Origin of the sequence: Pseudomonas sp. KCJK8993, from assembly GCF_046230915.1 — a bacterium.
In the GTDB taxonomy this organism is placed as follows: Bacteria; Pseudomonadota; Gammaproteobacteria; order Pseudomonadales; family Pseudomonadaceae; genus Aquipseudomonas; species Aquipseudomonas piscis.
Genome location: NZ_JBJJLO010000020.1, coordinates 1 through 57671 on the forward strand (window position 1 = coordinate 1; position 57671 = coordinate 57671).

The following is a 57671-nucleotide window of genomic DNA, read 5'->3' on the forward strand; positions in this document are numbered from 1 at the left end:
TGGCCCGCAGGGCCACAGGTAGCCGTTACAGGCCCAGTTCGGTCAGGCCCGGATGATCGTCCGGGCGGCGTCCCAGGGGCCAGTGGAACTTGCGTTCGCTGGCCTTGATCGGCATGTCGTTGATGCAAGCGAAACGCCGGGCCATCAGCCCCTGTTCGTCGAATTCCCAGTTCTCGTTGCCATAGGAGCGGAACCAGTTACCCGAGTCGTCGTGCCATTCATAGGCGTAGCGCACGGCGATGCGGTTGTCGGTGAAGGCCCAGAGTTCCTTGATCAGCCGGTAGTCCAGTTCCCTGGCCCACTTGCGGCTGAGAAAGGCCTTGGCCTCCTCGCGGTTATGGGCAAATTCGGCGCGGTTGCGCCATTGGGTATCCAGGGTGTAGGCCAGGGATACCCGCTCCGGATCCCGGGAGTTCCAGCCATCTTCGGCCAGGCGGATCTTCTCGATCGCCGACTCGCGGGTGAAGGGGGGAAGCGGTGGACGCATTTGCGGGTTAGATGACATGACCTGTCTCCAGTGAAAGTTGCTGTTGCAACTAAGAAGTTGCCGGGGTTGCGGATAATCAAAGGTCCAATAACTTTCGCGCCATGCATTGCGCATTATCGGCGGCACTGTGATCGCCCATGACCAGGGCGACGGTGATGGCGCCATCGATCAGCACCAGCAACTGCGCCGCCAGTTGTGCCGGATGCGCTGCGCCATGTGCCTGGCAGAGCTCGAGCAGGTAGTCGAGCAGTTTCTGTTTATGGCGGCGGGCTACCTGGCGTACCGGGTCTTGCGGATCACCGGTTTCCCCGCTGGTGTTGATGAAGGCGCAGCCACGAAAGCCTTCGCTGGCGAACCAGCCCTTGAGCACGCTGAACAGTGCCTGCAGGCGCTGGGCCGAGCCCTGGGCCTTGTCCACCTCGCCGCGGTACCAGCGCATCCAGCGCTCGTCGCGCCGTTCGAGGGCGGCCACCACCAACTGCTCCTTGTTGTCGAAGTAGCGATAGATGCTCTTGCGCGAAACGCCGGCGGTCTTGACCAGAAGATCCATGCCAGTGGCGGCGATGCCACTTTTATAGATCAACTTCTCGGTGACATCGAGAATGATGTCGCGTGTTTCGGAGTGAGTGATTTCGTTCATGCGACAGAGAGTAGAACGATCGTTCTCCTTGGTCAATGTGTTGTTGCGAACTGGCCGCCGAGCGACGCCAAGTGCGTTTGCTGCGGGCAGTTTGAGTGTCATGTGGGACTGACAGGGGACTGCAACCTATCCATGGTGTAAGCTCTTGCGCTCTTTCGGATTCGAGTCACCGCGAGCCCATGCCGTTGCTTTTCAAACGTACCCTGCTACCCAAGCTGCGCAGCTTCCCCTTGGCCGCCGAGGCCTTCATCACCCTGCGGGGTGCTGCGCAATTTCGTCAGACCCTGCTGGAGCAGATTGCCCAGGCGACCCGGCGTATCTATATCGTCGCCTTGTACCTGCAGCAGGATGAAGCCGGCCAGGAAATCCTCGAAGCCCTGCACGCCGCCAAGGCTGCCCGTCCGGAACTGGATGTGGTGGTCGTGGTGGACTGGATGCGTGCCCAGCGCGGCCTGATCGGTGCCGGCAAGCAGCCGGGCAACTCGGCCTGGTACCAGGAGATGACCCGCAGCCATGCCAGCGTGGTCCCGATCTACGGCGTGCCGGTGCAGACCCGCGAGCTGTTCGGGGTGTTGCACCTCAAGGGCTTCGTGATCGACGACAGCGTGCTCTACAGCGGCGCCAGCCTGAACAACGTGTACCTGCACAAGCTCGACAAGTACCGCTTCGACCGTTATCACCTGTTGCATAACCGCGAACTGGCCGACTCCATGCACCACCTGGTGCAGCACGGCCTGGTGGAGTCACGGGCGGTGCATCGCCTGGACCTGCCCAAGCCACCGACCACCCGCAGCCTGCGCAACGATATCGGCGACCTGCGCAGCCGTCTCAAGCATGCGACCTACGACACCGCCGCCGGCAGCCTGGACAAGAGCGGCCTGACGGTCAGCCCGTTGCTCGGGGTGGGCAAGGGCAACCGGTTGAATCGGGTGATCTGCGAACTGATGGCCAGAGCCCAGCGCCAGCTGACCCTCTGCACCCCGTACTTCAACCTGCCGTTGCCGGTAGTGCGCGAACTCAATCGCGCACTGGAGCGTGGGGTGAAGATCGATATCGTCGTCGGCGACAAGACCGCCAACGACTTCTTCATTGCGCCCAGCGAGCCGTTCAAGGTCATTGCCGCACTGCCTTATCTGTATGAAATCAGCCTGCGGCGCTTCGCCAAGCGCTACCAGAAGTTCATCGACAATGGGCAGTTGAACCTGCACCTGTGGCGCGACGGCGACAACACCTATCACCTCAAGGGGCTGTGGATCGACGAGCGCTATACCTTGCTCACCGGCAACAACCTCAACCCACGGGCGTTCCGCCTGGACCTGGAAAACGCCCTGCTGCTGGACGATCCCAAGGGCGAGTTGCTGGAGCCGCGGCGTGCCGAGCTGGAAGATATCTACCGCCATACCCGGCGCATCGAGCATTTCCAGCACCTGGACAGCCTGGCGGATTACCCGGAGGCGGTGAGCAAGTTCCTGCGCCGGGTCAGCCGCGTGCGTATCGAACGCCTGCTGTACCGCATCCTTTGATCTGTCGCCGCCAGGCCCTTCAGGCGGTGAATATCACCGTGCCCCTGCGGGGCATGCGATCTACACGAAGCGCGAACCCGTAGCCGCTGCCGAGCCTGCACAAAGGGCCGCAGGCCCTTTGTGCAAGTCGAGATCGGCGTGGGGCAGCGGCCAGTGGGTCAGCTTGTTTTCGGCGGGTAGGGCCACAGCGCCACCAACGCCAGCAGCAGCGCCGCCAGCAGGTAGGGCAGGCGTGGCTCCATGGCGTAGATCAAGGTGCCGGCCATTGGCCCGACCACTGCGCCCAGGCCCTGGGCGGCGCCGATGCTACCGGCCGTGGCGCCTTGTTCCGAAGCCTGCACCGAGTTGGCTGCCAGGGCCGAGAACGAGGGAAACACCCCACCCATGCCGGCCGCCGAGACGAAGAACGTCAGCCACAGGCCCCAGGCGCTGTCCACCAGCATGGCCCCGACAAAACCCACCGCGGAAAGCAGGGCACCGAAGCGAATCATCCGCAGTGGCGGCCATTCCAGCTTGCGCACCACCAGTTGGGCGCAGATCAGGGCCAGGCCGACCATGGTCAGGGCGATCCCGGCGGTCTGCGCCGCGTCGGCGGAATTCATCTGCAGGCGATCCATGGCATAGAAGCTCACGGTGATCTGCGCCAGCGTCACGCAGAGCATGGCGACGAAGGCCACCACCATTGGCCGGGCCAGCCGCGGATCGCTCAGGCGCACCCGGCCCGGCGCCTGGGCCAGGTGCAGCTCCTGGCGCGGCAGTCGCCGATGCATCACCACCAGCGCCAGCAGCGGCAGGATGGCCATGACGTAGAAAGGCAGGCTCAGGCTGTGCCGGGCCAGCAGCGCGGCGGCGGCCGGCCCCACCACCAGGCCTACGGCGTTGGCCGCGCCCAGGGAGGCCATGGCCCGGGCCCGGTGCTGGGGTTCGAAGTGGTCGGCCATCAGGGCGAATCCGCCCACCGGTACTGCCGCGTAGAAGGCGCCGATCAAGCCCCGGCCCAAGACCAGGCCGGCGAAGGCCACGGCGACACTGGGCAAGGTCCGCAGCGATATATCGATGAACAGGCACAGGGCCCAGTAGGCCAGGGTGAAGCCGGCGATCCCGAGCAACAGCACTCGGCGGCGGCCATAGCGATCGCTGGCCTGGCCCCAGGGGCGGGCCAGCAAGACCCAGATCACCCCGGCCACGGTCACCGCCACCCCGGCATGCCAGGTTTGCAGGTGCAGCACCCGGGAAATCGGCCCGATCAGCGAGACGAAGGCCATCATCGACATGGTGCAGGCCATGTAGGCCGCCATCAGCGGCAAGAGCGAGAGGGGCCTGGAGGCGGAGGGGGTGGGCATAGCAGGTCTTCCATGAGGAACATCGGGGCGTGCACGTTATCGGGATAACGCACGGCTGCCCAGGCCTAATTTGCAGCGCAAGGGGGCGCTGGTGCAGGAACCGGCGAACCGATTCCTGTCGGGCGGATCAGTTCAGGCCCAGCTTGCCGCGCAGGGTGGAGAGGTCCTCGGCCAGGGTGTTGACCGGGCCCACCAGGGCCTTGCGGTCGTTGTCCTTGACCTTGTCGTAGGTCATGAAGCCACCGTCCGCAGTCTTGTAGTTGGCCAGGATCTTGTTCACGGTGGCGAAGTTCTTGTCCACCTTGGCGACGAAGGCCTGGTCCTGTTTCTCGATCTGTGGGCGGAACAGGTCGACGATCTTCTTGGCCCCGTCGATGTTGCCCTGCAAGTCATAGAGGTCGGTGTGGCTGTAGCGATCTTCCTCGCCGGAGACCTTGGTCGCGGCCACTTCCTCGAGCAGCGCGGCGGCGCCACCGACCACTTTTTCCGGTGGGAAGGTCAGGCCGGCGACGCGGGCCTGCAGGTCCTTGATGTCCTTGTTCAGGCGGTCGGCCAGGTCGCCCAGGCCCTGGGTGCTGTTCTCGGAGAACAACGAGTACTCCAGGCGGTGGAAACCGGTGAAGTCCTCGGCCTTGACCCCTTGTTCATGGTCATCGACGCGCGAGTCGATGGAGGCGTCCAGGTCGCTGAACAGCTCGGCGATCGGCTCGATCGATTCGTAGTAGACCCGGGTCGGTGCATAGAGCTGCCGGGCCTTGGCCAGGTCGCCTTGCTTCACCGCATCGGTGAACTGCTGGGTATGGCTGGCCAGTTCATCCAGTTGTTCGGTGACGTAGATCTTGTAGTCGGAGATCGGCCCCACCAGCTCCAGCGGCGCCGGCGCGGCCAGTGCCGACAGCGGAGCGTGGAGCAAGCCAAGGGTCAGCAACACAGCGAGAGGCGACTTTTTCATGGGACGTTTCCGTGGGGGTTATTGTGGTGGGGCAGATCAGGTATTGGCCTTGGCAGCCGTGGCGGCGAGCAACGACCGACCGATGAAGTCCTGGTCGCTGGTGACTCCCGGCAGGGTGAAGAAATAACCGCCGCCGGTGGGCTTGAGGTACTCCTCCAGGGGTTCGCCGTTGAGCCGGTTCTGCACGGTGATGAAGCCTTTCTCCAGGTCCGCCTGGTAGCAGATGAACAACAGGCCCATGTCCAGCTGGCCGTTCTTGTTCACGCCGTTGGAGTAGTTGAACGGCCGGCGCAGGATCAGGTTCTGCTGGGTCTTGGCGGTGCGCGGGTTGGCCAGGCGGATGTGGGCATCGAGCTTGGTCACCTTGCCGTGGGGGTCCTTGGCGTAGTCGGGGACCTGGCTTTCCCGCTGGCCGTCCAGGGGCGCGCCGCTGGCCTTGATCCGGCCGAGGATGCTTTCCTGCTCTTGCAGCGGGGTGCGGTCCCAGCGTTCGACGAAATTGCGGATGATGCGCACCGCCTGGTAGCTGCCATGGGCGGCCCAGGCCGGTTCGTCGCTGCCGGGCTGGACCCAGACGATCTGCTGCATGGCCTTCTGGTCGTTGGAGTCGGGGTTGGCCGAACCGTCGCGAAAGCCCAGGAAGTTGCGCGCGCTCTGAGCCGGCTGGCCCGGTTTGGCCGGGGCTTGGGGCGGTACGCTGCCTTCCTGTTTCCAGCGCACCAGCAGCAGGTCCGGCAGGTTCTTCACGATATCGCGCAGGGCATGGATGTTGGTGTCGGCGGTGTTGGAGCAGAACTGCAAACTCAGGTCGCCATGGCAGCAGGCCGGTTCCAGGGCGTCGTTGGGAAAGCCCACCATGCGCACCAGGCGCTTGGGCTTGGCGTCGGCCAGGCCGAAGCGCTCGTCGAACAGTGACTCGCCCACCGAGACGGTGATGGTCAGGTTGTCCGGGGTCACCACCGGGCCGAGGATGCCCGAGTCCAGCGGCGGCAGCTTCGGATCGACCTGGGGCACCGGGCCGCCCTGCATGAGGAAGGCGATGCGCGCATTGAGGGTGCGGAACAGGCGCTCCAGGTCGTCGCGGTCGCTGGCCAGGACATCGAAGGCCACCATCATTCCGGCAGCAGGGCGCGCGGTGACGATGCCGCTCTGGTGCTGGCCGTGGAAAGCGTTGCGTTCCTGGGTCCGGTCGCTGCTGGGCGCCACGGTCACCTGGGCCGGCACCTGCTCGGCCATGGCCGGGCCGGCCAGGCTGCTGCCGGCCAGGGCCATGCCGGCGGCGCCCATGCCCAACAGCACACGCCGGCGCTGGGCATCGAAGGAAGGGTTGGACTGGTCTGAATCGTTCATGGCGCAGGACTCGTGCGGTTACAGGCCCGAAAGGCCCAGTGCGGGATCGATGCCATCGAGGGCGTCGGCCAGGGCCTTGGCCTTGTCGGCGAGTACTTGGCGTTGGCTGGTGTCGACCTTGTCATAGGCTTGGTAGCCGAAGCCGTCGCGCAGGTTGTCCAGGCGCGTGCCCAGGGCGTTACCGGCCTCATCCACCCGGGCCAGCAACGGCGCGGCGGACTTGGCCAGCAGCGGCCGCAGCAGGTCGACGACCTTGCGCGTGGTCTCCAGGTTGGCGGCGAAACCGCTGAGGTCGCTGTGGCTGTAGCGTTCCTCCTCGCCGCTGGTGGCACGCAACTCGGCCAGGTTGCGGATGGTGCGGGCGACGCTGCCCACCAGCTGTTCCGGCGGCAGGGTCTGGGCCAGCAGTTGCTGCTTGAGGCTGGCGACATCCTGGGCCAGGCGCTGGGCCACCGGGGCCAGGCCGTTCAGGTCGCGGCGCTGGAACAGCCCGTACTCCAGGCGGTGGAAGCCAGTGAAGCCCGGGTCTTGCTCGCGTTGCTCGAAGTAATCGGCGCGGGCATTGATGGCGTTGTCCAGCTCGGCCAGGCGCTGGGCGGCCGGAGCCAGGCGCTGGTAGGCGGCGCGGGCCGGCACGTAGAGGGCCTGGGCCTGGGCCAGGTCATCGGCCTCGATGGCTTGCTGCAAGGCCGCGACCGCCTTGACCAGGGCGCCGCCCTGGGTGCTCAGGTAGACGCGAAACTCCGACAGCGGGCCGACGAAGGCCACCAGCGACGGCCGGGCCTTGGCCTGGGCGTCGGATTCGGCGGTGGGGGTCACGTGCAGGGTGCCGCGGGGATTGCTCAGCAGGCCGCAGGTGATGGCGTAGTCGCCGGGCTGCAGGTTGGCGTTGATCACCTGGCTCAGGCCCGGGGCGATGTTTTCCCGCTCCTCGACCACCAGCACGCCATCGAGGATTTCCCACTCCACGGCGCGTTCCGAGCGATTGACGATGCGGAAGCTGGCATGGCCGGCGGGCACAGTAAGCGCGTTGGGCTCGCAGCTGTGCGGGTGGATGGTCACGGCGATCTCGCCCTGGTGGGCCTGGCGCTTGCCGGCTGCCAGGTGCGAGGCGTAGTAGAACAGCCCGCCGGCGGCGACCATCACGATCACCGAACCGGCAACCGCCCAACGCAGAGCGCGAGGCGGCGAGGCCTGGGGAGAGGCTTGCTGGGTCATGGGGAGCCTTACTGACTGGAAACGGAAGACGAGCCGGGTGCCTTGGCTAGCGTGGCGCCGGGCAGGAAGAACAGCGCCAGGGTCACCGCCAGGTACAGCACGTAGGCGCCCAGGGTGCTGATGGTGGGGGCCTCCTGGTAGCCGAACATGCCGGCCAGGACCGAGCCCAGGGGGCTGTCCATGGGCAGGCTGGCGCTGAAGTCGAACAGCACGGTCTGCAGGTGGTTCCACAGCCCGGCCTCATGCAGTGCCTGCACCGAGTTGGCGAGGATGCCGGCGGCCACCACCAGGATGAACAGCCCGGTCCAGCGGAAGAAGGCGCCGAGGTTCAGGCGCATGCTGCCGGTATAGATCAGGTAGCCGACGATGATCGCCGCCACCAGCCCCAGCAGGGCGCCGATGGGCGCGCCGGGGCCTTCGCTCTGCTGGAATACCGCCAACAGGAAGAACACCGTTTCCAGGCCTTCGCGGGCGACGGCGAAGAACACCATGGCGATCAGGGCGATGAGCTGGTTCCGGGAGCCGGCCAGGGCCTGGTCCAGGGAGGCGTGCAGGGAGTGCTTGATGCAGCGCGCGACCTTGCGCATCCAGAACACCATGGAGCTGAGGATGCCCACGGCCACCAGGCCGACGAGGCCCTCGAACAATTCCTGTTGCTTCTGCGGGAACTCGGCGCTCACCAGCTCCAGTCCGCCGCCGACCAGCAGGGCCAGGGCCGCGGCGAGGAACACGCCGACCCACACGGCGGGCAGCCACTGGCCGCGTCCGGTCTGTTGCAGGTAGCTGGCGATGATGCCAACGATGAGCGCGGCTTCGATCCCTTCGCGCAGCATGATCAGAAATGGAACGAGCATTCGGCCCCCGCGGGGAAAACAAGGTAGGGAGCTAAGTTGTAACATAATGATACTTGTTGCTAAATGAAAATCATTGACAACTGCTGAACTGAAGCTGAACGAGATCGCTTCTCAAAGCGTGGCGTCTCTGTCGGTTCGGCTCGGTCGATGATGTCTTGCCGACGGCCGTCGTCCCGCATCGGGAGCCGCGGCTGCTCGATGGACACGTCGATGGCCGGCCCATGCGGGAGAGCTGCAGGTCTCGTGCAGCGCGGGGCCAGGTGCACTGGCAAGGACTCAGGCCCCAGTGTTTCAGGAGGCCGGGTTGAAGAGGGCAAATACCCTCTGGATACGACGCCGCCAGGGGTCAGGTGCGGTTCTTGGCCTCGATCCACTGGGCCATGTATTGGGTGCTCTTGTGATGGTGGTGGCGCAACATGGCGCCGGTGAAGTTGTCCCGACGCTCTTGGGCCAGATGCTCGCGGCATTCTTGCAGGCGCTGGATCAACGCCGGGCCGTGGACGTGCCGCCGGTAACGGGCCTCTAGCAGTTGCGCGCCATCGGCCTGGGCCTGTTGCCACAAGGCCTGGTCCTGGTACAGGCGCACTGCCGCCGTCGCCAGGGCGCTGGCGGATTCGGCGACCATGCCCGGCCAGGGCAGGCCGGGTTCGTTCATGGATTCGCTACCAATGGGCGTGGTCACGCTGGGGGTGCCGCAGAGCATGGCATCGAGCAGCTTGCCCTTGATCCCGGCGCCAAAGCGCAAGGGCGCCAGGCAGATGCGTGCGGCGCTCATCACCTGCAAGGCATCTTCGGCCCAGTTCATGATGTAGAAGCCCTGGGCGGGGTTATGCAGCGCCACCGCCTTGGGTGGGGTATAGGCGCCGTACAGGTGCAGTTGCGCGTTCGGTAGCTGCTGGCGGATCAACGGCCATACACGGCTTTTCATCCAGAGCACGGCGTCCCAGTTCGGCGCGTGGCGGAAATTGCCGATGCTGAGGAAGTGCTCGCGCTGCTCGAAGGGCGCGCAGGCCCGGGGCCCTGGGTCGAGCATCAGCGGACACCAGTGCAGCAATGCCGGTGGCAGGCCGAACTGCTCCCGCAGCAGTTGGATCTCCACCTGGGAAATCATCAGGCTGAGGTCGCAACGGTAGATAGCGGCGATCTCGCGCTTGGCCAGGTCGGTCTCGGCCATGTGCCGGAATTCGTCCGCCCGGGCCTGGGCGAACAGCGGGCTGAAGTCGTCGTCCGCGGCGCCGCTGTTCAGGTGGTCCTTGAGGCGCTGGTGGCGGGCATGGCGCAGGCATTGCAGGTCCGAGGTCTCCAGGACCCGCACGGCAGCGGGGCAGTGCTGCTCCACGCGCCAGCCGAATTGCTCTTCCATCATGAACTGGTCGAACAGCACGATGTCCGGCGCCAGTTCAGCGACGAAGCGGTCGAAGCTGGCGTTGTTCAGTTCGATCGGACATTCGCGGATGCCCAGGGCCTCGAGGTCTTCCTTGTGTTCGCCGGGCTTGGCCGGGCTACTGAAGGTCAGGTCCCAGCCCTGGTCGAGAAAGCACTGCAGGATCTGCATCATGTGCCCGCCGGCGGCCGAGGAGCGCGGTTCGGGCCAGACGTAGCCAATGACCAGGACCTTGATCGCGGCGGTGAGGGGCATGGAATAGGGTTCCTGGCGGGCGAGGGCGAAAAACCGCCATTAAACCACAGCCCTGGAGGCTGGCGCCCGCTTCAGCCGAGGATGCTGCGCACCTTGTCGCGCAACTGGTCGATGGAGAACGGCTTGCCGATCACCGCCATGCCGCCGGGTACGTCGATGGACTCGGCGTAGCCGCTGGCGAACAGCACCGGTAACCGGGGACGCAGCAGCAATGCGCGCTCGGCCAGTTCCCGACCGTTCATGCCCGGTAGTCCGACATCGGTCATCAGCAGGTCGATGGGTTGCTCCCGGTCCTGCAAGCGTTCCAGCGCCGCCTCACTGCCATCGGCCTCGAGCACTGCGAATTCCAGTTCTTCGAGGACGTCGACGATCAGCATGCGCACGATGGCATCGTCTTCGACGACTAGGATGGTAGGGGCACTAGCGGGCATAGGGGCACTCTCAAGGGGTGGATTCGGTGGAGCCGCGGCAAGCGGCCTTGTGCATCAGTAAATGGCGCGAGGTCACAAGTTCCCGAAACTGTACAAAAAAATCGCTTGTACAAGTGCCAGCAAGAATAACCGCTTCTATTGTCCTACGGCAGAGCAAATCCCAGATTACCGGCATGCAGGTTATAAAAAATAGCTGCGATGGCCGAATGTGGGGCAAACTTCCTTTCTTTTACCAGTGCCAAGGTCCATCCAATGATTCGTCCGTCCTCGGTTGATGAACAGAGTTTTCGCAAGCTGCTGACCCGCAACATCAGCCTGCCTCTTGGCGTGGGCGTACTCAGTGCGGTGTTTTTCGTGTCCTTGATCACCTACCTGCTGTCGGTGATCCAGTGGGTGCAGCACACCGACCGGGTGATCAACAACTTCAACGAGGCCGCGCGCCTGACCATCGACCTGGAAACCGGCATGCGCGGTTTCCTGATCACCGGCAACGAAAAGTTCCTCGATCCCTATGAGGTGGCCAAGCCGCGCATCATCAGCGAACTGCGGGGTTTGCAGGATCTGGTGGCGGACAATCCGCAGCAGGTGGACCGGGTCCGGCGCATCGAGGCCTTGCAACTGGAATGGAACAACTACGCACAGGGCATGATCGAGCTGCGCCGCAATAACGGCGACTACCGCGAGGCGGTGCTGGCCGGACGCGGCAAGCGCCTGACCGACGAGGTACGCAAGGAGTACGACGATGCGGTGGACGTGGAGCAGCAATTGCGCCAGCAGCGTAATGAGAACGTCAGTCGCACCACGATTTTCAGCGTCGCCCTGTACCTGCTGTTCGTGGTGGGCATCAGCGGCTTGCTGGCCTATGTCGGGCGCCGCGACCTGCTGGCCCTGTCGCGCAGCTACAGCGATAACCTCGAGGCTGAGCTGCGCAGTGCCCGCATGCTGGAGCGCCAGGCCTGGCTACGCAACGGCCAGACCGAGTTGGCCGAACAGATGCTGGGGCAGTTGAGCCTGAACCTGCTGGGACGCAACGTCCTGCAGTTCTGTGCCCAGTACTTGGGAACGGCGGTGGCGGCCTTGTATGTGCGCGAAGAGCACGGCGGTCTCAAGCGCGTGGCAGCCTATGGCTTCTCCCGCGAGCAGGAAGAGCAGGGGCAGGCGCTGTACAGCGATGAGGGCCTGGTGGGGCAGGCGGCCCAGCACAAGCGGGTGATTCGCCTGGACGAGGTGCCGGTCGATTACTTCAAGGTCAGCTCGGGCCTGGGCGAGGGTCTGCCCCGCAGCGTGCTGGTGGTGCCGACCCATGACGACGACCGGGTCAACGGCGTGATCGAACTGGGCTTCCTGCGCGAGTTGGGCGAGCGCGATATCGAGTTCCTGGAACTGATAGCCGGCAACATCGGCACTTCCATCGAGGCGGCGCGCTATCGCCAACGCTTGCAGGAAGTGCTGGCCGAGACCCAGCAGCTCAACGAAGAACTGCAGGTGCAGCAGGAAGAGCTCAAGACCGCCAACGAGGAGCTGGAAGAACAGTCGCGGATTCTCAAGGAGTCCCAGGCGCATCTGGAAACCCAGCAAGTGGAGCTGGAGCAGACCAACGAACAGCTGGCGGAACAGGCCCAGGTGCTGTCCGAGCAGCGCGACGCCATGGATCGCAAGAACAGCGAGCTCAACGATGCGCAGGTCAAGCTGCAGGAGCGCGCCGAAGAACTGCAGCGCTCGAGCAAGTACAAGTCCGAGTTCCTTGCCAACATGTCCCACGAGCTGCGCACGCCGCTCAACAGTTCGCTGATCCTGGCCAAGCTGCTGGCCGAGAACGCCCAGGAAAATCTCAGCGAGGAGCAGGTCAAGTTCGCCGAGTCGATCTATTCCGCGGGCAACGACCTGCTGAACCTGATCAACGACATCCTGGACATCTCCAAGGTCGAGGCCGGCAAGCTCGAGGTCCGGCCGGAGAACGCCAGCGTATCGCGCCTGGTGGAGGGCTTGAGCAACCTGTTCCAGCCGCTGACGGCGGAAAAAGGCCTGGAGTTTCGCGTGGAGCTGCAACCCGGGGCGCCGCAGACGCTGTTCACCGATCGCCAGCGGGTCGAGCAAGTGCTCAAGAACCTGCTGTCCAACGCTGTCAAGTTCACCGAGCAGGGCCAGGTCAGCCTGACGGTGTCCGCCCACCCCGGTGCCGGGATCGCCTTCGCCGTGCAGGACTCCGGGATCGGCATCGCCCAGGACCAGCAGGAAAGCATCTTCGAAGCCTTCCGCCAGGCCGATGGCACCACCAACCGGCGTTATGGCGGCACCGGCCTGGGCCTGTCCATTTCTCGCGACCTGGCCAACCTGCTGGGGGGCTCCATCAGCGTCAGCAGTGAGCCGGGGCGCGGCAGTATCTTCACCCTGGTCTTGCCGGAGCACTACGACGCCGAGTCGCCGGTGCTCCCGGCGGAACCGGCACCGCTTGCGCCGGTGGCCGTGCTCCAACCGCCGCAAGCGGTGCCGGAGGTAGTGGTGGAGCCTGCCCCGATCCCGCGTTTCGCCGACGACCGGGACAAGGCGCCGTTCAGCGGCCGCAGCATCCTGGTGGTGGAGGATGAAGCCAACTTCGCCCATATCCTCTTCGACCTGGCCCACGAGCTGGGCTACCAGTGCCTGGTGGCCCACGGCGCCGACGAAGGCTACGGCCTGGCCACGCAGTTCATCCCCGATGCGATCCTTCTGGACATGCGCCTGCCCGACCACTCAGGCCTGACCGTGCTGCAGCGGCTCAAGGAGCATCCGCAGACCCGGCACATCCCGGTGCACGTGATCTCGGTCGAAGACCGGGTGGAAGCGGCGATGCACATGGGCGCCGTGGGCTATGCGGTCAAGCCCACCACCCGCGAGGAGCTCAAGGACGTCTTCGCTCGCCTGGAGGCCAAGCTGACGCAGAAAGTCAAGCGCGTGCTGCTGGTGGAGGACGACGATCTGCAGCGCGACAGCATCGCCCGGCTGATCGGCGACGACGATATCGAGATCACCGCCGTGGGCCTGGCCCAGGACGCCCTGGAGTTGCTGCGCGAGAACATCTACGACTGCATGGTCATCGACCTCAAGCTGCCGGACATGCTGGGCAACGACCTGCTCAAGCGCATGTCCACCGAGGACATCTGTTCGTTCCCGCCGGTGATCGTCTACACCGGGCGCAACCTGACCCGCGACGAAGAGGCCGAGCTGCGCAAGTATTCGCGCTCGATCATCATCAAGGGCGCACGCTCGCCGGAGCGCCTGCTGGACGAAGTGACGCTTTTTCTGCACAAAGTCGAATCCCAGTTGTCCCATGAACGGCAGAAGATGCTCAAGACCGCCCGCAGCCGCGACAAGGTGTTCGAGGGGCGCAAGATCCTCCTGGTGGACGATGACGTGCGCAACATCTTCGCCTTGACCAGTGCCCTGGAACACAAGGGCGCGGTGGTGGTGATCGGTCGTAACGGCCTGGAAGCCATCGCGAGGCTCAACGAGGTCGACGACATCGATCTGGTACTGATGGATGTGATGATGCCGGAGATGGACGGTTTCGAGGCCACCACGCAGATCCGCAAGGATCCGCGCTGGCGCAAGCTGCCGATCATCGCCGTCACCGCCAAGGCCATGAAGGACGACCAGGAGCGTTGCCTGCAGGCCGGCGCCAACGACTACCTGGCCAAGCCCATCGATCTTGACCGGTTGTTTTCACTTATCCGCGTGTGGCTACCCAAGATGGAAAGAATTTAGTGGAGCGCAATACCGAGATCGAACTGCGTCTGTTGATCGAAGCTATCTACCTTAAATACAGCTACGACTTTCGCGATTACTCCGGCGCTTCGATCAAGCGCCGGGTGCACCATGCCTTGCGCCAGTTCGACTGCAAGACCATTTCCGCTTTGCAGGAGCGGGTCCTGCACGACCCGACCGCCTTCATGCAGTTGCTGCAGTTCCTGACCATCCCGGTCAGCGAGATGTTTCGCGACCCTTCGCACTTCCTGGCCATTCGCCAGGAAGTGGTGCCGCTGCTCCGGACCTATCCGTCGCTGAAGATCTGGATCGCCGGGTGCAGCACCGGTGAAGAGGTCTATTCCATGGCCATCCTGCTGCGCGAGGAAGGGCTGCTGGAGCGCACCATCATCTACGCCACGGACATCAACCCCAGTTCCCTGGAAAAGGCCAAGCAGGGCATCTTCTCCCTGGAGAACGTGCGGGCCTATGCCCACAACTACCAGCGTGCCGGCGGCAAGCGTTCCTTCGCCGACTACTACACCGCCGCCTACGACTACGCGATCTTCGACAAGAGCCTGCGCGAGAACTTGACCTTCGCCGACCACAGCCTGGCCACCGACAGCGTATTTTCCGAGACGCATTTGATTTCTTGTCGTAACGTATTGATTTATTTCAATAAAAAGCTTCAGGATCGGGCCTTCGGATTGTTTCACGAGTCCCTTTGCCATCGTGGTTTCCTGGTGCTGGGCAGCAAGGAAACCCTGGACTTTTCCGCCTATGCCAAGCATTTCGAGCCTTTGGTCAAACAAGAACGGATCTACCGCAAGTCATGAGCCAGGACATTTGCAGTACCAATCCCCGGCCGCGGATCGAGGCCGTGGTGGTGGGCGCTTCCGCTGGCGGCGTCGAGGCCTTGCTGAGCCTGTTCGGCGACCTTGGCCGTGGGTTTCGCCTGCCGGTGATCGTGGTCCTGCACCTGCCTGATGAGCGCCGCAGCCAATTGGCCGAGGTGTTCGGCCGACGCCTGTCGCTGCGAGTCAAGGAAGCCGACGACAAGGAACAGATCGTGCCGGGCACCCTGTACTTCGCGGCTCCTGGCTACCACCTGTCGGTGGAGCAGGACCGCAGCCTGTCCCTGAGCCAGGAGGAGCGGGTCCACCATTCGCGCCCATCCATCGACTACTTGTTCGAGTCCGCCGCCGATGCTTATGGCGAGCGCCTGGCCGCCGTACTGCTGACCGGGGCCAACCAGGATGGCGCCGCCGGGCTGGCCGAGGTCAAGCGCCAGGGCGGCCTGACCATCGTCCAGGACCCCGGCGAGGCCCAGGTATCGACCATGCCCGATGCCGCACTGGCCTTGCACCAGCCGGACCATATCCTCCCTTTGCGCGGTATCAGCTTGCTGCTGGCCGAGCTGGAACGAATCGCATGTTGAGTAATATCCAAGCCAAGTTGCTGATCGTCGACGATCTGCCGGAAAACCTGCTGGCCCTGGAGGCGCTGATCAAGCGCGAGGACCGTCAGGTGTACAAGGCGCTGTCGGCCGACGAGGCCTTGTCGCTGTTGCTCCAGCATGAGTTCGCCATGGCCATCCTCGATGTACAGATGCCCGGCATGAACGGCTTCGAGCTGGCGGAGCTGATGCGTGGTACCGAGAAGACCAAGAACATCCCGATCATCTTCGTCAGCGCCGCCGGGCGCGAGCTCAACTATGCCTTCAAGGGCTACGAGAGCGGGGCGGTGGACTTTCTGCACAAGCCCCTGGACATTCACGCGGTCAAGAGCAAGGTCAACGTGTTCGTCGACCTGTACCGCCAGAGCAAGGCCATGAAGCAGCAGGTCGAGGCCCTGGAGCAGAGCCGGCGCGAGCAGGAGGCCCTGCTCAGGCAATTGCAGGCCACCCAGAACGAGTTGGAGCAGGCCGTGCGCATGCGCGATGACTTCATGTCGATCGTTGCCCATGAAGTGCGCACGCCCCTCAATGGTCTGATTCTCGAGACCCAGCTGCGCAAGATGCACCTGGCCCGGGACAATGCCGCGGCCTTCAGCCTGGACAAGATGCACGCCATGGTCGATCGCGACGAACGGCAGATCAAGAGCCTGATCCGGTTGATCGAGGACATGCTGGACATCTCGCGAATTCGTACCGGCAAGTTGTCGATCCGCCCGTCACGTTTCGACCTGGCGCAGTTGGTGCGAGGCCTGGTAGAGAACTTCGCGCCCCAGGTGGAGGCGGCGCAGTCCACCCTGAGCCTGGACGCCGAGGAGCCGGTGGAAGGCAACTGGGACGAGTTCCGCATCGAGCAGGTGGTTTCCAACTTGCTGACCAATGCCCTGCGCTACGGCGCCAAGAGCCCTATCCAGGTGCGGGTTTATTGCCAGGAAGGGGAGGCCCGGATCGAGGTCCGCGACCATGGGATCGGGATCAGCGAGGACAACCAGAGGCGCATCTTCCAGCAGTTCGAGCGGGTCAGCGCCAGCCATGTGGCCGCGGGCCTGGGCCTGGGCCTGTTCATTTCCGAGCAGATCGTCACCGCCCACGGCGGCACGATCAGCGTCGAAAGCCGGATTGGCGAGGGGGCCATGTTCCGGGTCGCCCTGCCGCTGGCGGAGGCGGCATTGTCCACTGGTGCGTAAAAGCGTCACGCCCACGCAACCTCTGCGTGAGCCAATGGTCGTACAGTGGCTGCTGACGTTTGCCTGCGGGCAGGTCGGCAAACGCCAACAGCTCCTTGCAGTAATTGACCGAACAAAGGTTTTCCATGAGTGAAGATGCACAAGACGTCGTACTGATCGTCGAAGATGAACCGGTGATAATGATGTTGCTGGCCGATTACCTGTCGGGCCTGGGCTATCGGGTACTGCAGGCCGAGAACGGCGAACAGGCGTTCGAGATCCTGGCCACCAAACCCAACCTGGACCTGATGGTCACCGACTACCGGCTGCCGGGTGGCATCACCGGGGTGATGATCGCCGAACCCGCGGTCAAGCTGCGCCCGGACCTGAAGGTGATTTTCATCAGCGGATATCCCAATGAAATCCTCGAGTGCGACAGCCCTATCACCCGCAAGGCACCGATCCTGGCCAAGCCGTTCGACCTCGACAGCTTGCACGAGCAGATCCAGCGGTTGCTGGCCTGAGCGGCCTCAGTCGCGGAGCATTGCCCGCACCTTGGTGGTCAGCAGGTCGAAGGTGAACGGCTTGGTGATCAGTTGCATGCCAGGGTCGAGGAAGCCGCCCCGGACCGCCGCATGCTCGGCGTAGCCGGTGATGAACAGCACCTTGAGCTCTGGGCGCAGTTGCCGACCGATTTCCGCCAGCTGCCGGCCGTTCATGCCCGGCAGGCCCACGTCGCTGACCAGGAGGTCGATGCGCTGTGCTGAATCGAGGATCGGCATGGCGCCCTGGGCGTCGCCGGCCTCGATGAAGTGGTACCCCAACTCGCCCAGCACGGTACTGACCAGCACCCGCACCGCCGGGTCATCCTCGACGATCAGTACCGTCTCGCCGTTTTCCACGGTGGTCGCTTGCTCCTGCACCTGATGTTCGTCGCTGGTCGAGTCACCGCGAAAACGCGGCAGGTACAGGCAGACCTGGGTGCCCTGGCCCTGGGTGCTGTCCAGGGTCACGTGGCCGTGGGACTGCTTGCTGAAGCCATAGATCATCGATAACCCAAGGCCCGTGCCCTGGCCGATGGGCTTGGTGGTGAAGAAGGGGTCGAATACCCGGTTGAGGATGGCTTCGGGCATGCCGCAACCGTTGTCGCTGACCCGCAGCACCACATAGTCGCCGGGCTCGAGGTTGTCGTGGGCCTGGGTGAAGCTAAGGTCCAGCTGGCGATTGAAGGTCTCCACCAGCAACTGGCCACCGTCGGGCATGGCGTCGCGGGCATTGAGTGCAAGGTTGAGCAGGGCGCTCTCGAGCTGGTTGGGGTCGGCCTCGGCCACCCACAGCTGCTCGCCCAGGCGCAGTTCCAGCTGGATGTTCTCGCTGAGGCTGCGTTGTAGCAGCTCGCCCATGGCGCTGACCAGGGCATTCATCTCCACGGGCTTGGCATCCAGCGACTGGCGCCGGGAGAAGGCCAGCAGGCGGTGGGTCAGTCCGGCGGCGCGGTTGGCCGAGGTCACCCCGAGTTCGATCAGGCTGTCCAGATCCTCGGTCCGGCCCCGGGCCAGGCGCCGGCGCAGCAGCTCCAGGCTGCCGATGATGCCGGTGAGCATGTTGTTGAAGTCATGGGCGATACCGCCGGTGAGCTGGCCCACGGCCTCCATCTTCTGCGACTGGCGCAGGGCCTCTTCGTTGTGCCGCAGCTGCGCGGTGCGCTCCTCTACCTGCTGTTCCAGGGTTTCCAGGGTGCGTTGCAGGCGCAGTTCGCTCTGGCTCAGGTCGACCAGTAGGTCACGAGCCTCGTATTGTCGGCGTCGGCCACGCAACGCGGTGCTGACCAGGCTGATCAGGGTAGCGGGGTGGAAGGGCCGCTCGAGGAAGCTGACATTGCCCAGGGGCGTGCTGAACCTGGCGGCCGGGTTCTGTTCCGGTCCGCCGTGGCGGGTCAGCAGCACGATGGGCAGGTCCGACCAGGCCGGCTGTTGCTCCAGATAACGCCGCAGCGGCTCGAGGTCGACTCCCAGCAAGGCTTCGGCGGCAATGATCGCCAATCCCGCGCCTTGCTCCAGTTCCTCGCAGAGGGCCGCCAGATGCGGGGTGACGAGGCTGCTGACCCCGGCTTCGCTCAGCATCCTCTGTGCCAGTTGGCTGTCGCGGCCATGGGGCGTGAGCACCAGGGCCCGTTCGGAAAAGGCCGGCCCTAGGGTCATGGCACCTCGTCCTTGAGCAATGGCTTGTCCTCGCCGTGGTAGTGGGGCACGCCGCGCAATACGCCCTGGAAGGCGTCAAGGGGTTCGCCGATGGTCAGGCCCCGGTCACTGATGCGGTATTCGCGAATGGTCGATTCGTGACTGCCAGTGCGTTTCTTGATGACCGATATGGCCCGGCGCACCTTGCCCAAGGATTCGAAGTAGCGCAGCAGGATCACCGTATCGGCCAGGTAGGTGATGTCCACCGGAGCTTGCATGTCGCCCACCAGGCCATGCTGGGCCACGGTCAGGAAGGTCGCCGCGCCCTGGCGGTTGAGATACAGCAATAGCTCGTGCATGTGCAGTATCAGGGCATTCTCCTCGGGCATCGCCGCCTGGTAGCCATTGATGCTGTCGATCACCACGGTCTTGATCTGGCCCTGGCCGACGCAGCGCCGCACCCGGTGCGACAGCTCGCCTGGCGTCAGCTCGGCAGCATCCACCTGTTCCACCACCAAGTCGCCGCTGTCGTGCAAGGCTTGCAGGTCGATACCCAGCTTGCCCATGCGCTCGAACAAGAGCCCCAGTTCCTCATCGAAGATGAACAGCGCGGCTTTCTCGCCCCGGGCCACGGCGGCGATGGCGAAGATCAGGGCCAGCAGCGACTTGCCGGTGCCGGCCGGGCCGAGGATCAGGGTGCTGGAACCGCTGGCGATCCCGCCGCCGAGCAGGGCGTCCAGTTCAGCGATGCCGCTGGCCAGGGTGCCGCGTTGGTAACCGCTGCGGTGCTCGGCCGCCACCAGGCGCGGGAACACATGCACGCCATTGCCGAGGATGGTGAAGTCGTGGAACCCGCCGCGGTATTTCTGGCCGCGGTACTTCATTATCCGGATACGCCGGCGTTCGGAGCCGTAGCCCGGCGTCAGTTCTTCCAATCGGATCACTGCGTGGGCCACGCTGTGCACGGTCTTGTCCAGGGTGTCGCTGGTCAGGTCGTCCAGCAGCAGGACGGTGGCGTCGTAGCGCACGAAGTAGTGCTTGATCGCCAGGATCTGGCGGCGATAACGCAGGGAATTCTGGGCCAGCAGGCGGATTTCCGAGAGGCTGTCGATCACCACCCGGGTCGGTTTGACCCGTTCCACCACCTCGAAGATCTGCCTTGTGGCTTCCCCCAATTCCAGGTCAGAGGAATACAGCAGGCTTTGCTGGTGCTCGGTATCGAGCAGGCTCTCCGGCGGGGTCAGCTCGAAGATGTGGATATTGTCGTCCAGCTCCCAGCCATGGGACTGGGCGCCCTGGCGCAGTTCGCGCTCGGTTTCCGACAGGGTGATGTACAGGCAGCGCTCACCGGCCTGGGCCCCGGCCCGCAGGAAGTGCAGGGCGATAGTGGTCTTGCCGGTGCCGGGTTCGCCCTCCAGCAGGAACACGTGGCTGCGCGACAGGCCGCCGTTGAGAATGTCGTCCAGGCCTTCGATGCCGGTGCCGGCCTTTTCGCTGAGCAACGTAGATGAAGTGATCAAGCAATCCCCTCGCAATGAGTTCGATCGGTGGCGGCCCGCGGGCCGCGATGCCGCTTTGTTCACTTGACCGTTTGCCGCCAGCGCGGTTCAACCTTTTATCGCCACCGGGGCTCGGGTGCGCAGGCCCATAACCATTCGCCTGGTCGAGCGCTGAAGGTCCTGTGGACTTTGTCGCAGCCTCGCGGGCTCGGCAGCGGCAACAACGGATGTAGCCGCTGCCGAAGGCTGCGCCCGGGCGCGCAGCGGCCGCAATACGCGGTGGCCTGGTGGGACGCTGAAGGTCCTGCTGGCCTTGTCGCGCCTCGCGCAGCGGCGAAGGCTCAGAGGCCCTGCTGCAGGGCCGGGTCGTCGGGGTTCTGCTGTTCCAGCTGGGCCAGCAGCACCTGGACATTCTGCAACTGGCCGCTTTCCTTCCAATAGCTGATCAGCAACACCCGCGCCTTGCGGTTGTAGGGTTGGCGCTGGACGATTTCCTCCAGCTGTTTCTGCGCGGCTTCCAGTTCCTGCTGGCTGTGCAGGGTAGTGGCCAGGTCGTAGCGGTAGGCGGCATTGTTCGGCTCCAGTTCCACTGCCCGGGCCAGGCCCAGCAGGGCGAACTCACCCTGGCCGTGCTGTAGCAGCCACAGCCCCAGGGCGTGCTGCAGGTAGGCCGAGTCCTGCTGGGCCTGCAGCTGCTTGGCCAGCAACTGGCGGGCCGCCTCGCTCTGGCCCTGCTTGTCCAGCACCTCGATCTGCAAGACCACCGCCTGCAGGTTGTCCGGCGCCAGTTTCAGTGCCTGCTCCAGGGTCTGCTGGGCCCTGGCCAGGTCGGCGTTGTGCAGGTACAGGCGCGCCAGCTGGTACTGGGCCTCGACATTATCGCCACGGGTCCTGAGCACCTGGGTGTATTCGTCGATCACCTGTTGCAGCGGGCCGAAGTACAGGCCCTGGTCGTCCGGGGACAGGCCCAGCAGGGCGTCCACCGCGGCGAAGCGCACGCTTTGCTCCGCATCGCTCAGCAGAGGTCCCAGCAGCAGGCTGCGCTTGCCGCTGGGCACCAGGCCGAGCACGCTCTTGATGGCCGCCTTGCGCACTTCGGGCGAAGGGTGCTGCAGGTCGGCGTCGGCCAGTTTCAAGGCCTGGGGGCTGGGGTAGTTGGGCAGCACCGCCAGCAGGCGGATACGTTGCTGGTCGTCGAGATCCGGACGGCCCAGTTGCTGGTAGAGCACCCTGGCCGCACCGGGTTGACCGTTGCGCGCCTTCTCCAGCGCCTGGCCGTAGCCGTGCCTGATGGCATCCGGCACCGCCGGTGGAGCGCTGCGCCAGAACGACCAGGTCAGGACCAGGAGGATGACGATGGGCAGGCTGATCAGCAGGTAGCGGCGGACTCGGGTCATGGGCACGGGAAATTGGCGACTTGAAGAGGGAGCAAGCTTCGACCAGGAACCGGCCCGAGTCAAACCCGGGATCAGGTCAGCACGTATTCCCGGGGTTCCAGCGGCGGTGGCAGTTGCGGTTCACCCAACGCCGCCAGCATTTCGCGCTCCAGGCCGCGCAGCAGGGCACTGCAGGGCAGGTCGTTGTCGTCGTAGCCGAAGGGGTTTTCGAGGTCGTCGCCGATCTCGTCCAGGCCCAGGAAGGTGTAGCTGACGATGGCGGTGAAGAGCGGCGTCAGCCAGCCCAGGGGTTCGGCCATGGCAAAAGGCAGGAGGATGCAGAACAGGTAGATGGTGCGGTGCAACAGCAAAGTGTAGGGGAAGGGCAGCGGGGTGTTCTGGATCCTTTCGCAGGCGGCTTGAACCAGGCTCAGGCTGACCAGGCGAGTTTCCAGCTGGGTATAGCGCCATTCGCTGATCAGCCCTTGCCGTGCCCAGTGCGAGCAGCGCCGGCCGATGTGCTGCAACTGGGCGTCGGTCAGGTTCGGGTGCTGCCGGTCCACGGGCGCCTGGGCCCAGGGCGCCAGGGCACTGGCCTCGTCCTCGTGGCGCAGCCGGGCGACCAGGCTGTGGGCGAAACCACAGAGGTCACGCAGCAAGCCTTCACGTTCGCGATGGCCTTCGAGCACCAGGCTCTCGCGGATCAGCGAGCGCACCTCGATGGCCAACTGCCCCAGTTGCTTGCGGCCTTCCCACCAGCGGTCATAGCAGGCGTTGTTGCGAAAGCTCATGAAGATCGACAACGACAGCCCCAGCAGGGTAAACGGCGTGGCGCTGACCCTGGAGAAGTAGCTGGGCTGCAAGGTTTCCACCAGCACTATGACCGAGGCCAGCAGGGTCACCAGGGCGCAGCGCAGGGCGATGCGCTTGGCGATCGAGCCCTTGAGGGCGAAGAGCAGGGCGATCAGGTTCGGTTTGGGACGCACGATCATGGGGACAAGGGCCTGGGCGACTACGAGGCGAGCGCAGGTTAGGAGCGGGCCGGGTGGCTGTCCAATCGTAATGGCCGACTGGTTGATCGATCTCCTCTATCGGCGATTCTTCGCCGTGTAGCCGCTGTCGAGCCATCGGCGAGGCTGCACGAAGGTCCGCAGGACCTTGCTTGGCGATCTTCAGCGGGTGCAAGCGCCTGCCCCTGCGGCATCGGTATGCCGCCCCGGCCGGGCGCAGCCTTGCGTGGCGGCAGGTCGGTATCCGGGCAAAAAAAGGCCCCGCGACCGAATGATCCACGGGGCCAAACATTGGTTGGTTGCGGCCAACCAAAGGAGCGCGTTGCAATTCTTTAGTTGCTGGCCAGCGTCTCGGGTTGCCAGCCACCGCCCAGGGCCTTGTAGATGGCGACGATGCCGCGGTACAGCTCGACTTCGGCCTGGGCCTGGGAGTCTTCGGCGGCCAGGCGCTCGCGCTGGGCGTCCAGCAGCACCAGGAAGTCCACGGTGCCTTCGCGATAGCGGATCTCGGCCAGGTCGGCGGCGGCGCGGCTGGACTCGCTCTGGCGGATCAGCGAGAGCAGGCGCTGCTGGCGCTTGCCGTAGTCGCTGAAGGCATTCTCCGATTCTTCCAGGGCCAGCAGCACCTGCTGCTCATAGTTGGCCAGGGCGCCGTCGGCATTGGCGTCGGCGCCGCGCAGGCGCGCCCGCACGCTGCCCAGGTCGAAGGCGGCCCAGGTGATGCTCGGGCCCAGGGCCCAGGCATTGGCCGCCGAGGAACCGATCTGCGAGCCACGTCCGGCGGTGAAGCCGAGGAAACCACTGAGGCTGACCCTCGGGAACAGATCGGCCTTGGCCACGCCGATTCGCGCGGTGGCGGCGGCCAGCTTGCGTTCGGCGCTGAGGATGTCCGGCCGGCGCTGCAGCAGCTCGCCCGGATCGCCGATCGGCAAGGCCTTGGCGATGGCCGGCAACTGCGCGGGCGAAAGGTCGACGCTGAGCTTGTCCGGACGCTCGCCCAGCAGGGTGGCGATGCGGTTGCGCTGGCGTACCTGCTCGGCCTGCAGTTGCGGCACGCTGGCCTCCACCGCGGCCAGGCGCGCATCGGCGCGGACCACGTCCAGCTGGTCGCCCACTCCGGCGTCGCGCAGGCTTTCGGTGATCTTGCGCGAGGCCTTCTGGTTGTCCAGGTTGGCCAGGGCGATCTTTTCCCGCAGTTGTGCGCCACGCAGCTGGCCGTAGGCATCCACCAGCTCGGCGATCATGGTCACCTGCAACTGGTAGAGGTCGGCCTCGGCGGCTTGCTGGTCGGCTTCGGTGGCTTCCAGGTTGCGCTGGATACGGCCGAACAGGTCCAGCTCCCAGGCCATGTCCAGCCCCAGGTCGTAGCGCTCGCTATTGACCCGCTTGCTGGTCTGGCCGGGCACCTGGCCCTTGCCCAGGTTGCTGCTGGCGCGGCTGGTGATGGTCGGCATGGCGTCGTTGCTGGCGTCATCGCGGATCGCCCGGGCGGCCCGCAGGCGGGCGAAGGCCACCCGCAGCTCACGGTTGCCCTCAAGCGACTGGCTCACCAGCTGGTTGAGCGTCGGATCGTCGAACTGCTGCCACCAGATGCCTTCGAAGCGCGCGCGATCGAAATTCTTCTGGCCCGCAGCGCTGTCGCCGGCGGCGCCGATGTGCGCCGCCTCGGTGCTCGGGGTCTGGTAGTCCGGGCCTACGGCACAGGCACTCAGGGCCAGTACCAGCAGGCTCGGCAGGAAGACTTTCGAACTCATTGTTGCATCTCCAGTTGCAGGGCGCGGGCGGCCTTGCGGGCCTCGCTGCGCTCCACGTAGTTGCGGATCAGGACATAGAACACCGGGGTCAGCAGGAGGCCGAAGAAGGTCACCCCGAGCATCCCGGAGAACACCGCCACACCCATGGCATGACGCATTTCCGCACCCGCGCCGCTGGAGATCACCAGGGGCACCACGCCCATGATGAAGGCGAAGGAGGTCATCAGGATCGGCCGCAGGCGCAGGCGGCAGGCTTCCAGTACCGCGGCCAGCGGGTCCAGTCCTTCCTCTTGCTTGTCCTTGGCGAACTCGACGATCAGGATCGCGTTCTTGCACGCCAGGCCCACCAGTACGATCAAGCCGATCTGGGTGAAGATGTTGTTGTCGCCACCGGAGAGGATCACCCCGGCAATGGCCGACAGCAGGGTCATGGGCACGATCAGGATCACCGCCAGCGGCAGGCTCCAGCTTTCGTACTGGGCGGCCAGCACCAGGAAGGCCAGCAGTACGCACAGCGGGAACACGAACAGCGCAGTGTTGCCAGCCAGGATCTGTTGGTAGGTCAACTCGGTCCATTCGTAGGTCATGCCGTTGGGCAGTTCTTCCTTGAGCAGTTTCTCGATCGCCGCCTGGGCCTGGCCGGAGCTGTAGCCCGGGGCTGCCGCGCCGTTGATCTCGGCGGTGACGAAGCCGTTGTAGTGCATGACCCGGTCGGGACCTGCGGTGTCGCTGACCTTGATGAAGGTCGCCAAGGGGATCATCTCGCCCTTGTTGTTGCGCACCTTGAGCTGGCCGATCTGCTCGGCTTCCAGGCGGAACTGCTGCTCGGCCTGGACGTTGACCTGGTAGGTGCGTCCGAAGCGGTTGAAGTCGTTGGCATACAGCGAGCCCAGGTAGATCTGCAGGGTGTCGAAGATGTCCGAGATCGCCACGCCGTGGGTCTTGGCCTTTTCCCGGTCGATGGCCGCGTCCACTTGGGGCACGTTGACCTGGTAGCTGGTGAACAGCCCGGCCAGTTCCGGCACGCTGCGGCTCTTGGCGATGACGTTCTGCACTTCCTTGTACAGGTCCTCGTAGCCCAGGCCACCACGGTCCTCGACCTGCAGGCGGAACCCGCCGATGGTGCCCAGGCCCTGTACCGGTGGCGGTGGGAAGATCGCCATGTAGGCATCCTGGATATCAGCGTACTTGCCGTTCAGGGCCCCGGCGATGGCGCCGGCGGACATGCTCGGGTCCTTGCGCTCCTCAAAGGGCTTCAAGGTGACGAAGACGATGCCGTTGTTCGGGCTGTTGGTGAAGCCGTTGATCGACAGGCCGGGGAAGGCCACGGCGCTTTCCACGCCCGGCTGTTTCAGGGCGATGTCGGACATGCGCTTGATCACGTCCTCGGTGCGATCCAGGCTCGCCGCATCCGGCAACTGGGCGAAGGCCACCAGGTACTGCTTGTCCTGGGCCGGAACGAAGCCGGTGGGCGTGTGGGCGAAGCCGAACCAGGTCAGGACCATCAGGCCGGCATACAGGAACAGGGCGATGCCGCTGCCACGGATGACCCGGCGCACAGTGCCGACGTAGCCGTTGCTGGCGCGCTCGAAGAAGCGGTTGAACGGCTTGAACAGCCAGCCACCCAGCAGCTTGTCGAGGAACAGCGAGAAACGGTCCTTGGGCGCGTGGTGTTCCTTGAGCAGCACTGCCGCCAGGGCCGGGGACAGGGTCAGGGAGTTGAAGGCCGAGATCACCGTGGAAATGGCGATGGTCAGGGCGAACTGCTTGTAGAACTGTCCGGTCAGGCCGCTGATGAAGGCCGCGGGCACGAACACCGCGCACAGCACCAGGGCGGTGGCGATGATCGGGCCGGTCACCTCGCGCATGGCGCGCTGGGTGGCTTCCACCGGGTTCAGGCCCAGGCCGATGTTACGTTCGACGTTCTCCACCACCACGATGGCGTCGTCCACCACGATGCCGATGGCCAGTACCAGGCCGAACAGCGACAGCGCGTTGAGCGAGAAGCCGAACATGTGCATCACCGCGAAGGTGCCGATCAGCGAGACCGGTACGGCCACCAGCGGGATGATCGAGGCACGCCAGGTCTGCAGGAACAGGATCACTACCAGTACCACCAGCACCAGGGCTTCGAACAGGGTATGCACCACTGCCTCGATGGAGCCACGGACGAAGATGGTCGGGTCATAGACGATGCTGAAGTCCATGCCTTCGGGGAAGTTCTGCTTGAGCTCGGCCATCTTGGCCCGCACTTCGTTGGAAATCTCGATGGCATTGGAGCCCGGACGCTGGAAGATCGGGATCGCCACCGCCGGCTGGTTGTCCAGCAGCGAGCGCAGGGCGTACTGGCTCGACCCCAGCTCGACCCGGGCGATGTCCTTCAGGCGGGTGATCTCGCCGTCTTCGCCGGAACGAATGATGATGTTCTCGAACTCTTCCTCGGTGACCAGGCGGCCCTGGGTGTTGACCGACAGCTGGAAGCTGGTGGCGTTGGGCGCAGGTGGCGCGCCCAGGGCACCGGCGGCGACCTGGCGGTTCTGTTCACGAATCGCGCTGACCACGTCGGTGGCGGTCAGATTGCGCGAAGCGGTCTTGTTCGGGTCCAGCCACACGCGCAGCGAGTAGTCGCCCATGCCGAACAGCTGCACGTCGCCCACGCCACCCAGGCGCGCCAGCTCGTCCTTGATGTTGAGGATGGCGTAGTTGGACAGGTAGAGCATGTCGTAGCGTTTGTCCGGCGAGGTCAGGTGCACCACCATGGTCAGGTCGGGGGAGGCCTTGTCCACGGTGATGCCGATGCGCGTCACTTCCTCCGGCAGCTTGGGCAGGGTCCGGGTCACGCGGTTCTGCACCTGGACCTGGGCATTGTCCAGGTCGGTGCCCAGGGCGAAGGTCACGGTCAGGGTGATCTTGCCGTCGGCGGTGGATTGCGAGGACATGTAGAGCATGTTCTCGACCCCGGTGATGGCCTGCTCCAGCGGCGCGGCTACGGTTTCACCGATCACCTTGGGGTTGGCCCCCGGGAAGTTGGCGCGTACCACCACGGTCGGCGGCACCACTTCCGGGTATTCGCTGATGGGGAGCTGGAACAGCGAGATGGCGCCGGCGATCAGGATCAGCAGCGATAGCACCGCTGCGAAGATCGGCCTTGATATGAAGAATTGGGAAAAATTCATCTTGAGAGTCGTCCCTTAACCGCGCGGAGTCGCGGCGGCGAGTTTCACGGCCACAGCCGGCTTGGCAGGGGTGACCTGCTGCAGGTTGCTGGCTTCCAGTGCTTGGCGTTGTTGGGCCAGGGCAGCGAGGGTTTCCTTGCTGGCCATGGGGATCACTTCAGGCGTGACCGGTGCCCCCGGGCGTGCCCGTTGCAGGCCCTTGACGATGATGGTGTCGTCCTTGCTCAAACCGTTGCGCACGATGCGCAGGCCTTCGATCTTCGGCCCCAGTTCGACGGCGCGGTAGGCCGGCTTGTTATCGGCGTCCATCACCAGCACGAACTTCTTGCCCAGGTCGGTGCCCACGGCTTCGTCGTTGATCAGCATCGCCGAGTAAGTGCCGCTGCCCACCAGCTTGAGCCGGGCGTAGAGGCCCGGGGTGTAGCTGCCATCGCTGTTGTCGAACACCGCGCGGCCACGGATGGTGCCGGTCTTGGGGTTGACCTGGTTGTCGACGAAGTTCATCTGGCCCAGGTGCGGGTGGCCGTCCTCGTTGGACAGGCCCAGGTACACCGGGGTGCTCTGGCCGCGCTGGCCCTGGCGGGCAAGCTGGGTGTACTTGAGGTACACGCGCTCGTCGGCGTCGAAGTAGGCGTAGACCTTGTCGGTGGAGACCACGCTGGTCAGCGCGGTGACGTCGGCGGTCACCAGGTTGCCGGCGGTGATCTGCGCACGGCTGACCCGGCCGCTGATGGGCGCGACGACGCGGGTGAAGCTGAGGTTGAGCTTGGCCAGGTCCAGTTGCGCCTGGATCGCGTCGACCCCGGCCCGGGCTTCCTGGGCGGCGCTGGTGCGGGTGTCGGCCAGCTCGGCGGAAATCGCGTTGCTGGTCAGCAGGCGCTGGCCACGCTGGGCTTCGTTGGCGCTGCGGGTCGCGGTGGCCCGGGCCTGTTGCAGCTGGGCTTCCAGGCGACGCACTTCGGCCTGGAACGGCCGGGGGTCGATCTGGAACAGCAGGTCGCCTTTTTTCACCAGGGCGCCTTCGGTGAACGCCACCTGGTCGATCTGGCCCGAGACCCGTGGGCGGATCTCGACGGTTTCCGGGGCCTCCAGGCGCCCGGTGAACTCATCCCATTCGTTGACGGGTTGCTCCAGCACCTTGGCCACGCTGACCTTGGCTGCCGCTGGGGCGGAGGCGGTCTGTGGAGCCTTGCCGCAGGCGCTCAACACCAGCACGGCGAGCGCGGCTAGTGGAAAACTTAAGAGTTTGACTGACTGGTCCATGGGTACATCCGCCAAGGTAATTTGAGATGGGCGGATGATGCTCGGCGGGTTTGTATCTCACGAATCGAATGAAGCAAAGGTAACTATCATTCGGAATGATATAAGCCCATGGCAAGCCCTCTAGCATGCGCCTTTCGTTAGGTTCCTATCAATTCCCTCGGGCGCAAATAATTATTGTCCTGTGCGCAACATTGGCGTGGTGCAACGTCAAGACCCGGCACAGCAGGCACTGGCGATGCTCCACTCGGTACGTGAGGCCTTCGTCAAGGATCGGACCGCCACCTCAAACCACATTCATGCCTGCGCGTATTGGAGCCGGGTATCAGCCTGACACCTGGTTTCAAGTCGATTCAAATACTTCCCGTTGTGCTGGAAACGCTCGAAGCACCCACACTGGTACTCAGGCTCCTGAACGATCTACGCGACCATTTCAACTACCTGGACGAGCAGACCACAAGACCTTGACCAAGTAAGTCCAATGCCAGGCCGTTGAAGATGATCGGGCTTCGCGGTTGATGACAATTCAGTGCGTCGGCCCGATCACCTCGAAGACCTTCTCCTGGCCGTTCGGGGTCAGGCGGTAGATCTTCACCGTCCCGGCGATGACGAAATAGAACGCATCGGCGGTTTCGCCCTGGTGGAACAGCGGCTCGCCCTTGTCGACGCTGAGCAGCTGGCTGGTGGCCATCAACTCGTCGAGCTGCTCGTCGTTCAGGAGTTCAGACCAGGCTCGGAACCTGTTCACGATCTGCTGCGCTTAACTCATGCGGCGTTAAAAGTGGCTTCGAAATGCTCATTTAGGGCCATAAATTGCGCTTTCTCAGCCATTTCTGCCTTGCCTGAGCGTCGCTCGCTAGAGCGTGAACAGGTTCTCAGGGAAATACCGCTGGCGGTCGCCACCCGGGCGCTGAGGATGCAGAACCAGGCCAGGGGCTGGACGATGTTTTTCATGGGAACTCCAGGAACGCGGGATAGCTTTGCCGAGCAAGGCCCGGACCTGCCCCTGGACGCCCGCGCACCCTCGACCTGAATGGCGGCAGGGTTTAAATGACCCTGGTAACTAGGGTTGCAATGACCATGAACGGGTTGTTTTTACCCCGTCATTGGCGGCAGGGCGCCGGCCAGCCGCGCCCGCGCACAGGGCACGCCCCTTGCACTATCAACCTGGACAGCCAGTTCGCCGCTGTCGTCGACCGGCCCATCGACTGCTTCGTTGACGTGGCGCAGCGGCGACGGTCGGTGAATGGCAGAAGGTGACGCCGGGCTTCGCTTCGTCGTGGATAGCACCGGCAACAAGGTAAGGAGTGGCTCGATGCAAGTACTTGATCGCCGTAAGGCCCTGGCCGTAGCGCCGTTGTTGCGCCTGGCGTTCCGTCCGCTGTTCCTCGCCGGCTGCGTCCTCGCGCTGCTGGCGATACCGCTGTGGCTGGCGGCGCTGCAGGGCGTGCTGGGCAGTTGGGAGCCCGCGGGCGGCTGGCTGGCCTGGCACCGCCACGAACTGGTATTCGGTTTCGGCCTGGCGATCATCGCCGGCTTCCTGCTCACCGCGGTGCAGACCTGGACCGGCCAGCCGGGCCTGTCCGGCAAGCCGCTGGCGGGCCTGGCGCTGTTGTGGCTGGCCGCCCGGGTAGCCTGGTTGGCGGACCTGCCCTGGCCGCTGCTGGCGCCGCTGGAGCTGGGCTTTCCATTGCTGGTGGCGCTAGTCATGGCGCGGACCCTGTGGCGGGTGCGCCAGCAGCGCAACTATCCGCTGGTGCTGGTCCTGCTGTTGCTGACGGCGGTGGATGGCCTGGCGGTGTGCGGCCTGGTGCGTGGCGATGAGGGCTGGCAGCGCCAGGCGGTGCTGGCCGGCATCTGGCTGGTGGCGGCGATCATGGGCCTGATCGGCGGCCGGGTGATTCCGTTCTTCACCCAGCGCGGGCTGGGGCGGGCCGAGGCGGTGGCGCCCTGGCCCTGGCTCGACTGGCTGTTGCTGGGCGGTTCGGCCCTGGTGGCGCTGCTGTATGCCGCTGGGCTGGCCCTGGCCCCGAGGCCCTGGCTGGGCCTGTTGTTCGCCTTCCTGGCGCTCGGGCACCTGGTACGCCTGTGGCGCTGGCATGATCGCGGCCTGTGGCAGGTACCGCTGCTATGGTCGTTGCACCTGGCCTATGCCTGGCTGGCGCTGGCCTGCCTGGGCATGGCCCTGTGGCATGACGGGGTGGCGCTGAACCCGAGCCTGGCGGTGCACTGCCTGACCATCGGCGCCATGGCCGGATTGATCCTGGCGATGATCGCCCGGGTCAGCCTCGGCCATACCGGGCGGCCCTTGCAGACACCGGCGGGGATGACCCTGGCCTTCATCCTGATCAATCTGGCCGGCGTCGGCCGGGTACTGCTGGTGCCCTGGCTGCCCCAGGCCGGGTTGTGGCTGGCGGGCGCGTGCTGGGCCCTGGCCTTCGCCCTGTATGCCTGGCGCTACGGACCGATGCTGCTGCAGCCACGGGTCGACGGCCAACCAGGTTAAGGTCCGGGAGAGTCCAGGATGTTCTATCCCTATCTGTTGCTGATCCACCTGCTGGCGGCCATCGCGTTCATCGGCACGCTGTTCTTCGAGCTGCTCATCTGGCCGGCGGTGCGCCGCCAGGTACCGGCCGCGGCCCAGGCCGGGGTCGACCAGGCGCTGTCGGTGCGCTCGCGCAAGGTCCTGCATGGCGTGGTGCTGTTGCTCTATGGCGCCGGCATCGGCCTGGCCTGGCACCACCGCCTGGCCCTGGCGCATCCGCTGGGCAGTACCTTCGCCAGCTTGCTGGGGCTGAAGATCATCCTGGCCCTGAGCATCATCGGCCACTACCTCCTGCTGGCGTTCTGGCTGCTCGGCGGACGCTTGAGCGAGGCCCGGGCGCTGGGCATCCGCCGCAGTATCCTCGGGCATATGGTGTTGATCGTGATCCTGGCCAAGGCCATGTTCTATTGGCATTGACCGACGCGGGCCGGCCTGTTTCCACCTGGGAGCGGGCCGGACCGGGAGGGGCGCGGGCTATTGCAGGGCCCGGGTGAACAGCAGGTCGTTTTCCAGTTGGATGTGCTCCAGCAAGTCGTCGCGAAATTCCTGCAGGCCGCTGTACAGGGTGCGCCAGGTGTTGCAGGCGGCCTCTGGAGTGGTGATCTGCCCCGTCAGTTGCATTAACCGCTCCAGGGCCTCGCCGTGCTGGTCGTGCTCCAGGCGCATCACGTGGATCGGTGCGCCGGCCTGGCGGCCCATGCCCCGTTGCAGCAGCGGGAACAGCACCTGTTCCTCCTTGAGCATGTGGCTTTCCAGTTCCTGTTGCATGTCCTGCAAATGGTCGGCCAGGCCTTCGGGGCAGTGGCTGTCGCCGGCATGCACCTGTTCCACCCGGCGGGCCAGGCGGATCAGTTCCGGCAGTTGCTCACGGTGGCGGTCGTGAAAGCGCGACAGGATGTGTTCGATGAGTTCGCTTTGGGACAGTGTCGGGTTCATCAGGAGATTCCTGGGTGGTGTGGGTCCTGCCGGGTGAGTGCATCGCCCATGCCAGCTTTGATTGCCCGAAATCAATGGCCGTTTCCGGGACTATGGTGAAATCCACCGCGATTTCCCTGGGTAGATATGACCATAGAGGGTGAGGATCACCATGCTGCGAGAAAGCCTGGCCGCCGACCTGATCGTCGAGTTGCCCAATGCCGTGCGGTTGCAACGACTGGTGCAGACCCTGCGCGAATACTTTCGTTGCGGTGCGGTCGGCCTGTTGCGCCTGGAGGACGACAGCCTGCGGCCGCTGGCCACCGTCGGCCTGGTGCACGAGGCCCTCGGGCGGCGCTTCGTGATTGCCCAGCACCCCCGGCTGGCGGCGATCATGGCCTCGCGCGAGCCGACCTGGTTCGAACCCGACAGCCGCTTGCCGGACCCTTACGACGGCCTGCTCGATACCGCCGTCAGCGAACCCTTGGCCGTGCACGACTGCATGGGCGTGAGCCTCTATATCGAAGGCCGGATCTGGGGCGCGATCACCCTCGATGCCTTGCAGGCCGGCACTTTCGACGATGCCGCCCGGGACGAGCTCAAGCGCTGCACCCTGCAGATCGAAGCGGCCGTGCGCGTCACCCGCCTGGAGCAGGAGAACCGCAGCCTGCGCTTGTCCCGCAGCGGCCCCGTGGATATGCGGCGGCCCGTGGAGGAGGGCGAGATCCTCGGCCAGAGCGATGTGTTGCACCAGTTGCTCAACGAGCTGGACGTGCTGGCCGACGCCGAGCTGCCGGTGTTGCTGTTGGGCGAGACCGGGGTCGGCAAGGAACTGTTCGCCCGGCGCCTGCATCGCCTGTCGCGGCGCAGCCACAAGCCTCTGGTGCAGGTCAACTGCGCGGCCTTGCCCGAATCCCTGGCCGAGAGCGAGCTGTTCGGCCATGTCAAAGGGGCGTTCTCCGGTGCCACCAGCGATCGCGCCGGGCGCTTCGACGCGGCCAATGGCGGCACGCTATTCCTCGACGAGGTGGGCGAGCTGCCCCTGAGCGTCCAGGCCAAGCTGTTGCGCACCTTGCAGAATGGCGAGATCCAACGGCTGGGGGCGGACAAGCCGCTGCACGTCGATGTGCGCATCATCGCCGCCACCAACCGGCACTTGCCCGACAGCATCCGCGACGGCCTGTTCCGCGCCGACCTCTATCACCGCTTGTCGGTGTACCCGGTGCCGATCCCGCCGCTGCGCGAGCGTGGCCACGATGTGCTGCTGATCGCCGGGCACTTTCTCGAACTCAACCGCACCCGCTTGGGCTTGCGCGGGCTGCGCCTGTCGGCGGCGGCCGAGCGGGCGCTGCTGGGCTACCGCTGGCCGGGCAACGTGCGCGAACTGGAACACGTGATCGGCCGGGCCGCGCTCAAGCAGCTCAGCCGCGATGGCAGCCGCAGCCTGATCATCACCCTGGAGCCTGCGGCCCTGGACCTGGACAGCACCCCGGCGTCGCCGCCGGTGCCCGAGCAGCCGGCGGCCCCGGGCTTGCCCTTGACCTCCCTGGGGGATGCGGTGGATGCCTGCCAGCGCCAGTGCATCGTCCAGGCCTTGCGCCTGAGCGGCGACAACTGGGCCGCTGCGGCGCGGCTGCTGGCGGTGGACCCGAGCAACCTGCACAAGCTGGCCAGGCGCTTGCGGCTCAAGTAGCGCCAGCGGCGTTGATGACGGTCAAGGTGCGCAGGTGGCGCTGCTTACAGACTGCGCGGCACTTACCAGGAGATCACCGCCATGCCGCTGGCCCTTGCCCAGATGCGCCGTAACTACACCCTAGGTGGCCTGCACGAAGAGCAGGCGCCGGACGATCCGCTGCTGCTGTTCGGCCAGTGGCTGGAGCAGGCACGGGCAACCGAGAGCGCTCCCGTGGAGGCCAACAGCATGCACCTGGCGACGGTGGACAGCCAGGGCCGGCCCCATGGCCGGGTATTGCTGCTCAAGGGGGTGAGCGCTGAGGGGTTCACCTTCTTCGGCAATTACCAGAGTGCCAAGGGCCTGGAGCTGGCGGCCAACCCCCAGGCCGCCATGACCTTCTTCTGGCCGGCCCTGGAGCGTCAGGTGCGGATCGAGGGTCCGGTGGCGCGCCTGGCGGACGAGCTGTCCGACGCCTATTTCGACTCCCGGCCCCTGGCCAGCCGCCTCGGCGCCTGGGCCTCACCCCAGAGCCGGCCGCTGGCCGATCGCGATGAGTTGCAGGCACTGCTGGCCCAGACCATCCGCCGTTTCGTCGAGGAACCCCTGCACCGGCCCGCGCATTGGGGAGGCTATTGCCTGCAGCCCGAGCGCCTGGAGTTCTGGCAGGGCCGGGCCGACCGCCTGCACGACCGTCTCGACTACCGGCGCCAGGATGGCCAGTGGCGGCGCCAGCGCCTGGCGCCCTGAGCCGCCCCCCGGAAGTACTTCCAAGGCGGGGGGGGCCGCCGGGGCTTCGGGTCCAGGCGTGGGCCCACAGCCGATTCCCCGCCTACAGGACGCCCAGGCCATGGCCATTTGGCGTAACGCACCCTTGTATCCATGAACCTCAGCCGCGCTGACCATCCGCGATACCCGCACCTTCGAGATCGACAGTTCCGGACAGGCCCTGGTCCGACCTGTTGCAGGCCGCCGGCCATGCGCTGCTGTCCCTGGCGCTGGTGGAGTGCCAGCGGCAACTGCGCCAGGACGACCCGGTGCAGTTCCTCTCGTTCGCCGAGCGGATGCAGTGAGCGCTCTTGATTATCGTCAAGGTCCTGCCGGGCGCGCTGGCTAGACTGGCAGCGCTTTTTTTCCAGCGCTCCGGGCCTGCTGGCGGTCTGCACGAAAGGTGGGGGCAGCAGGTTCTTTGAAGAGGAATGCCCATGCAACTGGTCTGCCCGGCAGGCAACCTGCCTGCACTCAAGGCCGCGGTACGCCAAGGCGCCGACGCGGTCTACGTCGGTTTTCGCGATGACACCAATGCCCGCAGCTTCGCCGGGCTGAACATGGACGACAAGCAGTTCGACGCCGCCGTCGCCCATATCCGCCAACACCAGCGCCAGCTCTATGTGGCGGTCAACACCTACCCCCAGCCCCAGGGCTGGGAGCGCTGGCAACGGGCGGTGGACCGCGCCGCCGACCATGGCGTGGATGCCTTGATCGCCGCCGATCCCGGAGTCCTGGGCTACGCCACCGAGCGCCATCCGCACCTGAGCCTGCACCTGTCGGTGCAAGGCTCGGCCACCAACGCCAGCGCCCTGGCGTTCTACTCCCAGCACTACAACATCCGTCGCGCGGTGTTGCCCCGGGTGCTGTCCCTGGCCCAGGTGCGCCAGGTGGCGGTCAACAGCGCGGTGCCCATCGAGGTGTTCGCCTTCGGCAGCCTGTGCATCATGGCCGAGGGCCGTTGCCACCTGTCGTCCTACATCACGGGCGAGTCGCCGAACCTGTGCGGGGTCTGCTCGCCGGCCAAGGCGGTGCGCTGGAGCGAGGACGCCGAGGGCTTGAGCGCCCGCCTGAGCGAGGTGCTGATCGACCGCTACGGGCCTGAAGAACCGGCCGGCTACCCGACCCTGTGCAAGGGCCGGTTCATGGTCGGCGGCAAGCGCTTCCATGCCCTGGAGGAACCCACCAGCCTCGACACCCTCGACCTGCTGCCGGAGTTGGCGGCGATCGGCGTGCAGGCGGTGAAGATCGAAGGGCGCCAGCGCAGCCCGGCCTATGTCGAGCAGGTCACCCGGGTCTGGCGCGCCGCGCTGGATGCCCATCGCCGGGCGCCCGAGCGTTTCGCGGTCAAGGACCAGTGGCGGCATGTGCTGGCCGGGCTTTCCGAAGGCAGCCAGACCACCCTGGGCGCCTACCACCGTGCATGGCAATGAGGGACTACCGATGAAGCTCAGCCTGGGACCCGTCCTCTACTACTGGGACAAGGAGCGCTTGGCGCGATTCTACGAACAGATGGCCAGCCTGGCGCTGGATGTGATCTACCTGGGGGAAACCGTGTGCTCCAAGCGCCGGGTGCTCAACCTGGACCAGTGGCTGGGCCTGGGGCGCGAGCTGCAGCAGGCCGGTGCGGCGCAGATCGTGCTGTCGGGCCTGGCCCTGATCGAGGCCGCCTCCGAGCTGTCGAGCCTGCGCCGCCTGTGCGACAACGGCCAGTTCCTGGTGGAGGCCAACGACATGGGCGCGGTGCAGTTCCTGGCCGAGCGCCAACTGCCGTTCGTGGCCGGCCCGGCACTGAACCTGTACAACGGCCACGCCCTGGCCAAGCTGCAGGACTGCGGGATGATCCGTTGGGTGCCGCCGGTGGAATGCTCCGCGGCCCTGGTGCGCGCCGTGCTCGAGCAAGTTGCCGGGCTGGGCCGGGCCTTGCCCGAGGTCGAGGTGTTCGCCTACGGCCACCTGCCGCTGGCCTACTCGGCGCGTTGCTTCACCGCCCGCGCGGAAAACCGCCCCAAGGACGACTGCCAGTTCTGCTGCATCAACTACCCCGATGGCCTGGCCCTGAGCAGCCAGGAAGGCCAGGCGCTGTTCACCCTCAATGGCATCCAGACCCTGTCGGCCGAGGTCACCAACCTGCTGGCCGATTACCCGGGGCTGGTGGCCTGTGGTGCCGACCTGTTGCGCCTGAGCCCCCGGGCGGAAGGCATGGTCCAGGTGGTGGAGGCCTTCGCCCGGGTCTGCCAGGGCGAGGCGCCACCGCTGTGCGTGGATGGCTGCAATGGTTACTGGCATGGCCAGGCGGGCATGTTGCGGGCCGAGGAGGCGGGACTGTGCTGAAACCCACGCAATGGCTGCTCAAGGGTGCCGCTAAAAACGTAGGCGAGGCCGCCAGCGCAAGGCAAGAACCGGCGAAAAAGCGCAGTTCACCTGAAGTGAATGAGCATGTTGAGCCGGTTTTTAACGCAGCGATGGCAACGCAGGTAGTTTTTAGAGGTGCCCTCAAGGGTGCCGACCGGATCTTGCCGTTGCTGCGCCGGGTGCCGTTCGGCCTCCAGCGCCTGGCCCTGGAGCAGGCGCTCAACCGCTGCCTGGCCGAGCCCCTGGCCGAGGGCGAGTTCGACCTGTTGCGCGGGCGCTGGTTGTGCCTGCGCATCAGCGACCTGGACCTGACCTGGTACCTGACGCGCCAGCGCGATGGCCTGCACATCGCCCGGCGGGCCCGGGCCGATGTCAGCATCCGCGGCAACTGGTGCGAGTTCCTGCTGCTGGCCAGCCGCCAGGAAGACCCGGATACCTTGTTCTTCCGCCGGCGCCTGGTGATCGAGGGCGATACCGAACTGGGCCTGACCCTGAAGAACCTGATCGACAGCCTTGACCCGCAGGTGTTGCCGGGGTGGTTGTGGCGCCACCTGGAACGGGCCGGCCAGGGCCTGGCCGGCACCGCAGGGCACGGCGTTCAGCCGGGGTAGTCGGCCAGGCGGTCGAGGGCGAGGATCTGGATGCCGCGCCCCGGCATGCTGACACAGCCGCATCGGCGAGCACGAACCCGCAGCATTCCTTTGGATAAATGCTGCGGGCATGCCAATAGATTTCGTGCAGAACCCGTTGGGTCAACATATTCCCGTTCATATCTCACCTCCTACCCAGCAGCTTTTCGATCGGCAACTTGGTAATGGCGAATCCAGTCAGCAGGAGCACGATAAAGCCGACCAGTTCCCGAGATATCGCCACCCCCTCGTACCAAGCGCTGATGACCACGGCGAATACCGGAAAGATGATGAAAACAAACGACAGCACCACGGGGCTGAGGCGCTTGAGTAGGAAGAAGTACACGATGAATCCTCCGACCGAAGCCACCAATCCAAGATATGTAAGTGCGGTCCAAGATCGAACGGTGATGGTAGATAGGTTCGGGTGCTCTACCAGCAAGCCGGCTACGAACAGTCCTAGGCCGGCGATGCCGATGGGCAGCGTATTGAAGGTAATAACACTGATGTTCGCGCCTAGTTTTTTCGTAATGACATAGCTGAGCGCATGCAGGATTGCGGCGAGCAGGATGGCAAGCACGCCGAACAATTCCGAGTAGTCTAAGTGCAGGCCCTGGGACCTGATGATCATGAATAGGCTGCTGAAGCCGATGGCGATACCCAGAGCCTGCGACACAAAAACGCGCTCTTTCAGGAAGATCGCCGAGAAGATCAGGATGAACACTGGCATGCTGCTAAACAGCAGCGCGGTCAGCCCTGAAGCGACGTATTGTTCGCCATAGTTCAGTAGGTAATACGGCACGCTGAAGTAGCCGAGCGTCACGAAGATAAAGAAGGCCAATTGCTGGCGCGGGAAGAAGATCGACTCGCGGCGTAAGTGCGCAAAGAGCAGGAAGAGCGGGAATGCGATCAGAAAGCGTAACCCGGCGGCAGTGAGTGGCGGCACACTTTCCACTGCGATCTTAATGCCAAGCCAGGTGGTCCCCCAACTGATGCACACCACGAGGAACAGTACTGTGGTTACCAGGCCGGCGAGACGTACCTGCTGATTGCCACTTGTCAAAATTTGAATTGACATTATTTTCCCTCATCTAGGCGTGCGATTGTCTAAGATTGATATCTTTTATTGCCTGATTCCTTCTTTAAAAGGAGGTTAATTTGGAGCGAATATGCCGGTCAAAATAAATATTGACACCGATTCAATTTTCAGATTTTTCCTGCTTGATGGGCCTGGTCTGAAGTACAAACGTCTCGCCAAAGGCATCGAAGAATCCATCCGTAACGGAGCTATCAGACAGGGAGCCAAACTGCCGCCTCATCGGATCCTTGCGGACAAACTGGGTGTGACTGCGGGTACCGTGAGCAGGGCCTACGGCGAGCTGGAGCGAATGGGATTGGTGGAGGCGCGGATCGGAGATGGTACGTTCGTCCGAGGTCGCAGTGGGGATAGTGTTCGAGAGAAGGGTTTCCGCAATTTTGTAGACAGCCCGGACATTTGCAATGACATGAGCCGGAATATGCATATCCCCGGCAACGAGGCCCAACTGCTTTCAGACACTCTCCAGCAATTGTCAGGCTCCCCCGTACTGCAAGAGCTGATGCTTTATACGCCAGACACGGGATTGCCACGACACCAAGAAGCTGGAGCTATGTGGCTGTCTCACGGTGAGTTTCAAGCGCAGTACCAGCAGATCCTGTGCGTCAATGGCAGCCAGCACGGCCTGCTTGTTGTGCTCATGGCCATGCTACGTGCCGGCGACACCTTGGTAACGGAGCATCTCTCTTATCCTGGGTTAATCAGTGCTGCGCAGTTGCTGGGCATCAAGGTGCTTGGTCTGGACATGGACGATGAAGGCCTTCTGCCTGAATCCCTTAAGGAAGTCTGCACTGCAAATCGGGTGGTTGCGTTGTACTGCACTCCAACCATTCAGAATCCGACCACAGGGGTAATGTCGCTCATGCGCCGGGAGGAAATCGCGCGAGTCTGTCGTGAGCATAATCTCATCGTCATCGAAGATGAGACTCACGCTGTATTGATGGTCCGGCGCCCAGTACCTCTCTGCCATCTATTGCCTGAGCGGGGCATCCTGATCGGAGGTATGAGTAAAGCGGTCTCAGCAGGATTGCGTGTGGGGTATGTTCATGCACCTACTACCATGGTGGGTCGCATTGCGGCGGCGGTGCGCAACTCCTGCTGGATGGCGACACCGCTAGTTCTTGAGATTGCAAGCAAATGGGTCGAGGATGGCACCGCACAAACTCTACTAGAACACCAGACAGCGGAAATTAAACGCCGCCAATCGTTGGCCACGGATTTGCTCCAAGGCATTAGCTATCGTAGCCATCCATATTGCCCTCATTTCTGGATAGAAGTCCCCGCTCCCTGGCGTGCCGTCGAGATTGAACAGGGACTGCGCCAGCGCCAGCATCTGGTCACCACCGCAGAGGCTTTCAGTGTAGGGCGGGGGACATTGCCCCAAGCCATTAGAGTCAGCGTCAGCAATTCTCCAGGAGGAGATATGGCCCTGCTTGACGGCTTCGCAAGCTTGGCTGCTCTGCTGCGTAATGGACCAGAGAAAGCGCTGACGATACGTGCTTGGTAGCGATAATGACGGCTGCTGCATATCCACGACCTGGACATGCTCGCCGGCTACTGCGCCGGCAGTTCCCTGCACACCCTGCTGCACGAGGGCCTCAACGGCGTGCCGGACCACGGTGCATTGGTACCTGGCGGCCCCTGCGCGGTTGCTGGCCCTGGGGCGGCGCGGGCGGCCTAGGGCATGCAGCGCTTCGTGGTGCAACGGGGGCGTAGGGCGCGCATGCTCGATGCCGACCTGCCCGCGACAGCGCCCCGGCAGGGGTTGCCTGGATTGTGGCAGGAGCTGGGCGAACTCTTCGCCGATTTCCCACTGCGCAGCTGAGGGCCAGGCTGGCCGGCCGTGGCGGATCGACTAGGCTGCCAGGAGGCTCGCGGCGCAGAGTCAAAAAACTGTGGTGCAGGGTCAAGCAGGGACCGGGCGGCCTGCCCAGGATGGGCGCAGGCCGGCGGCGAACCTGCACGGCGAGCGCGGCCTATCGAACCTCCAACAAGAACAGGACATCGCGCAATGAATGCCTACCTGACCGCCTTGGCCCATGCCCAGGCCGATCCCGTCGACTTCTGGCACCAGCAGGCCCGCTTGCTGGACTGGATGCGCTTTCCCCGGCAGATCTTCCAGCAGCAGGATCCCCAGACCTACCAATGGTTCGCCGATGGGCAGCTCAATACCTGCCAACTGGCCCTGGACCGGCACGTCGAGGCCGGGCATGGCGAGCGCCTGGCATTGATCTACGACTCCCCGGTCACCGGCCAGCAACGGCGCCTGAGCTACGCGCAACTGCTGGAACAGGTGGCACGCTGCGCCGGCATGTTGCGTGGGTTGGGGGTGGAGCAGGGCGACCGGGTGGTGCTGTACATGCCGATGATCCCCGAGGCGGTGATCGGCATGCTGGCCTGCGCCCGGCTGGGGGCGGTGCATTCGGTGGTGTTCGGCGGCTTCTCGGCGGCGGAGCTGGCGGTGCGCATCGACGATGCCCGGCCCAAGGTCCTGCTGACCGCCAGTTGCGGCATCGAGTACGAGCGCGTGGTGCCCTACAAGCCGTTGGTGGACAAGGCCCTGGAACTGGTGGCGCAGCCGCCGGAGCGGGTGGTGGTCGTCGCCCGGCCCCAGGCCGGCGCCGAATTGCGCCAAGGCCGGGATGCCGACTGGGCAATGCTGATGGCCGGCGCCCAGGCAGTGCCACCGGTGCCCTTGCTGGCCGGCGAGCCGTTGTACGTGCTGCATACCTCGGGCACCACGGGCAAGCCCAAGGGTGTGCTGCGCGACAATGGCGGCCATGCGGTGGCCTTGAACTACAGCATGCAGGCGGTCTACGACGCCCAGCCGGGGGAGGTGTTCTGGGCCGCCTCGGACATCGGCTGGGTGGTGGGGCATTCCTACATCGTCTATGGGCCCCTGATCCGTGGTTGCACCACCTTGCTCTACGAGGGCAAGCCGGTGCGCACCCCCGATGCCGGGGCATTCTGGCGGGTGATCGCCGAGCACCGGGTGAATGTGTTCTTCACCGCGCCCACCGCCTTTCGCGCCATCAAGCGCGAGGACCCCCATGGCCGGCTGCGCCAGGACCACGATCTGTCCTGCCTGAAGGCGGTGTACGTGGCCGGCGAGCGCCTGGACCCGGCCACCTACGACTGGCTGCGCGAGTCGTTGCCCTGCCCGGTGATCGATCACTGGTGGCAGACCGAGACCGGCTGGCCAGTGGTCAGCACGCCGCGTGCAACCGCTGGTTACCCGGTCAAGACCGGTTCGGCGGGGCTGCCGGTGCCCGGCTACCAGTTGGCGGTGCTCGATGACCAGGGCGAGCCGGTGCCCTGTGGCGAACCGGGCAACATCGTGCTGCGCCTGCCTTTGCCGCCCGGGGTGCTCAATACCTTGTGGCAGGACCGCCAGCGGTTTGTCGACAGCTACCTGGGGACCTTTCCCGGCTACTACCTGAGCGGCGACGGCGGCTATGTGGATGCCGAGGGTTATGTGTTCGTCATGGGGCGCATCGACGATGTGATCAACGTGGCCGGCCATCGCCTGTCCAGCGGTAGCCTGGAGCAGGCCCTGGGCGAGCACCCGGCGGTGGCCGAATGCGCCGTGGTGGCCCTGGACGATGCCCTCAAGGGCGAGGTGCCGGTGGGCTTCGTGGTGCTCAAGCAGGACGCCCGGGTGGACCTCGGGCAACTGGAGCAGGCACTGGTGCAGCGGGTGCGCGAGCAGGTCGGGGCCCTGGCTTCGCTGCGTCGGGTACTGGTGCTCAAGCGCCTGCCCAAGACCCGTTCGGGGAAGATCCTGCGCAAGACCATCCGCAGCCTGGCCCGGGGCCCGGAAGTGGCGGTGCCGGCGACCATCGAGGACGTCCAGGTGCTCGATGAGCTGCGCCAGCTGTTCGCCGAGCAGGGCTTCTATGGCGCAGGATCGGGCCAGGTTGTTTAAGGAGATTGTAGGAGCGAGCGGGCGGCGATCCGGCTTGCCCGCGATGGGCTTCAGGGCGCTGCGTTGATCCAGGCAATACGCGCTAGCGTTAACCACCCTCGCGAGCAAGCTTCGCTCCTCCAGGTTGACTGACTGGCGGGTTCTTCAAGGCAGGCCTGGCCCTTGCAGGGCGTCTCTAAAAACGTAGGCGAGGCAGCCAGCGCAAGGCAAAAACCGGCGAAAAAGCGCAGTTTACAAGAGGTAAATGCGCATTTTGACCGGGCTGGCGCCCCCGCCGGTTTTTAACGCAGCGATGGCAATGCAGGTAGTTTTTAGCGGTGCCCTTACAGGCGCCGCAGGACTCGCTCCAGGGCGTCGAGGAACTGCCCGGCCTGATCCTGGCTGAAGCACAGCGGCGGGCGAATCTTCAGGGTGCTGTTGGCCGCTCCGGCAACGCCGATCAATATGCCTTCGTTACGCAACTGGTTGACCAGGCGCCGGGCGGTCGACGGGTCCATCGCACCGCTGTCCGGCTGGCGGATATCGACGCCCAGGAACAGGCCGGCGCCACGCACCTCGGCCAGCACCGGATGATCCGCCGCCAGGCTCTGCAGGCCCTGCATGAGCAGGCCGCCCACGTGCAAGGCATTGGCTTGCAGGCCTTCTTCCTCGATCACCTGCAGCACCGCCAGGCCCACCGCGGCCGACACCGGGTTGCCGCCGAAGGTGTTGAAGTAGCTGGCGTGCTGGCCGAAGCGCTGGACGATATGCGGGCGTACCGCCAAGCCCGCCAGCGGGTGGCCGTTGCCCATCGGCTTGCCCATGGTCACCAGGTCCGGTACCAGGCCGTGGCGCTCGAAGCCCCACATGTGGCTGCCGGTGCGGGCGAAACCCGGTTGTACTTCGTCGGCGATGAACAGGCCGCCGGCCTCGCGGATGGCTTGCACCGCCGGGGCGAGGAAGCCCGGCGGGTCGGCGAACACCCCGTCGCTGGTGAACAGGGTGTCCACCAGCAACGCCGCCGGGCGGATGCCATGGCGTTGCATATCGGCGATGGCCGCGCGCACCTGGGCGGCGAAGACCTGGCCCACCCGCTCCGGGTGCCGGGCGTCGTGCAGTGGCGCATCCACCACCCGGCAGTCCCGGGACAGCGGCACGTAGTCGCCCACCGAGGGCGACAGCTCGGCAATCGCCAGGGTCATGCCGTGGTAGGCGTAGCGGGTGACGATCACCCCGGTGCCGCCGCTGTAGTCTCGGGCGATGCGCAGGGCCAGGTCGTTGGCCTCGCTGCCGGTGCAGGTGAACATCGCCTGGCCCAGCTCCACGGGCAGGGTGGCCAGGAGCTTTTCGGCGTAGTCCAGCACGCCTTCGTGCAGGTAGCGGGTATGGGTGTTGAGTTGCGCGGCTTGCCCGGCCAGGGCCTGGACCACCCGGGGATGGCAATGGCCGACCGAGGCGACGTTGTTGTACAGGTCCAGGTAGCGCCGCCCGGCGCGGTCCTGCAGCCAGGCGCCGCTGCCGCTGACCAGGTGCAGGGGTTGCTCGTAGAACAGCTGGTAGGCCGGTCCCAGCAAGCGTTGCCGGCGCTCGATCAGGGCGCGCTGGGCGCTGTCCAGGGCCTCGGCGTGTTCGGCTTGGAAGGCGTTGACTTTCAACATGGCGAGGCTCCTCAGGGCTCTTGGCGTTCATCGTCCATGACGATGCTGCCGATGATGTGGTACTTGCGCCGGTCGAAATGCCGGAAGTACAGGGCGATGGCCGCACCCAGGGCGAAGCTGGCGGCGACGATCCAGGGAATCAGCTTGAACAGCAGCGATTGCGCGGCGCTGCCGGCGGCGAAGCTGAGGTTGGCGAACAGCAGGTAGACCACGTAGAGCATGCCCAGCCCGCCCAGTAGGGGCGCGAGGAAGGTCTTGAACCAATGACGCTGGGTCACATGGCGGGTGCCCAGGTGGAAGTAGCAGACCACCGCGAAGGCACAGAGCGCCTGGACGATCAGGATGCCCATGGTGCCGAGGATCGCGAGCAGCGCGTAGAGATCGGCGTAGGGGTCCTTGCCCGCGGCCAGGAAGGCCAGGACGATGGCCGTGGCGATCAGGCTCTGCACGGTGGAGGCCACGTGGGGCGAGCCGTGGCGCGGGTGGGTGCGGCCGACGCTGCGGCCGAGGCAGTCGAACAGGTTCTCCCGGCCCAGGGCATAGAGGTAGCGCGAGGCGCAGTTGTGAAAGGCCATGCCGCAGGCGAACGAGCCGGTCACCACCAGCAGCTTGAACAGGCTCACCGCCCACTCGCCCAGGTACAGGCGCGTCGGGCCGTAGAACACCTCGGCGGCCTGGGCCGGGTCCTGGGCCAGGCGGATGGCTTCGCTGGGGCCGGAACCGGCGATGGCCATCCACGACACGAAGACGTAGAACACGCCGATGCCGATCACCGCCAGCAGCGTGGCCAGGGGAATGATCTTCTTCGGATTGCGCGACTCCTCGCCGTACATGGCCGAGGACTCGAAGCCGACCCAGGACCAGAAGGCGAAGAACAGGCCGATGCCGGCATTGGCGCCGATCACCCCCTGGGCCGGGGTGAAGGCCTTGAGCGGATTGATCGACTCTGGCGCCAGGCCCTGGGGGCCGCCACCGTGCCAGAGCACGGCGCCGGCCATCAACGCCAGCATCAGGATCTCCAGCACCAGGCAGATGCCCAGCACCTTGGCGGTCAGGGAAATGTCGAAGTAGCTGAGGATGCCGTTGGCCGCCAGCATGGCCAGGGCGAACAGGACCCAGGGCGCCTGGAGCCCGCTGACACTGGCCAGCAGGTCGACGCAGAAGAAGGCGAAGATGCCCACCAGGGCCGCTTCGAAGACGATGTAGGTCAGGGTCACGGCGATGCCGGCGGCCATGCCCACCACCCGCCCGAGCCCGTGGGCAATGAAACCGTAGAAGGCCCCCGTGGCGGTAATGTACTTGGCCATCTGCGCATAGCCGATGGCGAACAGCGCCAGGATCACCGTCGCCACCAGATAGCCGGCGGGCGCGTACTGGCCGTTGCCGCTGCCGATGGCGATCGGCACGTTGCCGAGCATGGCGGTGATCGGCGCCGCCGTGGCCACCGTCATGAACAGTACCCCCATCAGGCCCACGGCGTTCTTGCGCAAGCGCTGGACTTCCTGGGGCCGGGCCGGTGCATCGAGTTGCTGGGACAGCTTGTCCGTATAGATCTCGCTCATGGGGGCACTCCGTCAGAGAGGTGAAGCCTCTAGGCAAGGGCCTGGAGGGATTCGGGCAGGATCTGGCCGCCGTCGACGACCAGGCTCTGCCCAGTGATGTAGCCGGCTTCGCGGGAGGCGAAGAACAGCGCGGCGTTGGCAATGTCCTCGACGCTGCCCAGGCGCCGCAGCGGCACCGAGGCGGCCATGCTGTCCTGGTACGCCTGGCCCATGCCCTGCAGGCCTTCGGTGAGGATGTTGCCCGGCAGCACGGCATTGATGGTGATGCCATCGCTGGCCAGTTCGAGCGCCGCGGTGCGCATGAAGCCCAGTTGCGCGGCCTTGCTGGCGCCGTAGTGGGCCCAGCCGGGGAAGCCGGTCACGGGGCCGGTGATCGACGAGGTGAGGATCACCCGCCCGTACTCGGCCTGGCGCAGGTAGGGCAGGGCCGCCTGGACACAGAGGAAGTTGCCCTTGGCGTTGGTGGCCAGCACCCCGTCCCAGTCGGCTTCGCTCATCTGTTCGAGGCTGGCCGAGGGGAACACCCCGGCATTGCAGCACAGCACGTCCAGCCCGCCGTGGCTGCCGGCGACGTCGGCCAGCAGCTGGCGGACCGCGGCGCCCTGGGCCACATCGGCGACGAACCCCTCGACCTGCAGGCCTTCGTCACGCATGCGCCGGGCAACGCCCTGGACCTTGTCGGCGTGGCGGGCGCTGATGGCGACCCGGGCGCCCTGGCGGGCGAAGCCATAGGCGATGCCCAGGCCGATGCCGCTGGTGGCGCCGGTGACCAGAACGCTTTTGCCTTGAAGTGAAGTGAGCATGGATAAGTCCTTTTGCGTGGATTGAATGGGATGGTGGAGCGCGGACGCTGGGTCGCACTTGACCGCGCGGCACAACTTTTACCCTGAAATATCAAATCTGTGGCGACGGCCGCGCGCCTTGTGTCCTGGAGTCAAGATTTCGCCCCGGGCGGTCAAGCGATGCGCGTCGGCCGCCTCGCATCCTGTGGTGGCCTATCTACCCTGGAGCGCGCTGATGATGACTGCCTCGAACCCCGCCAACGACCTGGATGCCGTTGCCCCCCTGGCCAGCCGGGCCGTCCTGCGCTATGCCCCGGCGCTGCACGGCGAGCTGCGCCTGCTCAGCCATTCGGAGAACGCCACCTACCTGTTGCACAACAGCCGTCGGCGTTCGGTGATGCGGGTGCATCGCCCGGCCTATCACTCGTACCAGGAGATCGCCAGCGAACTGGCCTGGCTGGCGGCGCTGCGCGAGGAGGGGTTGCAAGTGCCCGACGCCATCGCCGGCCTGGATGGCCAGTTGATCCAGCAAGTCGAGCTGGCCGGGCTGGGCAGCCGGTATGTGGTGCTGTTCGACTGGATCGAGGGCCGCGAGCCTCCGTCCCACGGCCTCGATGCTTCGTTCCGCCGCCTGGGGGCGATCAATGCGCGCCTGCACCAACAGGCCCGGCGCTGGCGCAAGCCCCGGGACTTCACGCGCATGACCTGGAACCACGCGAGCATGCTCGGTCCCGAAGGGCATTGGGGCCCCTGGCAGCAGGCCCCCTACCTGGACGAGGGGGCTCGGGCGCTGATCGGCGAGGTGGTGGGCGTCCTCGGCCAGCGCCTGGCCGACTATGGCCAGGGGCCCGAGCGTTTCGGCCTGATCCATGCCGACCTGCGCCTGGCCAACCTGCTGGTGCAGGGCGAGCACACGCGCATCATCGACTTCGACGATTGCGGGTTGGGCTGGTACCTGCACGACCTGGCCGCGGCCTTGAGTTTCTTCGAGCATCGTCCTGAGCTGGCGCAATGGATCGACAACTGGCTGCAGGGCTACTGCAGCCAGCTGGCGCTTGCGCCCGAGGACCTGGCCATGCTGCCGACCCTGATCATGCAGCGGCGCCTGCAACTGCTGGCCTGGACCGGAACCCACCGGGGGACGGCGCAAGCCGAGTGCCTGGGGCGCGAGTGGGTGCAGCAGACCCTGGGGTTGTGCCGGCGCTACCTGGATGACGGCTGGCGGGGTGTCCTGGCGCACGGGGGGCATTGAATCGATGTTACAAACCGCTACGCCCCGCACCGGTGCACTGGCGCCCGGCTCCGAGCAACGCCTGGCGCCGACAGTGCCGGGCTTGAGACCGCGGAGCCCGGCGCCGCGGGGCCTGGCGGGGATCTGGAATGGAACTTGCGTAGTCCAGCTCCCCGTCCATGGTGACTGTGCAAGGAGGTTCCCGGTGCCCCTGATCACCACGTCCACGAGCCGTCCCCATGAAAGCCAGGTCGGCGTCCTCGCCTCGGCCGCCACCGGCCTGAGCGATTTCATCCAGATGCACGGCGGTAATCCCGAACGCATCCTGGGCATGGCCGGCATCGATCCCGAGCAATTGCTGCACCCGACCCTGAGCCTGGACCTGAACCAGTATTGCTCGGTGTTCGAGGAGGCGGCCCGGCAGACCGGCAACCATAATTTCGGCCTGCGCTATGGCCAGCAGTTCCGCCCGGACTCCCTGGGCCTGCTGGGTTATGTGGGGATGTGCTCGGCGACCCTCGGCGAGGGCCTGCGCAACGTCGCCCGGGCCTTTCCGGCGCACCAGCAGGGCAGCCTGCTGCGATTGGTGGAGGACGGCGAGCTGTGTCGCCTCGACTACCAGGTGCAATACGGCGCCATCTTGCGCAAGCGCCAGGATGCCGAGCTGTCCCTGGGCATGTTCGCCAACCTGATACGCCATGCCCTGGGCCAGAACTGGGCGCCGGAGCGGGTGCATTTCGAACATCCGCAGCCCGAGGCCTGGCATGAGCACTGCAAGGTGTTCGATGCCCCGGTGCTGTTCGGCCAACCCTGCAATGCCCTGGTGTTTCGCCGCAGCGTGCTGCAGCGACCGATGCCCGGGCACGACCCGAAGCTGCTGGCGATCCTCCTGGAGAGCCTGCACAAGCTCGCGGTGGCCGGCGCCGACCCGGGCCGACCGGACATGGTCGCCGAGGTGCGGGCCCAGGTGCGCGACCTGCTCGGCGAGGGCTACCCGTGCCTGGAGCAAGTGGCCCATAACCTGCGCATGCCCAGCTGGACCATCCAGCGCCGCCTGGGGGAAAGCGGCCTGACCTTCTCGAGCCTGGTGGACACCGTGCGCCAGGAACTGGCGCTGTACTACCTGCAGCAATCGACCCTGCCGATCTCCGAGCTGGCCCTGGCCCTGGGGTATTCGGAAATCAGCGCGTTTTCCCGGGCTTTTCGCCGCTGGTACGGCGTCAGCCCGATCCAGTGGCGCCAGGCCCATCGCGGGTTGGAGCCAGGGCCGGCTTGAACCGAGAGAGGGGCGAGCGTCCGGCGAGCTCAAAGCGTCCGCTGCTGGACGTTCGCCGCCTCTGGTTCCTCGCCCATGACCGTGGCTTCCTTGAGCGGCACCTCGCCCACCCCCAAGGCGCGTTCGATCAGCAGTTCGCCGCCGCCGTCCTTGAGCAGCGCTTGCAGGCGCTGGAATTCGTTGCACCAGATCGTCTCGATATCCCGATCGCGCCCCTTGTCCCGCTGTGGGTCGAGGGCCACCGCGCGCACCTGCAGGCGGCCGTTGTCGGCCTTGCCACCGACTTCGACGCCGTAACCTGGGGTGGCGCTCTTGCGCAGCACCACCTTGCCGGACTCGGCCCAGGCGGTGGCCATGCCTTCGCGAACCTCGTAGCCGAGCCGGGCCAGCCCCTCGAGCATGGCCTGACGCCGGGCCAGCGCAGCCTGGGCCTGTAGCACAGCGCTGAGCGCGGCCTCGCATTCGGACTTCAGCGCTTGCAGCAGCGCCAGGTCGCTGTGCTCGTGGCACTCGGCGACCTGGCGCAGCAGGGCCGCGTGATCGGCCGTGGCATGGGTATGGAGTTCGCTGGCCAGGTCCTGCACCTGGCCAAGCAGCTCGCGGCGCTGCTGGAAGTCACGCGTGGCCTCGGCCAGCTCGATCACCAGGCTGTCGAGCAACAGGTTGCGCTGTTGCGCCTGCTCCTGGGCTTCGGCCCGGGCCAGCCGTTGCAGGAACGGGGTCGCGGCTGGCGCGCCCTGGAGCAGTTGCAGTTCGGCGATATGCCGGTCGATGCGTTGCAGGCGCGGATCACGCTCGGCTGGCTGTTGCGCGGCGATCCACTGTTCGAGGCTGGCTTGGGGTGTCTCTTCGCGCAGTTGCCGGGCCAGTTCGCGTTGACGCTCGCTCAAGCTGTCCGTCTCGTCGACCCTGGCCAGCTGGCTGAAGCCCTGGGCCAGGACCTGCTGCGCATGGGCGAGGTCGGTGCCTTCGGCCAGGCGCGCCACGTCTTGCAACAGCTCGGGCGCAACCCCTGCCTGTGCGGCGCGCAGGGCGCCGAGCAGGGTCGCGGCATTTTCTTGCTGGCGGCGCTGGCGCTGGCGTTGCTCGGTCGCACGCAGCACCGCGCGTTCCTCGCGTTCTGTCTGGTCGCGGCGCAGGTACTCGATCTCGATCGGCACGGCTTTCTGCAATTGGGCGAACTGTTCCTGGTCGAGCAGGGCGCGCAGGCGCTCAGCGCGGGCGCGGGTGGCGTTGCGTTGTTCCTCGTTCAATTCGCCGAGCCTGGCGGCCTGGGCTTCCCAGCGGGCCATGGCCTGTTCCAGGCGCTGCAGGTGCCCCTCGCACAGGGCGATGATTTCTTCGCGGGTGACGATCCGCACAACCTTGGGACCACTCATGGGCAGATCTCCGTATCGCTGGAAGAGGCCGTGACCGGACCTGGCCGGGCGGACGGCAGTGCCCGTTCGATGGCCTCGCGCAGACGGGCGCGTTCGTTGTCGCCGTCGTGGTACCAGGCCTGGGACGACACCCGGTGGATATGCGGGATCGCCCGGCGCAGGACCGACGGGCGCCAGATCTCGCGGGCGCGGGCGCGTTCCAGCAAGGTGTGGCTAGGGGCGTCGCATTCGATGCCGATGGCGTAGGTGCCGGTACCGGGGTTTTCGATGGCGAAGTCCAGGCCGAAGGCGTCGCCCTCGCTGGCCGGCGCGGCCTGCCAACCCTGGGCCTGGAGGTATTGGCCGACGATCCTGGCGAAGCCGTCGCGCTCCTGGCCCTGGTCGCGTTGTAGGTTGCCGCGGTCGGTCTGCAGCCGGTCGAGCAGCTTGCCGGTGTAGGCGAACTCCCCGGCGCACAGCGCCCGTGCGTACTCCAGGTAGCCTTGCAGGTAGTCCCTGGGGCTGGCCGGCGCGCGGTGGGTATTGAGCATGTCGGAGATGTCGCCGATGGGCATCGAGGTGATCATCACCACCTTGTGCCGTGCGCGGGTGACCGCCACGTTCAGGCGCCGTTCGCCGCCGGTCTGGCCAAGCACGCCGAAGCTGCGGCGGAAGGTGCCCTGGCTGTTGCGGCCGAAGGTCGAGGAGAAGACGATCACGTCGCGCTCGTCACCCTGGACGTTCTCCACGTTCTTGACGAACACCGACATGTCCTCGCCGTCCTCGCTGCGTTCGCGCTCCTGGGCGTAGGCGCTGCGGAACACCTCGTCCTGGGCGGCGTGGACCTCCAGGTGTTCCTCGATCAGCTCGGCCTGCTTGCGGTTGAAGGTCACCACGCCGACCGAGGGGCGCTGCTCGTAGGGTTGGCGCCACAGCTCGGCCAGGTACTGCACGACACGCTCGGCTTCCTGGGCGTTGCTCTGGTTCTGGTACAGGCCTTCGACCTGGATCAGCTCCAGCGGCTTGACCCGTTCGATGCTGGCTTGTGGATGGCGCACGGGCACATTCAGGCGGTTGCCGTAGAACGAGGCATTGGAGAAGCCGATCAGCTCGCGGTAGGCGGAGCGATAGTGGATCTGCAACGTGGTGCTGGGCAGGGCATTGCGCGCCAGTTGCAGCAGGTCGGGGCAGTCCTTGATCTCCCGGCGGTTCCAGGTGTCTTCGAAGGCCTCGCGTTGCTCCTGGTCGGCTTCTGCGTCGGGCTCGTCGCCGTCGAACAGTTCGGCTTCGTCGCTTTCCACCCGGCTGGAGAAGAACGCCGTCGGCGGCATCTGCTTCTCGTCGCCGCTGACCACCGTGACCTGCCCGCGAAACAGGGTCGGCAGGGCGAACTCCACCGGCATCTGCGAGGCTTCGTCGTAGATTACGGTATCGAACAGGCCGGCCTTGAGCGGCAGCACGCGGCTGGCCACGTCCGGGTTCATCAGCCACACCGGGCGCAGGTTCATCAGCCCCAGCGGCGCGCCCAGCTCGATGAATTCGCGCAGGCGCCGCGAGCGCTTGCCGGTGAGCCGGGTCACGTCTTCCCATTGCTTGCGATTGCCCAGGCGCGAGGGATCGATGCCCTTGGCCAGCAGCTCGCGGTTGAGCTCGCGCATGCGGGTATCGGCCTGGGCCAGGCTGGCGACCTTGGCCTGGGTTTCGTCCTGGCCGTACAGCAACTCGGGGTGGGCTTGCTCGATGCGGTGCTTCCAGCCCAACCGCGCCTCGCGGTTCAGCAGGCGGCGCACGGCGGCTTCCAGTTGCTCGGGCGCCAGGGCGTCCAATGGCGCCTGGCGTTGGCGCAGCAGGGCCAGCAGCTCCAGCTCCTGCGGGCCCAGCAGGCTGGCTCGGCCACGGAACGCCTGGTAGGCGCCGAGGCAGGGCAGGGCTTGTTGCAGGCGGGCCAGGGGCAACTCGTTGCTCTGGTTGTGCTCGATAGCCTGTTGCAGTTGCCCCAGCAGTTCGGCGCCCAGCCAGTGGCCGAGCAGCTTGAGCTGGTCGAGGCTGGTCTGGCGTACGCCCTGGCGAATCAGCGAGGCGTCCAGGTCGCCGAGCAACGCTTCGAACTCGCGCTTGTCGCCGCTGAGCACCGCAGCGTCGGCCTGGCGGGCGCGGGGCGATTGGGCTAGGGCCTGGGCCAGGACCTGGATCTCCAGCAGCTGGCGGATGTCGAGGGTGACCGTCGCGCTCAGCTCCAGGCCGGCTTCGGGGGCGGGGGCGTCCAGTCCCAGCTCCCGTCGCAGGGCCGTGAGTTCGGCGCGCAGCGGGCGCCATTGGCGCTCTAGGTCGATGGCCGCGTGCAGTGCGGGCAGGACTTCCTCGACCCGGTTTTCACCCCGTTGCTGCAGGAACTCGCGCAGCCGGCCACGGCGCAGCAGGTGCACGGGGTTGATCCGCGACCACCAGGAACGGGCGGCCATGACCTTGGCGCAATCCTGGCCCAGGCTGCCGAGGCGCTTGTGGTCGATCAGCCCCAAGGCGGGCGACAGCGCCGCCTGGTAGCGATCTTCCGGCAACTGGCGCAGTTGCTGCTGCAGTTGTCGCAGCTCGTCGAGGATCGCCTCGCCACGGGCCACCGACTCATGCTCGCGCAGGCGGAACAGCGGTAGCCAGCGGGCCAGGCGCAGCCGCTGCTGCGGGTCCAGGTCGAGCAAGGTGGCGACGTGCGCCGCCATCCATGCGCGGTAGGGCGCGGGGTCGTCGATCTCGAAACTGGCCGGATGCGCTTGCAGCGTGGCCTGGCGATCGGCCTCGGCCTGGGCGAAGTCCCGCAGGTTGTCGTCGAAGGCTTGCAGGGTCGGGCGATCGGCGGCAAAGGCTTGCAGCTGCGCCAGGGGGCTGCCTTCGTAGCGTGCCGGCAACCACAGGCGAACCAGTGGTGCACAGCGCTCCTCCAGGCGGGTCAGGCTGGCGGGGTCCAGGGGCGCCAGGTGCTGGCGCAGGGCCGGGAATTCCAGGGGCGCGGGGCCATCTTCCAGTTCGATCAGCTCGCCCAGCAGGCGGCGATAGCTCAGGCCGCTGGCCGGGTCCGGGTGATGCAGGCTCTGGTGGTAGCGATCGAGTTCGCCCTCGAGGGCCTCGATCCGCGCCGCCGTCTGTTCACGCTGGCGCAACCAGCCCTGGCTGTCGCCGTCAGCGGCGAACAGGGCCTCCAACTGCTCGCGAATACTGCGGATGATCGGCTCGCGGTCGCGGTTGACGTCGTTGAGCATGACGATGCGCTGGCCAAGCCCTTCGGCCACCAGGCGTTTATGCACCACCTCCAGCGCCGCATGTTTCTGGCAGACGATGAGCAGGCTGCGCTGGCGGCCGATGGCGTCGGCCACCATGTTGACGATGGTCTGGCTCTTGCCCGTGCCGGGCGGCCCCTCCACCAGCAGGCCGGGGCCTTGCCGGGCCTGGAGCACTGCCGCTTCCTGGGACGGGTCGCTGGCCACGGTGAAATAGCGCTGCAGCTCCCCGGGATCGGCCGGTGGCTGTTCGTCCTCGCCATTCCTGAGGCGCAAGGCGGTCTCGAGGCCCGTGCCGTTGGGTGACAGCGACTTGAGCTGGCGCAGGTCCTCGCCAATGGCCTGGCCCATGAAGGTGACGTGGAACAGCACCGCCGCGCAGGCCAGTTCGTCCTGGTAGGGCGCGACCTCCACCGTGCTGGCCGGCAGGCTGGCGAAGGTGCGCGAGCGTACGCCGGCGAGCATGCCGAAGGCATCCATCACGTCGTTGGTGCGGATGGACGAACGGCCGAGCAGTTCATCGGCGGTCTTGCGCCAGAGTTTGCAGGTCTCGACGCCGAGCACGCTGTCCAGCGCGGGGTTCAGGCGCACCTCTTCGCGTTCGCCGTCGAAGGCCAGCCGCGCGTTGCCGCGCTGGCCCAGCTCCAGCAGCAGTTTCACCGGCCACAGCAGCAACGGGATGATCCGCGGGCGGGCGTTGCCGCGCGGATCGCGGCTGAGCAAGAAGGGGAAGCCCAGGTAGAGCCCGTCGATGCCGGTGTCGCGCTTGTACAACGCGCTCTGGCGGTACAGCGCATGCAGTCGGGCCTCGATCCGCGGATCGGCCTGGAAGCATTCCGGGTCGAGGTTCACCGCGCGCTCGTTGCGTTGCAGCAGGTGGTCGAGCAGGGCGGCGGCGGGACGGCGCTCGCTGTGCAGTTCGGCCAGGTCGACGCGGGCGGTGGTCTTGCCGATGTTCATGCGCACCAAAGGGCCGCGCATCACCGCGGTGACCACCTTTTTCTCGAAGAAGTCGAGGATCTGCGATACGTAGTGCTGCTTTTGCGGCTCCAGCCACTGGCTCTCGGGAATGGCCAGCAGCACCAGCACCTTGGCCAGGGGCATGCGCCGTTCCAGGCGGAACTGCTCGGCCCACTCATCCACCGCCGGCACGCCGCTGCGGGCGAAACCACGGATGCGCTCGTCGACGCTGCGGTACAGGTCCGGGCGCGGGTGCTCAAGCAGTGCGCTTGCTTGCTCGCTGTCGAACCAGCCGACCTCGGTGCGCTGGGCCAGCTCGGTGGCTTCCTGGATGATCGAGTCGACCGAGCGGAATTGCTCGATGGCAGCGCTGAGCAGCACGATCAGGTCTTCTTCGGCGATCACTCGCCGTTCCGACAGGTAGGCCAGGCCAGGATGCTCGGTATCCGGCAGCAGGCGCTGGCGCTCCTGCCACTGGGTGGCGAGCCTGGCGCGAGAGGTCGACAGCAGGTAGATGCGCAGGGTTTCCTCCACCAGTTCGACCTGTTGGTGCAGGGCGCGCTGGCGCACCTGCTCGGCGCGCAGCTTGAGGCGCGACAGCCAGTTGTCGGTCTGCAATTGCTCCAGCAGATCGGGAACCGAACCGCTGATCAGCCGGTAGCCTTCCAACGGGTGTTCGAGCAACCAGCCCGGGGTGACGATGTCGCCGCGATGGATCAGCGGCACTTGCGGATTGAGCAGCTTGAGCGCCAGCATCAGGCGGAAGTCGTCTTCCAGGCCGTCGTGCTGCACCACCTGGCGCAGGCCGGCGAGCAGCGAGGAGGGCAGGCCGAGCTGTTCGGCCCAGGTCACGATCACCCCGCGCAGCAGGTGGTCCAGGGCCTGGGCCCAGTGTTCGGCCTGGGCCGCGGCCAGGGCGAACACCCGGGGTTTGTGGTAGTGGCGCTGGCCCAGCTGCAAGGTGGCGCCTTCGCCGTCGTCGCGCTCCTGGAACGACGAGGCCGGCGCCGCGACCGGATGGCCACCGAGCCAGGCCTCGACCTCGGGCCACTGCCAGCGCTGGTGCCGGTCCCGGGCCAGCAGTCCGCGCAGCAACAGGTTGAGCCCCGGGTCCAGGTCATCGGGGATCGGCACCCCGTTGGCCAGTACATGAATAAGGAAGGCATTGGCATGGATGCCTTCGAAACAGGCGCCCTGGGTCAACTGTTCGAGCAGGATCATCCCCAGGCTCCACCAGTCCGAGGCCGCGGCTACCCCGCCGGCGATGGCTTCCGGGGCCATGTAGCGGCTGGTTTCCAGGGGCGACACGATATCCAGGTCGAACTCCGACAGGCGCGCCGAGCCGAAGCCGCTGATCACCAGGTCCAGCGGCTCGCGGGTGCGCACCAGCAGGCTGGCCGGGCGCAGGTCGCGATGGCGCAGCCCGGCTTCGTTGAAGGCATGCAGCGCCTGGCCCAGTTCCCGGACCACATGGCGCACGCTGTCGGTGTCGCGAATGATGCTGCCCAGGTCCGCCAGGGTGCCGCCGCTGAGCTCTTCGATGACCTCGTAGGCCCGGCCGTCCCAGCGTCCGGTGGCGATGATCTCGGGCACATGCGCACGGGGCAGGCGGCGGATCACGTCGTAGATCGCCGGGTCGGGTTCGGCGCCGGGGCGGTAGAGCGTCAACACCGCCTGGAGTGGCGTTGCCTGGTGGCTGGCCAGGTAGCGTTCGCGCACACCGTCGGTGCTGCTGATCTGGCGGATCAGCGCCCAGCCGTCGATCAGGGTCTGGCTGGCGCTGGCCGGGTCGCCTCCGGCATCAGGGAGTGCCGGCCCAGGCGTCGCGTTGCCAGGAACCTGGTCCTGGTCTTGGGCCGGAGACGCGTCGCACTCCAGGCACATCAAGTCGCCTGGCTCCATGGCATGGCCGTTGCTGCAAACCAGGCCCGGCGCGATGGTCTCGGGCTGGGCCGGGGCCTCTGGCGGCGGGCTGTCCTGGCCTGGGCCGTGCTGGGGCATCGGGTCTTGGGGCATGGCGTCTTGGGTGACGATGACCTGGGGCCGCCAGCCGTCGGCGCGCAGCGGTTCGCCGGCCAGGTCCCAGTTGCAGGGGTGCTGGTCGACGGTGCCTTCGCAGAACAGCTCCTGGAGCGGGCGTTCGGTCTGGCAGTTGGGGCAGAAGCGAATCATCGGGAGAATTCCATTCAGTGGCGGTGCGCACTGGTCTGTATTTGGTGGCCTTGCTCCTGCAGCAGGTCGCGCAGATGCAGCAGGTCGTCACGTCGGGGGATGCCGGCCATCCAGACACTGCCGTTGACGTCGAACATCAGGTCCAGGGCCTTGTCGGCGGCTTCCAGGGGACGCTCATAGGACGCCAGGCGCGCATGGCCGAGGGGCGTGAGCAGGGTCAGGCGCTGGTTGTCGCTGCCGCGCAGCGCCAGGGATTGTTCGAGGCGTTCTTCGTAGGGGTCGCTGATCAGGCCGTCGATCAGGCCCTCGGCCTTGCGTAACTGGGGTTGCAGGCGCTCCAGCGGATAGCCGCTGTAGACCAGGATGTCCACAGGGCTGAGGCGGCGCAGCCCTTGGAGTAAAAGCAGCAGGGCCTCGAACTGATCGAAAGGTTCGCCGCCGGACAGGGTGATGCCGTCGGCTTCGCGCAGCCAGGGCGCCAG

At 65.8% G+C, this 57671-nt stretch carries 42 protein-coding genes and 3 pseudogenes (1 of these 45 running past the window's edge); 19 read left to right on the plus strand and 26 right to left on the minus strand.

Going from position 1 to position 57671, the window contains the following annotated elements:
• Positions 1 to 25: 25 nt before the first annotated feature.
• Both ACK6AU_RS09300 and ACK6AU_RS09305 read right to left on the minus strand, forming a co-directional pair.
• Positions 26 to 505, minus strand: coding sequence for a DUF1348 family protein (locus ACK6AU_RS09300; protein WP_409298951.1), 480 nt, complete (start codon positions 503 to 505; stop codon positions 26 to 28).
• Positions 506 to 563: 58 nt separating this feature from the next.
• Positions 564 to 1127 carry a TetR/AcrR family transcriptional regulator gene (locus tag ACK6AU_RS09305; protein WP_409298953.1) on the minus strand — a complete coding sequence of 188 codons (564 nt, stop codon included), beginning with the start codon at positions 1125 to 1127 and terminating at the stop codon, positions 564 to 566.
• 179 nt (positions 1128 to 1306) lie between these two features.
• On the opposite strand from ACK6AU_RS09305, the gene pssA reads away from it, so the two are divergent.
• Positions 1307 to 2650 (plus strand): CDP-diacylglycerol--serine O-phosphatidyltransferase, encoded by a 1344-nt coding sequence (gene pssA / locus ACK6AU_RS09310; RefSeq protein ID WP_409298955.1) that lies wholly within the window; start codon positions 1307 to 1309, stop codon positions 2648 to 2650.
• Positions 2651 to 2808: 158 nt separating this feature from the next.
• Here the strand turns inward: pssA and ACK6AU_RS09315 are convergent, their stop codons facing one another.
• The 7 genes from ACK6AU_RS09315 to ACK6AU_RS09345 form a co-directional block, all read right to left on the minus strand.
• On the minus strand, positions 2809 to 3993 hold the full coding sequence (locus ACK6AU_RS09315; RefSeq protein WP_409298957.1) for an MFS transporter: 1185 nt from the start codon (positions 3991 to 3993) through the stop codon (positions 2809 to 2811).
• 127 nt (positions 3994 to 4120) lie between these two features.
• A complete protein-coding gene (gene efeO, locus ACK6AU_RS09320; RefSeq protein ID WP_185698761.1) occupies positions 4121 to 4945 on the minus strand; it encodes an iron uptake system protein EfeO in 825 nt (274 codons plus the stop codon).
• 36 nt (positions 4946 to 4981) lie between these two features.
• Positions 4982 to 6295 (minus strand): iron uptake transporter deferrochelatase/peroxidase subunit, encoded by a 1314-nt coding sequence (gene efeB, locus ACK6AU_RS09325; protein ID WP_409298960.1) that lies wholly within the window; start codon positions 6293 to 6295, stop codon positions 4982 to 4984.
• An 18-nt stretch (positions 6296 to 6313) separates the two neighbouring features.
• Complete coding sequence (gene efeO / locus ACK6AU_RS09330; RefSeq protein WP_409298962.1) at positions 6314 to 7513, minus strand: iron uptake system protein EfeO; 1200 nt, start codon at positions 7511 to 7513, stop codon at positions 6314 to 6316.
• Positions 7514 to 7521: 8 nt separating this feature from the next.
• Positions 7522 to 8367 carry an iron uptake transporter permease EfeU gene (gene efeU / locus ACK6AU_RS09335; protein ID WP_409298964.1) on the minus strand — a complete coding sequence of 282 codons (846 nt, stop codon included), beginning with the start codon at positions 8365 to 8367 and terminating at the stop codon, positions 7522 to 7524.
• A gap of 346 nt (positions 8368 to 8713) precedes the next feature.
• A complete protein-coding gene (locus ACK6AU_RS09340) occupies positions 8714 to 10006 on the minus strand; it encodes a glycosyltransferase (RefSeq protein ID WP_409298966.1) in 1293 nt (430 codons plus the stop codon).
• 71 nt (positions 10007 to 10077) lie between these two features.
• A complete protein-coding gene (locus tag ACK6AU_RS09345; protein WP_409298968.1) occupies positions 10078 to 10437 on the minus strand; it encodes a response regulator in 360 nt (119 codons plus the stop codon).
• Positions 10438 to 10689: 252 nt separating this feature from the next.
• Here ACK6AU_RS09345 and ACK6AU_RS09350 point away from each other — a divergent pair, with 252 nt between their 5' ends.
• The 5 genes from ACK6AU_RS09350 (at position 10690) to ACK6AU_RS09370 (ending at position 17303) form a co-directional block, all read left to right on the plus strand.
• The gene (locus tag ACK6AU_RS09350; RefSeq protein WP_185698767.1) at positions 10690 to 14181 is read left to right on the plus strand and encodes a response regulator; all 3492 of its coding nucleotides are present in this window, start codon (positions 10690 to 10692) and stop codon (positions 14179 to 14181) included.
• Complete coding sequence (locus ACK6AU_RS09355; protein ID WP_185698768.1) at positions 14181 to 14996, plus strand: protein-glutamate O-methyltransferase CheR; 816 nt, start codon at positions 14181 to 14183, stop codon at positions 14994 to 14996. The genes ACK6AU_RS09350 and ACK6AU_RS09355 overlap by 1 nt, the downstream gene beginning before the upstream one ends.
• Positions 14993 to 15598, plus strand: a complete 606-nt coding sequence (locus ACK6AU_RS09360) for a chemotaxis protein CheB (RefSeq protein WP_185698769.1) — start codon at positions 14993 to 14995, stop codon at positions 15596 to 15598. The genes ACK6AU_RS09355 and ACK6AU_RS09360 overlap by 4 nt, the downstream gene beginning before the upstream one ends.
• Entirely contained in the window at positions 15592 to 16800 is a 1209-nt protein-coding gene (locus ACK6AU_RS09365) for a hybrid sensor histidine kinase/response regulator (RefSeq protein ID WP_185698770.1), read from the plus strand. The genes ACK6AU_RS09360 and ACK6AU_RS09365 overlap by 7 nt, the downstream gene beginning before the upstream one ends.
• 125 nt (positions 16801 to 16925) lie before the next feature.
• Positions 16926 to 17303 (plus strand): response regulator, encoded by a 378-nt coding sequence (locus ACK6AU_RS09370; protein WP_185698771.1) that lies wholly within the window; start codon positions 16926 to 16928, stop codon positions 17301 to 17303.
• A 6-nt stretch (positions 17304 to 17309) separates the two neighbouring features.
• Here the strand turns inward: ACK6AU_RS09370 and ACK6AU_RS09375 are convergent, their stop codons facing one another.
• The 9 genes and pseudogenes from ACK6AU_RS09375 to ACK6AU_RS09415 all read right to left on the minus strand — a co-directional run bounded on the left by ACK6AU_RS09375 (position 17310) and on the right by ACK6AU_RS09415 (position 29988).
• Positions 17310 to 18980: an ATP-binding protein gene (locus tag ACK6AU_RS09375; protein WP_409298972.1), complete on the minus strand. Its 1671-nt coding sequence runs from the start codon at positions 18978 to 18980 to the stop codon at positions 17310 to 17312.
• Positions 18977 to 20479 (minus strand): ATPase domain-containing protein, encoded by a 1503-nt coding sequence (locus ACK6AU_RS09380; RefSeq protein ID WP_185698773.1) that lies wholly within the window; start codon positions 20477 to 20479, stop codon positions 18977 to 18979. The genes ACK6AU_RS09375 and ACK6AU_RS09380 overlap by 4 nt, the downstream gene beginning before the upstream one ends.
• A gap of 320 nt (positions 20480 to 20799) precedes the next feature.
• Positions 20800 to 21855 (minus strand): HEAT repeat domain-containing protein, encoded by a 1056-nt coding sequence (locus tag ACK6AU_RS09385; protein WP_185698774.1) that lies wholly within the window; start codon positions 21853 to 21855, stop codon positions 20800 to 20802.
• 71 nt (positions 21856 to 21926) lie between these two features.
• Complete coding sequence (locus tag ACK6AU_RS09390) at positions 21927 to 22826, minus strand: bestrophin family protein (protein ID WP_185698775.1); 900 nt, start codon at positions 22824 to 22826, stop codon at positions 21927 to 21929.
• Between the two features lie 350 nt (positions 22827 to 23176).
• Positions 23177 to 24598, minus strand: coding sequence for an efflux transporter outer membrane subunit (locus ACK6AU_RS09395; protein ID WP_185698776.1), 1422 nt, complete (start codon positions 24596 to 24598; stop codon positions 23177 to 23179).
• Positions 24595 to 27774 carry an efflux RND transporter permease subunit gene (locus ACK6AU_RS09400; RefSeq protein ID WP_409298975.1) on the minus strand — a complete coding sequence of 1060 codons (3180 nt, stop codon included), beginning with the start codon at positions 27772 to 27774 and terminating at the stop codon, positions 24595 to 24597. The genes ACK6AU_RS09395 and ACK6AU_RS09400 overlap by 4 nt, the downstream gene beginning before the upstream one ends.
• 15 nt (positions 27775 to 27789) lie before the next feature.
• On the minus strand, positions 27790 to 29037 hold the full coding sequence (gene mexE / locus ACK6AU_RS09405; RefSeq protein ID WP_185698778.1) for a multidrug efflux RND transporter periplasmic adaptor subunit MexE: 1248 nt from the start codon (positions 29035 to 29037) through the stop codon (positions 27790 to 27792).
• A 538-nt stretch (positions 29038 to 29575) separates the two neighbouring features.
• Positions 29576 to 29785: pseudogene (locus ACK6AU_RS09410) on the minus strand (Crp/Fnr family transcriptional regulator); the annotation flags it as partial.
• Positions 29786 to 29799: 14 nt separating this feature from the next.
• Positions 29800 to 29988, minus strand: a complete 189-nt coding sequence (locus ACK6AU_RS09415) for a hypothetical protein (protein ID WP_409298977.1) — start codon at positions 29986 to 29988, stop codon at positions 29800 to 29802.
• A gap of 361 nt (positions 29989 to 30349) precedes the next feature.
• Between ACK6AU_RS09415 and ACK6AU_RS09420 the strand changes: the two genes are divergently transcribed.
• The gene (locus ACK6AU_RS09420) at positions 30350 to 31540 is read left to right on the plus strand and encodes an NnrS family protein (RefSeq protein ID WP_409298979.1); all 1191 of its coding nucleotides are present in this window, start codon (positions 30350 to 30352) and stop codon (positions 31538 to 31540) included.
• 18 nt (positions 31541 to 31558) lie between these two features.
• The gene (locus tag ACK6AU_RS09425; RefSeq protein ID WP_185698781.1) at positions 31559 to 31996 is read left to right on the plus strand and encodes a hypothetical protein; all 438 of its coding nucleotides are present in this window, start codon (positions 31559 to 31561) and stop codon (positions 31994 to 31996) included.
• 57 nt (positions 31997 to 32053) lie between these two features.
• Here the strand turns inward: ACK6AU_RS09425 and ACK6AU_RS09430 are convergent.
• A pseudogene (locus ACK6AU_RS09430) lies at positions 32054 to 32488 on the minus strand (hemerythrin domain-containing protein); the annotation flags it as partial.
• Between the two features lie 178 nt (positions 32489 to 32666).
• Between ACK6AU_RS09430 and norR the strand changes: the two are divergent.
• From norR to ACK6AU_RS09455, 5 genes are all read left to right on the plus strand, one after another.
• Positions 32667 to 34187 (plus strand): nitric oxide reductase transcriptional regulator NorR, encoded by a 1521-nt coding sequence (gene norR / locus ACK6AU_RS09435; protein WP_409298981.1) that lies wholly within the window; start codon positions 32667 to 32669, stop codon positions 34185 to 34187.
• Between the two features lie 81 nt (positions 34188 to 34268).
• The gene (gene pdxH, locus ACK6AU_RS09440) at positions 34269 to 34916 is read left to right on the plus strand and encodes a pyridoxamine 5'-phosphate oxidase (protein ID WP_409298983.1); all 648 of its coding nucleotides are present in this window, start codon (positions 34269 to 34271) and stop codon (positions 34914 to 34916) included.
• A 455-nt stretch (positions 34917 to 35371) separates the two neighbouring features.
• The gene (locus tag ACK6AU_RS09445; RefSeq protein ID WP_185698785.1) at positions 35372 to 36367 is read left to right on the plus strand and encodes a peptidase U32 family protein; all 996 of its coding nucleotides are present in this window, start codon (positions 35372 to 35374) and stop codon (positions 36365 to 36367) included.
• Positions 36368 to 36377: 10 nt separating this feature from the next.
• On the plus strand, positions 36378 to 37268 hold the full coding sequence (locus ACK6AU_RS09450; RefSeq protein ID WP_185698786.1) for a U32 family peptidase: 891 nt from the start codon (positions 36378 to 36380) through the stop codon (positions 37266 to 37268).
• 131 nt (positions 37269 to 37399) lie between these two features.
• Positions 37400 to 37900 carry an SCP2 domain-containing protein gene (locus ACK6AU_RS09455; protein WP_409298986.1) on the plus strand — a complete coding sequence of 167 codons (501 nt, stop codon included), beginning with the start codon at positions 37400 to 37402 and terminating at the stop codon, positions 37898 to 37900.
• A gap of 163 nt (positions 37901 to 38063) precedes the next feature.
• Here the strand turns inward: ACK6AU_RS09455 and ACK6AU_RS09460 are convergent, their stop codons facing one another.
• Positions 38064 to 38996 (minus strand): DMT family transporter, encoded by a 933-nt coding sequence (locus ACK6AU_RS09460; protein ID WP_409298988.1) that lies wholly within the window; start codon positions 38994 to 38996, stop codon positions 38064 to 38066.
• Positions 38997 to 39087: 91 nt separating this feature from the next.
• Between ACK6AU_RS09460 and ACK6AU_RS09465 the strand changes: the two genes are divergently transcribed.
• The 4 genes and pseudogenes from ACK6AU_RS09465 (at position 39088) to ACK6AU_RS09480 (ending at position 42939) form a co-directional block, all read left to right on the plus strand.
• Positions 39088 to 40521, plus strand: coding sequence for a PLP-dependent aminotransferase family protein (locus tag ACK6AU_RS09465; protein WP_409298990.1), 1434 nt, complete (start codon positions 39088 to 39090; stop codon positions 40519 to 40521).
• 15 nt (positions 40522 to 40536) lie between these two features.
• A pseudogene (locus ACK6AU_RS09470) lies at positions 40537 to 40656 on the plus strand (hypothetical protein); the annotation flags it as partial.
• A 42-nt stretch (positions 40657 to 40698) separates the two neighbouring features.
• Positions 40699 to 40839 carry a hypothetical protein gene (locus ACK6AU_RS09475; RefSeq protein WP_409298992.1) on the plus strand — a complete coding sequence of 47 codons (141 nt, stop codon included), beginning with the start codon at positions 40699 to 40701 and terminating at the stop codon, positions 40837 to 40839.
• A gap of 186 nt (positions 40840 to 41025) precedes the next feature.
• Positions 41026 to 42939 carry an acetate--CoA ligase gene (locus ACK6AU_RS09480; protein WP_409298994.1) on the plus strand — a complete coding sequence of 638 codons (1914 nt, stop codon included), beginning with the start codon at positions 41026 to 41028 and terminating at the stop codon, positions 42937 to 42939.
• Positions 42940 to 43262: 323 nt separating this feature from the next.
• Here ACK6AU_RS09480 and ACK6AU_RS09485 read toward each other — a convergent pair whose 3' ends face one another.
• From ACK6AU_RS09485 to fabG, 3 genes are read right to left on the minus strand one after another with little or no spacing between them, the layout of a single operon-like run.
• Positions 43263 to 44576, minus strand: coding sequence for an aspartate aminotransferase family protein (locus ACK6AU_RS09485; protein ID WP_409298996.1), 1314 nt, complete (start codon positions 44574 to 44576; stop codon positions 43263 to 43265).
• A gap of 11 nt (positions 44577 to 44587) precedes the next feature.
• On the minus strand, positions 44588 to 46138 hold the full coding sequence (locus ACK6AU_RS09490) for an APC family permease (protein ID WP_409298998.1): 1551 nt from the start codon (positions 46136 to 46138) through the stop codon (positions 44588 to 44590).
• 29 nt (positions 46139 to 46167) lie between these two features.
• Entirely contained in the window at positions 46168 to 46941 is a 774-nt protein-coding gene (fabG, locus tag ACK6AU_RS09495) for a 3-oxoacyl-ACP reductase FabG (protein ID WP_409299000.1), read from the minus strand.
• 214 nt (positions 46942 to 47155) lie between these two features.
• Between fabG and ACK6AU_RS09500 the strand changes: the two genes are divergently transcribed.
• Positions 47156 to 48172 carry a phosphotransferase enzyme family protein gene (locus ACK6AU_RS09500; protein WP_221775206.1) on the plus strand — a complete coding sequence of 339 codons (1017 nt, stop codon included), beginning with the start codon at positions 47156 to 47158 and terminating at the stop codon, positions 48170 to 48172.
• A 184-nt stretch (positions 48173 to 48356) separates the two neighbouring features.
• Positions 48357 to 49427, plus strand: a complete 1071-nt coding sequence (locus tag ACK6AU_RS09505; protein ID WP_312026253.1) for an AraC family transcriptional regulator — start codon at positions 48357 to 48359, stop codon at positions 49425 to 49427.
• A 29-nt stretch (positions 49428 to 49456) separates the two neighbouring features.
• Here ACK6AU_RS09505 and ACK6AU_RS09510 read toward each other — a convergent pair whose 3' ends face one another.
• The 3 genes in view from ACK6AU_RS09510 to ACK6AU_RS09520 are tightly spaced (at most 14 nt apart) and all read right to left on the minus strand, a layout consistent with a single transcriptional unit that may run on beyond the window.
• On the minus strand, positions 49457 to 50806 hold the full coding sequence (locus ACK6AU_RS09510) for a hypothetical protein (protein WP_409299003.1): 1350 nt from the start codon (positions 50804 to 50806) through the stop codon (positions 49457 to 49459).
• Positions 50803 to 57189 carry an AAA domain-containing protein gene (locus tag ACK6AU_RS09515; protein ID WP_409299005.1) on the minus strand — a complete coding sequence of 2129 codons (6387 nt, stop codon included), beginning with the start codon at positions 57187 to 57189 and terminating at the stop codon, positions 50803 to 50805. Before ACK6AU_RS09515 ends, ACK6AU_RS09510 begins: the two co-directional genes overlap by 4 nt.
• 14 nt (positions 57190 to 57203) lie before the next feature.
• Positions 57204 to 57671 carry the 3' portion of a 4Fe-4S single cluster domain-containing protein gene (locus ACK6AU_RS09520; RefSeq protein ID WP_185698795.1) on the minus strand. It continues 168 nt past the right edge of the window, so only the last 468 of its 636 coding nucleotides appear in the window; the start codon falls outside the window, past its right edge; it ends in the stop codon at positions 57204 to 57206.

Bases quoted from the DNA above. Each gene is read 5' to 3' on its own strand.
- ACK6AU_RS09390 (WP_185698775.1), bottom strand. From the start codon at position 22,826: ATGATCGTGCGTCCCAAACCGAACCTGATCGCCCTGCTCTTCGCCCTC.
- ACK6AU_RS09395 (WP_185698776.1), bottom strand. From the start codon at position 24,598: ATGAGTTCGAAAGTCTTCCTGCCGAGCCTGCTGGTACTGGCCCTGAGT.
- fabG (WP_409299000.1), bottom strand. From the start codon at position 46,941: ATGCTCACTTCACTTCAAGGCAAAAGCGTTCTGGTCACCGGCGCCACC.
- ACK6AU_RS09340 (WP_409298966.1), bottom strand. From the start codon at position 10,006: ATGCCCCTCACCGCCGCGATCAAGGTCCTGGTCATTGGCTACGTCTGG.
- ACK6AU_RS09420 (WP_409298979.1), top strand. From the start codon at position 30,350: ATGCAAGTACTTGATCGCCGTAAGGCCCTGGCCGTAGCGCCGTTGTTG.
- ACK6AU_RS09510 (WP_409299003.1), bottom strand. From the start codon at position 50,806: ATGAGTGGTCCCAAGGTTGTGCGGATCGTCACCCGCGAAGAAATCATC.
- efeU (WP_409298964.1), bottom strand. From the start codon at position 8,367: ATGCTCGTTCCATTTCTGATCATGCTGCGCGAAGGGATCGAAGCCGCG.
- ACK6AU_RS09425 (WP_185698781.1), top strand. From the start codon at position 31,559: ATGTTCTATCCCTATCTGTTGCTGATCCACCTGCTGGCGGCCATCGCG.
- pdxH (WP_409298983.1), top strand. From the start codon at position 34,269: ATGCCGCTGGCCCTTGCCCAGATGCGCCGTAACTACACCCTAGGTGGC.
- ACK6AU_RS09345 (WP_409298968.1), bottom strand. From the start codon at position 10,437: ATGCCCGCTAGTGCCCCTACCATCCTAGTCGTCGAAGACGATGCCATC.
- ACK6AU_RS09315 (WP_409298957.1), bottom strand. From the start codon at position 3,993: ATGCCCACCCCCTCCGCCTCCAGGCCCCTCTCGCTCTTGCCGCTGATG.
- mexE (WP_185698778.1), bottom strand. From the start codon at position 29,037: ATGGACCAGTCAGTCAAACTCTTAAGTTTTCCACTAGCCGCGCTCGCC.
- ACK6AU_RS09350 (WP_185698767.1), top strand. From the start codon at position 10,690: ATGATTCGTCCGTCCTCGGTTGATGAACAGAGTTTTCGCAAGCTGCTG.
- ACK6AU_RS09500 (WP_221775206.1), top strand. From the start codon at position 47,156: ATGATGACTGCCTCGAACCCCGCCAACGACCTGGATGCCGTTGCCCCC.
- ACK6AU_RS09305 (WP_409298953.1), bottom strand. From the start codon at position 1,127: ATGAACGAAATCACTCACTCCGAAACACGCGACATCATTCTCGATGTC.
- norR (WP_409298981.1), top strand. From the start codon at position 32,667: ATGCTGCGAGAAAGCCTGGCCGCCGACCTGATCGTCGAGTTGCCCAAT.
- efeB (WP_409298960.1), bottom strand. From the start codon at position 6,295: ATGAACGATTCAGACCAGTCCAACCCTTCCTTCGATGCCCAGCGCCGG.
- pssA (WP_409298955.1), top strand. From the start codon at position 1,307: ATGCCGTTGCTTTTCAAACGTACCCTGCTACCCAAGCTGCGCAGCTTC.
- ACK6AU_RS09375 (WP_409298972.1), bottom strand. From the start codon at position 18,980: ATGACCCTAGGGCCGGCCTTTTCCGAACGGGCCCTGGTGCTCACGCCC.
- ACK6AU_RS09515 (WP_409299005.1), bottom strand. From the start codon at position 57,189: ATGATTCGCTTCTGCCCCAACTGCCAGACCGAACGCCCGCTCCAGGAG.
- ACK6AU_RS09475 (WP_409298992.1), top strand. From the start codon at position 40,699: ATGCAGCGCTTCGTGGTGCAACGGGGGCGTAGGGCGCGCATGCTCGAT.
- ACK6AU_RS09460 (WP_409298988.1), bottom strand. From the start codon at position 38,996: ATGTCAATTCAAATTTTGACAAGTGGCAATCAGCAGGTACGTCTCGCC.
- ACK6AU_RS09400 (WP_409298975.1), bottom strand. From the start codon at position 27,774: ATGAATTTTTCCCAATTCTTCATATCAAGGCCGATCTTCGCAGCGGTG.
- ACK6AU_RS09465 (WP_409298990.1), top strand. From the start codon at position 39,088: ATGCCGGTCAAAATAAATATTGACACCGATTCAATTTTCAGATTTTTC.
- efeO (WP_409298962.1), bottom strand. From the start codon at position 7,513: ATGACCCAGCAAGCCTCTCCCCAGGCCTCGCCGCCTCGCGCTCTGCGT.
- ACK6AU_RS09365 (WP_185698770.1), top strand. From the start codon at position 15,592: ATGTTGAGTAATATCCAAGCCAAGTTGCTGATCGTCGACGATCTGCCG.
- ACK6AU_RS09385 (WP_185698774.1), bottom strand. From the start codon at position 21,855: ATGACCCGAGTCCGCCGCTACCTGCTGATCAGCCTGCCCATCGTCATC.
- ACK6AU_RS09450 (WP_185698786.1), top strand. From the start codon at position 36,378: ATGAAGCTCAGCCTGGGACCCGTCCTCTACTACTGGGACAAGGAGCGC.
- ACK6AU_RS09415 (WP_409298977.1), bottom strand. From the start codon at position 29,988: ATGAAAAACATCGTCCAGCCCCTGGCCTGGTTCTGCATCCTCAGCGCC.
- ACK6AU_RS09445 (WP_185698785.1), top strand. From the start codon at position 35,372: ATGCAACTGGTCTGCCCGGCAGGCAACCTGCCTGCACTCAAGGCCGCG.
- ACK6AU_RS09480 (WP_409298994.1), top strand. From the start codon at position 41,026: ATGAATGCCTACCTGACCGCCTTGGCCCATGCCCAGGCCGATCCCGTC.
- ACK6AU_RS09360 (WP_185698769.1), top strand. From the start codon at position 14,993: ATGAGCCAGGACATTTGCAGTACCAATCCCCGGCCGCGGATCGAGGCC.
- ACK6AU_RS09370 (WP_185698771.1), top strand. From the start codon at position 16,926: ATGAGTGAAGATGCACAAGACGTCGTACTGATCGTCGAAGATGAACCG.
- ACK6AU_RS09455 (WP_409298986.1), top strand. From the start codon at position 37,400: ATGGCAACGCAGGTAGTTTTTAGAGGTGCCCTCAAGGGTGCCGACCGG.
- efeO (WP_185698761.1), bottom strand. From the start codon at position 4,945: ATGAAAAAGTCGCCTCTCGCTGTGTTGCTGACCCTTGGCTTGCTCCAC.
- ACK6AU_RS09485 (WP_409298996.1), bottom strand. From the start codon at position 44,576: ATGTTGAAAGTCAACGCCTTCCAAGCCGAACACGCCGAGGCCCTGGAC.
- ACK6AU_RS09300 (WP_409298951.1), bottom strand. From the start codon at position 505: ATGTCATCTAACCCGCAAATGCGTCCACCGCTTCCCCCCTTCACCCGC.
- ACK6AU_RS09490 (WP_409298998.1), bottom strand. From the start codon at position 46,138: ATGAGCGAGATCTATACGGACAAGCTGTCCCAGCAACTCGATGCACCG.